A 57,671-nucleotide genomic window follows, 5' to 3' on the forward strand; every position below is an offset into this window, starting at 1 on the left:
TCATAATTAGTTCTCTTGTTCTTATTTTTCTGTTTGCGGGTTGTGCAACACAGGCTCGACCTTTGCGCTCTTCCTCTATGTTTGCTGAAGACACAACAGAAAATAGGCCTGAAGCGGATCGTATGATTATCTGGACGGCCTCACTTACACTTGAAGTTAACAATATTAGTGATTCTATAAATGAAATCACCTCAATTATTAAGGGTAGTGGGGGATATATTGAAAACAAAAGCATTAGTGGAGAAGAAAGTGGTCATTTAAAATTACGTGTTCCGTCAAAAAACATTACTTCTATTGTTGATAAGATAGCAAAACTGGGAAGTGAAAAACGCCGTAATATTTCTTCAGAAGATGTCACGGAGCAATACATCGATACCGAGGCACGTCTTAAAAATGCAATTGCTTTAAGAAACCGTTTAAAAGATCTTCTTGATAAAGCTAAAGATGTAAAAGATATCCTTGCGATAGAAAGAGAATTAACCCGCATTCAAAGTGACATAGATTCCATGGAAGGCCGTCTTAAAAAATTAAAGGGTAAAATTGATTTTGCTTCTATTGACCTTTATTTGGAACAAAAAACTATTTTAGGACCACTTGGTTATCTGGCAAAAGGTATTGGCTGGTTTATCAAGAAACTATTTATTCTAAAATAATTTTATGAATATAAGCGCAAAGAAAATCTTAAGAGTACTTGGGATTCTTTTTGTCATATTTTTGGCTTATGTAATATATTCAGCCGACAAAGGTTTGCTGCCTCTTTTCATTCGCAAAATATATATGTTTCCCGGTGGTGATAAGGCAGGACATATCGTTTTGTTGGGGTTGCTGGCATTTTTTGTTAATTATTTTCTATATCCGCGCTGTCTTCGTGTTTTTGGCAAAACAATACTTATCGGAAGCCTGATTGTCTTTTGCCTGATTACAATTGAAGAAGTCAGCCAGATATTTATATCAAACCGGACTTTTGACTTGCTTGACCTGTTCTGCAGTTATATTGGCATTATTGCTGGCGATCTTACAGTTAAATATATAAAAAGAGAAAGGGGGTTGTTGTGAAGGTAATGGCATTTAACGGAAGTCCGCGTAAAAAGACATGGAATACCATAACCCTGTTGAATAACGCTCTTCAAGGCGCTAAATCTGCAGGTGCTAAGACTGAACTGGTTCAACTTTACGACCTGAATTATTCCGGCTGTATAAGCTGTTTTTCCTGTAAGAAACTTGATCGTAAGGAGGACGGAGTTTGCGCAGTTCAGGATGATCTGACCGCCGTGCTGGATCGTGTCAAAGACGCCGATGCTCTGATTATAGGCACTCCTGTTTATTATGGCACCGAATCTTCCGCCACTCGGGCTTTTTTAGAACGACTTTGCTTTCCTTACCTGAAATACACAAAAGATATGCGATCTCTTTTTCCAAGACGCATAAATACTGCTATAATTTATACAATGGGTGTAACGGAAGAAATGCTCGAACAAACGGGATTTAGCCAGGTTTTTGCTACGACTAAAATTATGCTTGGGATACATTTCGGAGCGTGTGAGTTGCTATTATCCCTAGATACTCTCCAATACAGCGACTATGACAAGTATGAAGCGGAAATGTTTGACAAAGAGGCAAAATACGAGCGTCATGCCAAAGTTTTCCCACAGGATTGTAAGCGTGCCTTTGAATTGGGTGTTCGTATGGCATCCGGCGAAGTCCCTGATCCGGAGCCGATTCCAAACTATGAATATTGATAATACGCTAAATTATACTGCTTCGATTTAAGTTATCTTGCAAATAAGGCAAAAGTATCCTTTGTATTCAAATGTTGCCGTTGATTCCCGGAGAGAAATCATGGAAATAATCGTTAAACTAATTATCTTACCTGTCTTAATCCTTGCCACTTTGCTTTCATGCGGAGGCAAAAACACGCATTTCGCGCATCCTGATCCTGATATCAGTATTGATAATTTAAAACAGACCGTTCAATATCTTTCTTCCATGAGCCCGGCGCGTAGTTTCAGTTATCCCGAATCGCTTGAAAATTCGGCGCAGTACATCTCGCAAAAATTTATTGAATATGGTCTTGAGCCGAAAAGTCAAAAATTTGAAGTCTCAGGCTATGTATATGAAAATATTATCGCCAGTGCCGGCCCAAAGGAAGGTGAACGCATTATAGTTGGTGCCCATTTCGATGTATGCGGCGATCAGCCGGGAGCCGATGATAATGCGAGCGCTGTAGCAGGTTTGCTTGAAATAGCCCGTTTTGCAAAAAAACATGAAACAAAATTACCTTACAGGGTAGATTTTGTAGCTTACAATTTAGAAGAACCTCCTTTCTTCGGTACCGAAAATATGGGAAGTTATTTTCATGCGAAATCGTTGTATGATAATAATATAAAGATACGAGGCATGATTTGTCTTGAGATGATAGGATTCTTTTCAGAAAAGAAGAAATCACAGACATACCCTCTTGGTTTAATACGCCTGTTCTACCCGGACACAGGAGATTTTATTTGTGTGGTAAGCAACTATGGCAGCTCATCTTTGGCAAAACAATTATCTTTGCATCTTAAAGCCACATCGGTAAATGTTGAAACTTTAAAGGCTCCGTCAATTATTACAGGAGTTGATTTCTCCGATCACAGAAATTACTGGCATTTTGGATATGATGCCGTTATGATAACAGATACGGCTTTCTACAGAAATCCCAACTATCATCAGGTTTCCGATACGATTGACACTCTGGATTTTACCAGAATGAAGGAGGTAGTAAAAGGTGTCTGCTGGTCGCTATTGAATATTAAGTGACTGATTCACAATATAATGAGGTGAACCATGAGTAATGGCAAAGATTCAGGTTCTATCATACCGATTTCGGGAATAATTGCCCTGTTGGCAGTTATTGGTTTTACATTATTTCCACAGATCCCGTTAAAAGGAACGCGTCCTTATTCCGCTGAAATTCAACATGAACCTTATGACAAGGTTATAGCCCGGCTCTGGCAGGACCCGTTTGATGCGGTTCTAAAACACCTGGAGTTGTTAAAAAAATGCGACAGTGAATCAACATATCTGATGGATCAGACAGGGACAGATCAATGCGGAAAGGAGAAAAATGGGGAAAAAGATCCCCAGGATTCACAAAGCAAGCTGAAAAACGAAATCGAAAAAAAAATAAATAACAACGGGGAAGTAACTGTTTTAGGCGTTATGGTTCCGGGAACGGAATATGCCGAAGATAAAGAAAACCGTATGCGTCAGAGATATGCCGTATTATCCGGTCTTCGAAGCCGGCAATTTCTACCTGAAGATTCCGAACATATTAATTTCGTTTTCTTAACATCCGCTAATAAACAGAAGAATAAGCAGCACCTTTTAACGGAAATTATGCCTTATGAATGGTTTACTCATAAATCCGGCAATAAGAAATATGTTCTGCTGGTATGGCTTAACGAAAAAACATTCCGGAATAATCCTTTGTCCCAGCTATCCTGCCTCATAACACGGTTAAGCATTGAGGCAAAAAATTTTAAAATCATCGGGCCCTGGGAATCACAAACTTTAAAGAATATGCTTTCAGAGCTAAAAAATGATAAAATAAACAAAGAAGATAATCCCATAAAAAAACTAAAAGGACTCAGGATATACTCTGCATTTGCAACTGCTGATGCGTCAGGCTTGATAGAAGAATACACTGCAACAGGCAACGGTGACGCTGAGATTAGAAAAATATTTAATTACAAAGATATTATTTTTTCCCGCATAATAGGTTCCGATAAAGCTCTTGCCGAAAAAATAGTTAAAGAATTAGGCAACCGCAGAGTTGCTTTTAATGACAAAGAGAACACTATAATATTGGTTTCGGAATCCGATTCACTCTATGCCGGCTCTTTGCATGATGTTTTCCATCACGAATTATCCAAACAAATTAACAAAACTGCAAAGACCGAAAAGAATAAAGGAGCGAATCTGGTATGTATATCCTATTTACGGGGCATAGACGGTTTTTTGCCGGGGGAAAAGGAAAGCAAAGCAGATAAAAATGAAGATGGAAACAAGCAAAACAATAAGTCAGGTTTTGATCTGGATAAGCTTGCAAAGCCGGCCGGAACAAGTCAGTATGATTATCTGAGGCGTCAGGCAGACGATATATACCATAATCTTCAGCGCAGGCATCGAAAGGTTTCGGCTATCGGCATGCTGGGTTCCGACTTTCATGATAAATATCTTGTGCTTCAGGCATTCCACCAGCGCTTTCCCCAGGCCATTTACTTTACTACCGATCTGGATGCCATGTGGATACACCCGGCCAATCTGCAATGGACGAGGAATCTTCTGGTAGCTTCCTATTTTGATCTTACCGCACATAATGACCTTGAAGATGCCAACCAGGAAAGTATCCCGTCTTTTCGCGACAGCTATCAGACATCTGCTTTTACAGCAATAAGACAGGCATTTCCCGACAAACAGCAAAACGACCGGCAGTGTATACCCAAGCTCTTTGAAATTGGCAACAAAAGAGCTGTCAATTTACTTGAAGCGAAAAACACAACAAATTATGGGTGCACTCTTCGTGCTATAGCTGTTATGGCCTTTCTTGTTTTACTTATATTGTTTTATGCTAATAGTAATGTGAACCAGGCGGTAATGTGGATATTTAAATGTCGAAAAAATTTTATCATTATAATATTTACTACCGCATTCGTTATATTGCTGATCTATTTATTTAATATATATATTAAGCCGTATTTTTCAAACAATCCATGGGAGGAACACTTCTCCCTTTTCGACGGCATCAGTGTCTGGCCGTCGAATATGTTACGGATATTGGCTTTTATTCTATCCGTTTGTTTCCTGTATTTTTCGGACAGGTCGCTGGAAAACAACAGGAAAGAAATTGAAAACAAATTTTGTTTTAATACGCAGGAAAAAGAGAAACATGATAAAAGAGAAAAGACTAAAGGAAAAATTATCAGATATTTGAAAAGGGCAGTCAGTTATAATTTTTTGAAGGAATACAAAGATACAAATATCGCAGAACTATGGTATGAATATAAAACAAGAAACAAATGGAAATATCGCATTGTATGGGTTGCTATATCTTTTATTATATATTTTATTTCGTGCCGTTTTATCTTGGAAGCTTTCGGTTTTCCTTCATCGCCTGTCCGCGGGGATTATAGCTATCGGATAACATATATAATATTAATGGCTGCTATCATATCTTTTTCATGGTTGTTTCTGTACGTTTTTGATTTAACACGGCTATGTCATCAATTCATTGTTAACGCAACTGAGAATAAACCGATTTGGCCTCCTGCATCGATAAAAGAGTGTTCGTATGGAATCTATGAAAATATATGCCACCTTCCTGATAATAAACAGGTACAGGAGAAAAGAGAGAAGATTTTAGAAGAACAAAAAATATTTCTTTCTGAATGGATGCTTGTCAATATAGTTGCAAAAAGAACCAAAGCTGTCGGAAAATTGATTTTTTATCCATTGATAAGCTGGGTTGTTATTTATATTGCCAGGCATAGCTATTTCGACGACTGGAATACAACCATTGGGCTTACAGTAATTATGACAGGCAGTGTTGCTATAACGTGGATGTGCGCATTGATGCAGCGCTACGATGCGGAAAATCTTCGAAAGGCATCCGTTTCCCGTCTTAAGGAACAGCAGATGCGCATTATTTTCTCCAAAGAACTTGAGGATTTAAAATCTCAAATTGAACTTGTGATCAAGGAAATACAGGCCATACGGGAAGGCGCATTTTCACCGTTTTTTCAACACCCCGTTTTCCGCTCCGTACTGCTGGCCTTAAGCAGTGTAGGCGGAACATATATTATGGAATACACAAATATATTTAATTTTTAGGGAAACCTGATGAATAAGATCCATATAATTGGTCATCCTTCTCTATGCGATTCCGGAGATAGATATTTCGGAACTTAAACACCGCAACTTCTTGATTTAGGAGGTGGGGATGACAGGTATCCGTCGATACAAACCGCTTTGACACTGCTTATAGAAGCCGGAAGATCCGAAGGCTCTCCCTGTACAGCAATAAAGCTGGCCGGCTTATCTTTTCCTATAATTCCGAAATCGTTTATACCAAGTAATTTTGCTCCGTTATAAGTAGCACATTTAATGGCTTCCGGCAGCAAATATCCTGCGGCTATAAGCAAACCAAGTTCATGTATTACTGCCGATCCATGATGAACGCCGATACTTCCCGCATCCGTGCCGAGCGCAATTGTAACTCCAAGTTCTCTTGCCTTTGAAATCTGTTTTAGCTGGTGCTCAAGATTCATGCATGTTACATCATATTCAATACTTCCTTTTCCCATATGTTCACAATATGCTTTCATGGTGCAGGCAGTCGGAACCCATGTTATATCTTTTTCCGCCATTAATTTCAGGTTGTCTTCTCCCATGAAAAAGCCATGCTCTATTGAGTGACAACCGGCTAAAACGGCTGCTGCAACCGGTCTTTTTCCGTTTGCATGAACCATAACCTTTAGCCCGAGTTTACCGGCAATTTCCACAGCATCCGAGAGTTCTTCTTTACCAAATTGCGGGTCGGTTTCTTTGCCGAATTCTTTAAGACTGTTTAAACCCGAATTTACTATCTTGATATGATCAATTTCATCCGGACAACTATTAATTGCTTGTGCAAGGCTAAAGCTTTTATCCGGTGATCTTCCTATCAATCCGCCATATCTGCCTGCCCTGTGCCATGCTTTTCCTGCAATTTTAATACTAACAGGAAAATTTTTTTCATCCGGACACTCGTTAAAATATTGCAAGGCATGAGCATGCTTATCGCCGCCGTCTCTGACTGCTAAAACGCCGTGAGACAAGTGCTGGGAAATATGCTTCAAAATAATATCGCTTGCTTTGTCAAAGTCCATATCAAGCTGCATTTCTCTATATTCCGGATCATCCGTTCCCGACATTAAGAGGTGAACATGACTGTCAACTAAAGGAGGAAGTATAGTGCAAGATGATAAATCGATTACTTTACTTGTAGAAGAATCTTTAAACCCGGAATCATCTATAGAAAAAATATTTCCGTCTTTAATGCCAAGCCGCATGTCTTTTAAAACAGGGCCGCCGCTTCCGTCTATAATCCATCCCGCATCTATAAATTTCATTTCAAATAAATACTCCTGTTAATTCTTCCCTGTTATGTGAAACAATGAGTTCTTTTCTTACAAGATCAAGTGCAGCTGCGGCAAATATTTTTTTATTTAAAATTCGGTCTCTGAAATTAAAATTAAAAGTAAAGCCTTTAACTACATCCGGTGTAGCAAGTCCCATGCACACGGTTCCAACCGGCTTATTTTCGGTACCTCCGGCAGGACCGGCAATTCCACTGGTTGAAATACCGTAAGTTGCTCCTGATATTTTCCTAGCACCTGCTGCCATTTCCTTTGCCGTTTCTTCATCCACGGCTCCAAACTTTTCTATAGTTGCCGGTTTGACTCCCAGTACTTTTATTTTTGAGTCATTTGAATATGTAATACCGGAAAAAAGAAAATAATCCGAACTGCCGGAAACATTGGTAAGCATATCGGAAATCAGCCCGCCCGTACAACTTTCAGCAACAGCAATAGTGGCATTATTTTTCTTTAACAGTTTACCTACCACAACTTCCATAGATTTGCCTTCTGCTGAAACTATTTTATCGCCAAATATTTGCAAAACCTTTGCGGCAGCGGCATCAAGAAGCTGAACAACTTCTTTTTCTTCTTTTCCCCTTGCATACATTTTTATATGTATCTCAGGAAAAGTTGCTCTTAATCCAAAGTTGATATCGCCGAATTCATCGATAACGGGTAATATGTTCTCATTTACAGCCGCCTCTGTAACACCGAAAGTCGATATGTTTTTAATTATACTATATTCTCTGCCGCCTTCATAAAGTTCATAGATTTTGGGGAGCACCTTTGCTGAAAGCATCTTTTTCATTTCATAAGGAACACCCGGCAAAAAGAAAAAGCGGCATTTGCCTGTTTTCATTGTAAACCCCGGAGCAGACCCAACCGGGTTGTCAAGGCATTCGGAACCTTTTGGGAGCATGGCCTGTTTATCATTTAATGAATTCATGAGGTGCTTTCTTTTTTCAAAAAAGTTTTTCAAAGTTTTCAAGGCTTCCTCATCAAGGCACATTTCAACACCGGCTGCATGTGCAGCAGCTTCGGCAGTAATATCATCTGTTGTTGGCCCCAGTCCGCCTGTAACAACGGCAATATCAGCACGCGTTCCTATCTCCTTTAATATTGAAGAAATGGCATTAAGATCGTCTCCTACCGTACTATGTCTTACCACCTTAAGGCCCGCTTCTTCCAAAGCTTGTGCTATATATGCCGAATTACTGTCAATCAATGCCCCGGAACGAACCTCATCTCCTGTTGAAAGAATTTCCGCTATCATATATAAAATTTTCCTTTATTATTTATTTTCAGACCAGTTCCAAAGAGCCGCCCGTTGGCGAAGAGAATTATTTCTTACAAAAGTCCATAGTGCATCAAGGTCGGCCTGTGATACTTCAGGATCTTTTTCAAGAATAGCATTGATTTTATCGCAATGCCTTGCCGAAACGCTAAGCCAGTGCCGGATTGTATTGAAAGTTATTCCCAATGAGTCCGCCGCTTTTTGCAAAGGCATTCCTTTAAGCAATAATTTAAGTGCCCTCATGATTTTTTCTTCCGAAGATCTTAATCCATGAAAAACAGTTCCTGTTCTGTTACAAAATGATTTACCGCATGTTTTGCAGAGAAACCTTCGACCGGAAAGACCGTCTTTTGTACGGTATGTCCCGTTTGAAACAACATTGCCTTGTTTGGTTTTACCATAAAGTTTGCATGCAGAATTTGTGCAGGTTTGTGTTATTTGTTTAACAGTATTGATGTTTTTATTATAAGATAAGTTTCTATCAACGCCTAATGATGATTCATCAACGCCAATTAAAGATTTCTGTTCCGGCATTTTTCCCGATTGTCCGGAAATGTGTTCAATCATCCATACATAAGGCTTTCTAAGTTTTATATGAACATCCAGATTCTGCTCATATATGACAGGGTTTGTTTCATTGAGTCTGTGAGCATAATCTCTAACAAATCTCATCCCTATATTACTCTGGATTGTTTTCGCTTCTTTGGTAGCGGTATGAGTAGCGAGAAGAAAATTTTCTTTTTGCTTAATTTCAGAAAGGGACTGAGCACTGTCTATAACAAGCCGCCGCCCAACGCTGACACAGGCTGAATGTACGGAATAATAGAACAAAACCCCCTCATCCATGCTTATTATATCATTAATGCTTCGTAAACTCAGATAATTTTCTATGCACTTTGATTTTATAATATCCTTATATATATCCGTTTTTATCGGAAGACATATTTGATGTCCAACATAATGCCCCCAACAGTCAATAATTGTATTGTTAAGATTTGGAAGGAACCTGGCAGCTTTTTTGATTACATCTTTCGGCAATGGTCTCTCCGTACCGTAAATATCCCGATGGCATGAGAGAATCATATTAATTTGCCTATCTGTTGTAATTGGTATGTATTTTACAAGAAAGTCATCCGCGGATTTATTTTGGTATCTTAATAATTCTCGTGACAAAAACTGATCTTCCTCAATCAATGAATACTTAAAAAACCTTTTGCCTAAAGAATACCAGACAGGCTGGTCCGCGTTGAGAGCTATTAATGCCTGCATAGGAAGACCGGTCATTTCCGAAAGATCATGCAGATTCTCAATTCTGGGACTGCGGCGATCGGATTCCCAATTTTGCAGTTCCCGAACGCTTATTTGAATTGATTCGGAAAATTTATCCTGGCTCATCTTCCGCCATTTTCGATATTCTTTTATAAGAGAGCCAAGAGATCTGTATAACTTAGTATTATCTGACGAAATATTTGTTCCTTGTATAGAAGCCATGAATTTAATATTCCATTTACGATATAAGATTTAATGTTAGTTTGAATAAATGAATTATTAAATACAATAAGTCAACTATGAAAAAAGTCATGTTTTTTTAAGGCAGGTTTCACACCGGCATTAAACAGCCCTTTTTTGGTGCCGTGTCTTGCCTGACAAAGCTTTTAAATTAGCACGAACCTTAAAAGGACTGCTTAATGCCGGAAAGAGCATTAGTTTACTATAAATATCAGGAAGGAGGTGAAAAGTTAAGGACTGTGGGGGAATACTGTTATATCTTTTTATATTAATATCAATTTAAGGAGTAAAGATATGAGTAAGAGAAGATGGGGTGAAGCAGGCTTGTGTGTGTTTTTGGTACTGGTGATGTTGGTAATTTTCTCTCCAACTGCCACAGCACAAATGACTACCAGTTTCCATGGTTATCTGGAATCTAATATTGTTTTGCGGGATGTAAATGGTGCGCAGTATGGTTTTTTTGACCAAACAGAAGCAGTACAGCAGAGAAATACATTAAAGTTTGATGTTGATATTGATCCCGATATAGATATGGGTCCCTTTAGAGTCGAAAAAGTCCATTTGACCTTCAGGGGAGCCTATGATTCTATTTTTGACCTTCGCGCAAATGAGTATGATATCACTAGGGATCTGGGTGCTTCAAGATTCGATTATGGTGAAGAAGACATCAGGTTTGAGCAAGACTTAAGAGAAGCATTTATTGATTTTGCCTATAAAGGCTCTATGGGCAACAGGGCTTTTTTTAGAGCAGGAAGACAGCTTGTATCCTGGGGTGAAAGTGGTCTTGAAACCATGAATGATATAATTAATCCGGCCGACCAGTCCTACCAGATGTTTTTCCAGAACCCTGATGATGTAAAGATTCCGTTATGGATGGGCCGTTTAAATTTCGACATGCCGCGTTTTGCCAGAACCAGCATCAATTTTGATCTGTTGTGGATTCCGGATATCAGGCCCTCTCAGTTTGGACCAATGGACAGCGTTACCGATCAGCCGGGTGTTGGTATGCAAGCCCCATATGTGCGTTGTTTGCCTTATGCTGCAATGGGGCAGACTGTATATCAAAACGGTCTTCCGTTTATTAATGGCGCAACTGTCAGGCAGGATGTGCCTACCAACAATAATGAATATGGTGGAAAAGTATCGGCACAGATCGGAGACAGATTTAATCTTTCTTTGCTTTATTTCAGGGATGTGGTCAATGACGCCGGTCTGGTGCTGAATTGGGATAATGCAGAGCTTGCAAAACTACCGGCTATGATGGCAGGGATGGGACCGCCGCCAGACCATCTAATCGATTCGGTTACACTTACTCACAATAAACAGCATGTTTACGGTGGTTATTTCAGTTATCAGTTACTTCTTGGCCGCTTTGAAGCGGTTATAAGAGGTGAGGTTTCACATTACACTAAATATCCTGTTGCTGCTTTTAATGCTGTTAATGCAACAGCCCCTTTTGATGCTGCATTTAGTCCGAATCCTCTTTATACAGGCTCATCTAATGCGTTTATATATAAACCAGTTACAAAGTGTATGCTGGCCTTTGACAAAGATCTGCGTTTAAGATGGTTTTCTCCTCATGATCTTACCAAAGTCACTGTAGAGTGGCTGCATACTACTATAAATGAATGGCATGGCGACAACCTGGATCAGCCTGAACAGATGTTGTTAGGCGTGGATCGGGAAAATATCAGAGAACAGGATAGTTTCTATTTTCAGGTAATGACAAACTGGTGGGCAAGCAAACTTTCTCCTATGATCGTTTGTGCCTTCACTCCCGGAAAGCATGGAGAAGGTACTACATACATGCTGCGTCCTTCAATTAAATGGACTATAACACCAAATTTATACACCGAAGCGGTGCTTCAGGCCTTTTTTGGTGATGAAGCAGCAAGCTATGGATTCGGCAAATTTGTAAATGGACCAAGTGAGGCAACCATTAAACTGGGATATGAATGGTAACGGTTATTTTCCGGAGGATCGTATCAACAGTTATTAAAAGTACTATTAGGCAAGATAATAAATGACAAAGGCTTTTTTTGGATTTTGGAAAAACCAAAGGAGGAAAAAGTGAAGATAAGAAAAATAAGGCTTTTTAAAATTTTAGGGTTGTCGCTGCTTGTTCTGCTCTTGGGCGGTTCATTGCCGGCTATGGATTTACCCAAGGTAATTGACAAGACCAACTGTGCTCAATATAAAGACATTCTATTTCCAGCTATGTATCGCGCGGTAGAAAAAGGCGACATGGTTGTCACGCCGGGAACTGTTAACTTTAAATGGAAGTTACCGGAAAGCTTTCTTGCTGCAAGCCAGAAGAATGCCGGAAAGTTTGACATAAGTTCTGAAGGAGAGGTAATCGAAAAAAGTACAGGAAAAATTCCATACCATAATGTTTACGGTATGCCTTTCCCCCAAATTGATCCTAAAGATCCCAAGGTAGGAAACAAGATTGTAGCAAATTATAAATGGTCGGTATATCGTTTCATGGCTTCAAGACTGCGTAGACCTCTATTATGGATAGACAAATCAGGAAAGGAACGCTATGCAGACGGTTTGTTTTCATGTCTTTATTTGACAGGCAGGCCGCCAGGTCAGGAAATAGCAAAAAATCCTGATCATGTTCTTAGCTACGAATTACCAAGAATTTTGGAGCCGATGAGTGTTAAAGGAACTAATCAAATGATGCTCGTTTATATGGACCCATCAAAGGAAGACACCAGTTATGCTTATGTTCCTGCCATTCGCAGGATTCGGCAAACCGGAACAGCGTCACGATCTGATCCATTCATGGGATCTGATTCATGGTCTGATATGAATTATGGATTCAGCGGTAAAATCAGTTCAATGAAATGGAAGTTAATTGGAGAAAAAACGATTCTTGTTTCTTTTACCAGCCCGAACTTGATACCTGTTGAGGAATTACCGGATGGAAGGGTTCCTTCGAAATTTCCATACACGGGTGAGTGCTTCAAATTAAATTATGAAGTGCCGGGATTTACGGGCGCTGCCTGGGCACCTGCTCCGGGTGTTATAACATATGCTCCCAGAAAAGTATGGGTTGTGGAACAAATGCCTAAAGATCCTTATTACAACTGGGGTTTGCACGTAAATTATATTGACCAGGAAACTTATAACATATGGTACAAGGAAGTATATGAAAGATCCGGCGATTTCCGGACCTGGTTTACTAATTTCTTCCATTATAGTGAGAGTCCAAGTGGTAAAAATAATATAGGAGATAGTGATGCTCAGGTCTATATAGATGAAAAAGCGCGTCATTGTACTGTTAGCTCTACGGCTCCTCATCCCGAAGACTTTTTATATATACCTGCTTCAAAACTGGACGCCAGCTTTTTTAGCGTTAGTAATTTCTTGCTGTTGTCGAAATAAAAGTTGCTGGTATTTTATGGCTTTATATCACAACTCATAACTTTATTTCTATAAACGTATTTTGCTTTCACCTTATTTGTCTATCAAGCAATATGCATGGTTCTGTAGTTTTGCACGTTTATACAAGTTTATACAATTTGATATAAACAACCGGTCGGTCTTAGGCAAAGGAACCGGCCGGTTGTTTTTGCAATCGAGACTATTCATTTTAATATCAATTAGATGTCAATTATTACCTGGTAACATATTTGCTTAATAAACCGTTGTTTAAAGATAAGCATAAGGAAGAGATTAAGGAAATTGTATGTTGCGGATATACACCCCGATGTCCTGCATTCGTAAGAGTAATAGAGACTTCTTTTAATAAACACCTATCAATAAAGGGAGAATAACGGATGACAAGTTCCAAGTCAGAAAATCAGGAGCACGAAGAACGATTACTGATTGATGGTCGCCTTACGACTGCTCAATCCGGCGCAACATTTAAGAACATCAATCCTGCCACGGAAGAAGTCATGGGTGTTGTTGCTGATGCTTCCGCAAAGGATATGGACCGTGCAATTGCTGCAGCCAGAAATGCATTTGATAAAACCGATTGGGCAACCAATCATGCTTTTCGCAAGAAGTGTCTGGAGCAGTTGCACACAGCTATTGAAGAAGAAAAAGAGCTGTTCAGAACGGAAATCGTGGCTGAAGTTGGGGCTCCGATTACCCTGACATATGCAGGACAACTTGATTGGCCACTATCGGATGGATTGTTATGGCCTGCGCAACAGATAGAAACCTATCCCTGGTGCCGCAAGATATCCGATCAGACATTGGGTGGCGGAAAACCGGCCAGCCGCTGGGTCTGGAAAGAACCTGTTGGAGTTATAGCAGGGATAATTCCCTGGAATTTCCCTTTCGAAATTACAATCAACAAAATCGGGCCCGCGCTCGCCACCGGTAATACTATGGTTATCAAAGCAGCAACCCAGACGCCGTGGAATGCAACCCGGATAGGTCGCCTGATAGCAGAGAAGACGGAAATCCCGGCAGGTGTTGTTAACGTGGTATGTGCCCAGAACCATGATGTATCGCAAATGCTCATCTCAGATCCGAGAGTCGATATGGTTTCCTTTACAGGTTCAACTGCTACGGGTCAAATGATACTGGAAGCAACAGCACCTACCTTCAAGCGGACTTTAATGGAACTCGGGGGCAAGAGCGCAACTATCGTGCTCGACGACTGCCTCCTCGAAAAGGTGCTGCCGATGGCTGCTATCGTATCATGTATGCATGCCGGACAGGGCTGCGCTGTGCCGACCCGACTCCTTTTACCAAGATCACGCTATGAAATGGGAGTTGCTATCCTCAGCGATGTCTGGAAATACGTAACTTATGGCGATCCCAACGACATCAATACTGTTGCCGGGCCACTTGTCACTGCAAAACAACGCGACCACGTCCTTGACTATATTGAGAAAGGAAAGGCTGAAGGCGCACGTTTGCTAAAAGGTGGCGGCAGGCCCAAGCATCTTTCGCGCGGCTGGTATGTTGAACCAACCCTGTTTGTTGACGTCGATAATATGTCCACAATTGCTCAGGAGGAGATATTCGGACCGGTTCTTTCTGTGATCCCATATGACGATGATGAAGACGCTATTCGCTTAGCAAATCAGAGCAAATACGGCCTTTGCGGTATGATCTGTTCCGGATCTCAGGAACGTGCCTTAAACGTTGCTAAAAAAATTCGCTCAGGCTCACTTATCATAAACGGTGGCAACTTCTATGGCGCTGAAGCGCCCTACGGTGGTTACAAATGGAGCGGTAACGGCCGACAGTGTGGGATCGAAGGACTTGAGCAGCATCTTGAAACCAAAGTAGTAGGATGCGAATTTCCTCTAACTGAAGAATAAATTAATATGCAATTAAGGAGAATAATAATGGATGATCTTTGGGGTTATCGTGGTAAAACGGTCGTGATTGATGGGGCGTCTTCCGGAATGGGATTGGCAGCAACAAAGCTTCTGCTGGAGTTAGGTGCAGATATCTATGCCCTTGATGTAAATGAGCCACCTGTGACAGTCAAGAAATATATACATACCGATTTAGGTGACAAGTCATCGATAGATGCCGCTGTTGAGCAATTACCTAACGAAGTGCGGGCGCTTTTTTGTTGCGCCGGTCTGCCCGGCGCTCCTTTCCCGGATATCGATGTTGTAATGGTCAACTTTGTTGGTCACCGTCACCTCATCGAAAAAGTTATTCCACGGATGAACCCGCAGGAAGGAGCAATTGCCATCATTTCGTCGCTGGCTGGGGCGATGTGGCGATTCCATGGACTTTTCTTCCAGGGGCTTCTGGATACAGCCGATTTCGATGAAGCAAAGGCATGGGTGCAGGCAAACACTGCAAAAATCAAAACAGCACAGAATGGTGTAGAAGGTGGCTATGCTTTTTCAAAAGAGTGCATATGCGCTTATGCGCGGCATAAAGCCATAGAATTAGCTCAGAAAGGGCTCCGTCTTAACGTGCTGAGCCCGGCAGCGACCGAAACCCCCATGTTTAAACACTTCCGCAATCAGTTTGGTGATGCACTTGACCAATGGAAGGTTGGCCGGTTTGCCACACCTGAAGATATGGCCAGGCCACTGGTATTTTTAAACAGCTCCATGGCGGGTTATATAAGTGGCCAGGATCTTATGGTTGATAACGGGCTTTCAGCTATTATGGAGTTTGCGCCAATAGCACAGGGATAGGTATATAGTACAACCTGGTATTCCCGGAAATAACTTATTTTTTACCGAGTTGATCAATTATATTTTTTTGAAAGGCAATACGTTCTATCCATTCGGTGTTTTCCGTAAAGTGGATAGTTGCCAAGGTGTTGTATTCCGCTGCCTGGGATGGATTGCCTTTCAGAAGCCAGGCTTCGGCAAGATAGTAATAGTTTTCTCCTCTGCCTGGATAAAGGTTTATGGCCCGTTCCAGATAGCGGATGGCTTCATCCGGCCTGTTTGCTTTAATTAACAACTGTCCCCGTTTTGAAAGTTCTATACTGGCAATAGCTCTGGGACTCGGAGTATCACTGGGGGTTTTTATTGGTTGATCAGCTTGAGGTAATTTTGGAAGTGTTACTTGCCGGGGAGTTCTTCGGGATGGTGTCAATGGCGGCTTTTCAAACACACAGCCGGCAAAAAGGAGGAGAAAACATCCTATCAGGATTGATTTAAAAAATAGGCGCAATTTTTTTTACTCCTTCCATAATTTTTTTAAACGGAGAAAAGCAGCTATGCTGCTTGCAGGTTTCAGGGAGTGTTGTTTTGCTTAAAAATATTTCATCGATAGTGTGGGGACAGCAATTGTTATTAGCAAGTAAACCGCTGTCCGTGCATACGCTGCGGGTTAAAACACCCGAAGGAACATCAAACCATTCCCCGGATACATATTGGGGGAGCATCTTCATCAGATCGGCCCATATGGGCAAGGCCGCTTTGGCCCCGGTAGATTGTATGCTGTCACCATTGTCGAATCCAACCCACACCAGTGCAAGTATATCCGGGGTGTAGGCTACAAACCAGGCGTCTCTGGAATTATTGGTGGTTCCGGTTTTTCCGGCTACAGGCCAATTAATTCCATAGTATTTTAATGAACGTGCGGTTCCTGTATTTACAACACTTTTCATCAGATCACTCATCATATAGGCTTTTGCGGGACTTATCAATCGTTTGATGCTTGCGTGCCTGTTTTCAATAGCTTTTCCGGTATTATCTACAACATCCCTTATGGTAAGAGGAAACGGCAGAAGACCATCTGCGGCAAAAACACAATAAGCCCGGGCCAGCATGAGAGGGCTTATTTCCATGGCGCCAAGCGCCATGGCAGGGTAGGGCGGTTTATTTATGGGAAGATTGAATGCTTCGGCAGTATTGGCGATACGCTCTAAACCCACTTCATAGGCAAGATTGATGGTGGCAATGTTTTGTGACTCGGCAAAAGCCTCTCTGAGAGTTAATTCGGAGGCGGCATCATCTTCGAAATTTTTCGGTTCCCACGGTTTGCCATCAACCATATATGTTTGCGGGATATTGGAAAGCTTTGATACGGGTGTATGGTTGTCTAAGGAAGTCAGATAGACAAAGGGCTTAAAAGCGCTTCCTGGCTGACGCATGGCCATGGTTGCCCGGTTAAACTGGCTGACACTATAATTACGGCCGCCTGCCATAGCAATAATATAGCCGGTTTTGGGTTGCATAACAATAATAGCGCCTTGAAGTTGTTTTTGCGGGTTGCTTTGTTTAAGGCCTGGATTGGCGTTTTCCAGACGCCGCAGGCCCGTTTCAAGCGCTTTTTCAGCAGCTGTTTGTGCCTGAGTATCTATGGTGGTATAGATGGAAAGCCCTTCGCTTGAAAGGGCATATGGTGAATAAATTTCTGTAAGCTGGTTTGTTACATAATCCATAAAATATGGTGCCCGGCGGCTATATGTAGTATAGCCGGCCGGTTTCATGGGCGTTAGTTTGGCTGTATTATAATCCTTTTTTGTCAGCCAGCCCTCCTGATGCATGGCCGAAAGAACTGCGTTGCGTCTTTTGATGCAGTTCTCCGGGTTTTTATAGGGTGAATAAAGGTTTGGTCCCCGTATAATACCAGCCAGAGCGGCTGCTTGTGCAACAGTTAGCTCCGAGGCATCTTTTTCGAAATAAAACCGGGCTGCTTCACCCATGCCGCTGATGGCAATGGATCCCTGCTGGCCAAAGTAAATATCGTTCATATAAATTTCAAGGATTTCATTTTTGCTGAATTTTTTTTCCAGAATAATTGAAATCAAAAGTTCCTTAATCTTTCGGCTATATGTTCGCTCCGGTGTCAGAAAATAATTTTTTGCAAGTTGCTGGGTGATGGTGGAACCTCCCTGACGAATGCTACCGGCCTGAAGGTTAATTATAAACGCTCGCAATACACCACTTAGTGAGAACCCGGGGTGTTTATAAAAATGGCGGTCTTCCGCAGCCAGAACAGCATATGCTATATAAGGCGGAAGCTTACTTAGGGAAAGAAGACGGCGTCGCTCCCGGTCCGGCCCATAGTATAGCATCAGTTCTTCCGGTTCCAGTTCGAGAAGGGGCATCGGGGTGCCTGTATCAAGGTTTGTAATGGCGGCCACTTGATTTTCCTGCATCCGTATTTGTACAGGCAGGCCTATCTGATTATACATGGGTGAGTGAAATTCATGCAGATAGATAGTTATCCTGCCGGCCGAGAGCTGCATTTCCCCCGGATTTTTGGGTGAGCGGGATGTTTTACGGTATCCGAGCCTAGTAAGTTTTTCAATGAACAGGGCGGGATTAATCTTTTGGCCCATATACATAAGAGTAGTGTCGGAATAGACCTTAGAGGGAATATCCCAGAGGCGGCCTGCAAATCGCCTGTCGATGCGATGTGAAAGAAACAACATATAAACAGCCACAACCGCAACAGCCAGGATTGTTAAGCCTGCGATAGCTTTTATAAAAAACCGTTTTGTTGCCCGTTTCGGCTTGCTTCGTTTTTTTCGCTTCTTTGTCATAACTTTCCAGAATTATTGTTTGATTTATTCAAAACTGACTTTCTTTCCTTACACAAGATTTTATCTTTGGCTTCATATGCTTATTTGCTTTTTATAATGGATTGCAAAGCGGTGCAATAGTGGAATAGAAAGTTTTGGTTATTCTATGAGCATGCCAAATACAAGATCACTATAGTTTTCATATATTAAATCAATAAGATATCTCTGTTTTTGCAATCCATAATATAAAAAATATTACAAGATATGAAATGATTAAATATTTTTTAAGTTATTGCCGATATTCTTATACAAGAAAACGACTATAGTAAGCTGCAATTTGAAATTGACTCATTATTGAACACTATAAGCGTTTGCAACAGTAATAGCCGGATTATATTGTTATTTTATTAATAACTTAATCATTTCATGCTTATCAGGCTATTAAATATGAAGAGGCTTTAAAATGGATAACCCTGTAAAAAAAGTTACGGTTTTTCAATATGCAGTCATTGTTTTTTTAGTTGTGGGCGGATTTTTTTTCGCTTTAAAGGATTTTGAAACCCATAACAGCAGAGATAACAATAATTTATCTGAGAACAAGCCGGTTATAAATTTCAGCGGCTCTATTGTGCCAATTCCCCTCAATATAGAACTTGATGCCAGAAAAGTCGCCCTTGGCGACAAGCTTTACCATGATAAACGCCTTTCCAAAGATGATTCAATATCTTGTGCATCATGTCATGATCTTGCAAAAGGCGGAACCGACCAGGTAAAATATTCAACAGGTATCAAAAATGCTGTTGGTGGGATCAATTCCCCAACGACTTTTAACAGCGGCTTTAATTTCGTTCAATTCTGGGATGGCAGAGCGCAAGACTTAGCAGAACAGGCTCCCGGACCTGTTCATAATCCAATTGAAATGGGGAGCAATTGGGCAGAAGTAATCACAAAATTGAAAAAAGACTCGCAGTATATAAAGGCTTTTGCCGAAATCTACCCTGATAATATTAAACCCGAAAATATAGCCGATGCTATAGCTGTTTTTGAAATGTCTCTTATTACCCCAAATTCACGCTTTGACAATTTCTTGCGTGGTGATTCCGGTGCTTTGAACGAGCAGGAAAAAGAAGGTTACAGAATATTTAAGGAGTATGGTTGTATAAGCTGTCATCAGGGTATAAATATTGGCGGAAATATGTATCAGACAATAGGAATCATGGAAGACTATTTTCAGCATCGTCCTCTTACAGATGCAGATCTCGGCCGTTTCAATATCACCAAACTTGAATATAACAAATACCAGTTTAAAGTACCAAGCCTGCGCAATATCGCTGTAACCTTTCCCTATCTTCATGACGGCTCTGCCGAAACCATGGAAGAGGTGCTTAGCATAATGTGGAACAGCCAACTGGGACGTTCGCTGACCCAGGAGGAAAACGAGCATATTCTTCTATTTCTAAATACGTTAACAGGAGAATATAAGGGAAATTTTCTTGATGCTAGCATGCTTGCCCCTGTTTCGATTGCATGGGAGGATAAGAATAAAGTGTTGAAAGCAATTCAAACAAATAAACAGAGGTCATCATGAGTGTTTCAATAATCCGCAATTTTATTATAGGAATCATCATTGTTATCTGTCTGGGGTATCTTTTCCAGCAGTCTAAAATGGTGGATATCAATGAGCACGACAGATACATAAATATTCTTCGAAAACTTCAACAGCTTGATGTTGCATTAAACGAAAATATTCTCAAGGCACGTTATGTTTATATGATTAATTATGACCCTCTTGTGGAAAATATTAATCGCTTGAAAAAAACAAGCCAACTGCTTTCAGATATCCCTTCTTTTGTCAGTAAAGACAAACAGGACAAAATCAGAATCCTTAATGGCGGTTACATAAAGCTGTTAGCCGAAAAAGAAACGGCAAATGAACGATTCAAATCGGAAAATTCAATTTTACGCAATTCGCTTAGCTTTTTTCCAATTGCTGCAACTGAATTAGCCGCAAAAGTCAGCACCTATGATACTGATCTTGCCATGCATCTACAGGACCTTGTTCGTGATATTCTTATCTATAATATCTATTCACACGAAGAGATGCTCTCGCATGTTACTCTGAATATAAAAAAACTAAGAAATAATATTGATTCTTATAAAAACTTTGTTGAGCCCAAAGATCTGGAGAGAATTATACGTCATGGCGATACAATACTGAAATATAAATCAGGCATGGACCAGGAGGGTAAGAATATCCTGGAATTGCCGACAAAACAGCAGCTTGAAATGATCTACATCACCTATTACGATGAGTATATCAGGTCATTAAGTGCAGCAAACAATTACAGATTAGTTCTGTATCTGGCAACAATCCTTCTGGTTGCTGCTATTGCACATACATTCATAAGGCTGTCAAATACCAAAACCGCCCTTTTGGTTGCCAATGCTACCCTGGAAAAACGTGTAGAAGAACGTACAGCTAAACTCAATGCAGCAAATGCCTCTCTTACGGAACAAAAAAAGCAGCTATCTGACTATATTGACGAAATACGCGCTGCTCATAAAGAAATGCAGAGGATTGCCATTACTGATGAATTGACCAATCTTTTCACACGGAGATTCCTTTTTGAGTGGATGCAAAAGGAAGTGGAAAGCATGTCTCGCAATCCGGGCAAATGTTGCTGTCTTTTAATCGATATTGACCTTTTTAAAAGCATCAACGATACATACGGTCATCAGGAAGGTGATAAGGCTCTTGTGGCAGTTGCCGAAGCCATCAAAAGAGTTGTCAGGCAGGCCGATATTGTTGGACGCTATGGTGGAGAGGAATTTCTTGTTCTGCTTCCCAATACAGGATTGAAAGATGCTCATGCTATTGCGGAAAAAATAAGAAAGCAGATTGAACATGAGGTGAAAGCACCCCGGCAGATAACCGCCAGCATAGGTGTTGGGGGTTGCTACAGCACAGATGAGACCAGAGGATACCATAACACATCCGAGGCAATCACACTCGTTTTGGGAATAGCAGACCATAGCCTGTACAAAGCAAAAGGAGAAGGTAGAAATTGTGTTGTTGTGGAGAAGAAACCTATCTATTTATCCCCTAAGAAACTCTTAAAGTGTGCTTAGGTGTTTTGGCTTCAAGAACCCGGATAATAGCTTGCTTGCACATATAGCTAAAGTTGCAAACAGCGTTAAAAAGTTTGCAATTAAGGCTTAAAATAAAATATTTCTGCCAGCTTATAGATATAGCTATCTATTTTTATTGTAATATATTTCTTATCTAATCTTTGGAATCCCATGAAATCAATAATTTTTATCCGACCAACTTAAAAATGTATTGAATTTTTGAAAATAGCGTATAAAATTCAACTTATTTAAAAGGCCAAAATACCATATATTGTATTCATATATATCATAATACACTTTCTGTTGCGTTTTTTCTTTACATTGGGGTTAATTTTTGTTAGAGTCCATTTCGATGAAATATCAATCTGTGAGTTGTTTCTACATAAGCATTCGTATTAAGAAAAGGTTTTATTACAGCATTATTAACCATTCAGTACGGAGGCATGCCTTTATATGAAACTTAAATCGCTTGAGATAAGCGGATTTAAATCCTTTATAGACAAAGCCAATATTGAGTTTCCTGCCGGTGTATGTGCAATTGTCGGCCCCAATGGATGCGGCAAAAGTAATATTGTTGATGCACTCAAATGGGTTATGGGCGAGCAGAGCGTTAAACAGCTGCGTGGAAAATCCATGGAAGACGTAATATTTGCGGGTGCAAACGGAAAGCCGCAGTTAAACATGGCTGAAGTAAGTCTGACGCTTGCAAATGATAATGGCTCAGCCCCTGAAGAACTCAAAGATTTTGCTGAAATTATGCTGACAAGACGTCTTTACCGTTCGGGTGAGAGCGAATATTATCTAAATAAGAGACCCTGCCGCCTTAAAGACATCCATAATATTTTCTTAGGCAGCGGGCTTGGCCCAAGATCATATGCTGTAATACAGCAGGGAAATATTGGCGCAATTATTGACGCGGGCCCTCAGGAAAGAAGAGTTTTTATAGAAGAAGCCGCTGGAGTTACCCGCTATAACAGCAGAAAAAATGAAGCTTTGCGAAAAGTGGAAGCTACAAACCAGAACCTTTTGCGCGTAACGGATATTATTTCCGAAATTAACCGGCAGATGTCGGTATTAAAACGTCAGGCAAGAAAGGCCGAAATCTACAAGAATCTGCAGGATCGGATTAAAAAACTCGATACTCATATTACGATTTATTATTTTGATGAATATACGAGATTGATTGATGAAACAGATAAAATTCTGGAAAACTTGAGGGATGCCGATTCAGGCCATATATCCAAACTGCAACAACTGGATGCGATTGTAGAAGACATAAAATTTAAATTAAGCCAAAAAAATCAGGAAATCTCAGAGCAAAAATCAAGTGTATTTGAAATTCAGCGCAATACGGACAGGCTTGAAAACGATCTGCTGCACCTTCGCGATAATGAGAAAAGACTTATTACGGAAGTTTCAGAACTCGAATCCGCCCGCACGGTACTTGTTGAAAGAAACGAAAAAATACTTTCCGAAATATCTAATGTTGAATCTCAAACAGTTTCTGTTAAAGATGAAATAACCAATACCTATGACAAGCTGGAAGCAGAACGTGATGCTTCTTTAAACAGCAGAAACCGTTTGGCAGAGCTTACCCGTGAACTTGATGCCTGCAAAACGAATTTGATGAATCTTATCGCTCACGAAGCAAGATATAAGAACATTTATCAAAATGCTTCAACCAATAAAGAAAATTTAAAAAGGCGGCTTAAAAGAGCAGATGAAGAATATGCCCTTGCAACAAAAAATGTATCCGAGATATCGGCCACTGAATCAAAAGCTAAAGAAGATCTTGAATTATACAGGCAAAAAATTGATGAAATTGTAGAAGAAGAATCCGGAATTAAACAACAGCTGGAAGAAAAAAGCAAATTGCTTGGCGCAAAGATAAAAACCGTTCAGAATCTTGACATGGAAAGAAACAAGTTAAGATCCGCTTATACAACTTTAAAGAAGATGGAAGATAATTTCGAGTGGTATAAAGACGGTGTTAAGGCAATAATGACACATTGTCGTGGTGGTGAAGGACTTGAAAGCACTGTGCCGGGTGTTGTAACTGAACTTATGGCCGACATCATAGAGCCGGAGCCATCTTATGAAACCGCAGTGGAAGCAGCACTGGGAGAATATCTTCAATATGTAGTAGTAGAAGACCAGAACACGTGCCGGTCTCATATCGAATACCTTCAGGAAAACAGAGCCGGACGGAGCGGGTTTGTTCCTGTTTCATCCATAAAACAACTGCAATGTGAGCATTACAAAAAACCTGATTCTTCAAAACTTTTGTTAAACCATGTTTTTGTTAAACCGGGTTTTGAAAAAACGGTTGAAACTCTTCTCGGTCATGTTGTTGTTGCGCAAGATATCAATGAAGCTCTCCATATTTTTAACAGTAACGGTGCTTTTCAGGCAGTAGTTACAAAAAATGGTGAGATGATTTCACACAATGGAACGGTAGCAGGCGGAAGCAGCGACAGTTTTTCAGGAATACTTGCCAAGAAAAATGAGATCAAAGAACTGGAAAAACAGATATCCGGTATTGAGCACAATATTGAAGAAGCCCGCGTTGTACAAAAAGCCCTTGAATCAGAATTGAAATCTGCGGAAATTGCCATGCAGAAATTAAAAGAGCGCGAGCACAGGGCCAGGCAGGACGAGAACGAAGCCGAAAAATTTCTTTATAAGACCTCCGAAGAATTAAAACACGCAAAACGCCATTATGAAATTGTTCAGCTTGAACAAGAACAGTTAATGGGTGAAGAAAGCGATATTGATGAAGAAATTAAAAAGTACAATGAGGCGCTGTTAAAAGTTGAAAATGAAGTGTCCCATGCCCGTGAAGAAGTAAACATGATTTCAGGAAAGATAGAAACTGCATCAGCCGAACTTGCTGACTATGATAAAAAAATTGTAGATCTGAAGCTAAATCTTACCTCTTTAAATGCCAAATTTGAAAATGGTAATAACTCATTAAACCGCCTTAAAGAGTTTCATCATGACGGAATCAGGCAGATGGAGACAGCAGAGCGCGATATAGTAGAAAAAGCCAATAAGATAGAAACATCAAAACAAAAGATAGCAGAAAACGAAAACACTCTTTCCGGAATGTACGAAAAGGCTCAGATTTTAGGCAAGGCACTTAAAAACAACGAAGATGATTATAATACCATTGATGTCCGGCAGAAAGAACACGATGAACTTATTACAAGTGTTAAAAATGAGCGGGAACAGACTTTGGAAAAACTGCGGCTGCTTGAAAACGAACAGTCTCAAAGGCGGATACAGACTGAGAATATCGCAAAAAGATTTGAAGATCGCTATCAGATTATTCTTTATGAAGCAAGAACGGATTGTGAATCTTTAGAAGATATTTCTTCTTCCACAGTCAAAGAAATGGAAGAAGAACTTGAGCAAAACAAGAGAAAATCCGGGGATTTTACCGATGTTAATCTCGGTGCAATAAAAGAGTACGAAGAACTTGAAGAGCGGTTTAATTTTCTAAACAAACAGCGTGAAGACCTTGTAAAAGCTATTGAGGACCTTCATAAGGTTATTAAAAAAATAAACAAAATATCGCAGGAGCGGTTTTTGGAAACGTTTAATGAAGTTAATAAAAAAATAGGAGAGGTTTTCCCCAGTCTTTTTGAAGGAGGCAGTGCAAGCCTTATTCTCACAGAACCTGATAAACCATTGGAAACCGGAGTTGAATACATGATACATCCGCCCGGCAAAAAGCTTACCAGAATGAGCCTGATGTCAGGCGGGGAAAAAGCTCTTTCCGCCATAGCTTTTATATTTGCTATATTTCTTCTTAAACCGGCTTCATTTTGTATTATGGACGAAATTGACGCTCCTCTTGATGAATCAAATGTTTATCGATTTAATAACCTTCTTAAGATTATCGGCGAAAAATCACAGATAGTAATGATAACTCACAATAAAAGAAGTATGGAGTTTGCTGACATGCTCTTTGGCATAACTATGGAGCATATGGGCGTTTCCAAGATTGTTTCGGTTAATCTTGAAAGACGGGATGCAATTATAAATCAGAATTAATGGTTTTTTAAAGGGCGGTTGGCAATATGAAATTGGGCTGGTTTGGCAGGAAAAAAGAAAAAAATATACCTGAAAAAGAAATTATAAAAGAAACAGCAGATGAACCAAAGAAGGAGAGTGCAGGTTCACAAGAGCCTCAAAAGGGCGGTATTTTTAAACGTCTTAAGGAGCGGCTTTCAAAAACCCGTCATAAAATAACCGACGGGATTACAAATATATTTTCAGGCAAAAAAAGTATAGACGATGATATGTTAGAAGAGCTTGAAGAACTTCTGATAACATCCGATATAGGTGTCCAGACGGCAACCGACCTTATTAACAGCATATCAAAAAAGGCCTCTTCAATATCTTCACCTGAGCAATTAAATGAGATCCTCAAGCAGGAAATACTTGCTTTAATAAATAACGGGATTAAAGATCCGCAAACAATAACAGCCAAACCGCTTGTGATTATGGTGGTAGGAGTAAATGGAGTAGGAAAAACCACAACCATTGGAAAACTCGCTTCAAAATATGCGGCTATTGGCAAAAAGGTGCTTATTGTAGCGGCAGACACCTTTCGTGCGGCAGCTGTTGAGCAGCTCACAATCTGGGCCGAAAGGGCGGGATCTGAAATAGTAAAGCAAATGCATAATGCCGATCCTGCTGCAGTAGCATATGACGGTGTTGAAGCGGCTTTGGCAAGAAACATGGATGTTGTTATTATAGACACCGCCGGAAGGCTTCATACAAAGATAAATCTTATGGAAGAGCTGAAAAAAATCAAACGGTCGGTTTCAAAAAAAATGCCGGGTGCTCCGCATGAAATACTACTTGTGCTTGATGCTACAACCGGTCAGAATGCTTTATCCCAGGCAAAGCTTTTTAATGAAGCAATTGGAGTAACGGGTATTGCGCTTACAAAACTTGATGGAACGGCCAAAGGAGGAATTGTGATTAGCATATGTAATTCCTTTCAATTACCGATCCAATATATAGGAATAGGCGAAAGCATCGATGACTTGCAGGCTTTTGATCCCCAAAATTTTGTTAATGCTCTGTTTTGATTCTATAGGTTATCCCAGCGCCCCTTTCCGCAACTTGATGTCGGGGTTTAGCAAGTAATGTAAATGCCGGTCAAACACACTTTAATGGCGTTTTATATAAAAAAAGTGCGCAGCATGCTGTTTTTACTTGACATCAAATTTATGCTGCTGTATTTGCTAGATGGGTAAGGATTTTCCATATTAACCAATCACAAAAAGGGGGGGTAACGTACTATGACAAAAGCAGAATTAGTGGACAAGGCAGCAGAAGATGCCGGAATTACCAAAACAGCGGCAGCAGCTACGCTCAACTCAATCATGGACAGTATTGCAAAAACTCTTAAGAAAAAAGACGGCAAAGTTACTCTAGTTGGTTTTGGTACTTTTACAAAAGTCCGCAGGAAAGCCCGCAAAGGCCGTAATCCTCAAACAGGTGAACCTATTAAAATCAAAGCTTGTACAGTTGTTAAGTTTCGGCCCGGCAAGAAGCTCAGAGAATAAACTCCGCTTTTAAGCGGCTTGTTTTTGTTAATTGCAAATTATTGAAACAGGCCGCTTTTTTTTATCTGTAAATTATATCAAACCCTCTGAATTCACCATTATAATCTTCTTCTCTCATATCAACACGGCTAACCTTTGAAAGGGAGGGGCCTTTTTCGCACCATCTTACTACAGATTCTACAGCTTTCTTTTCTCCTTCAAAAACAGCCTCAACAGTACCATCTTTGTTGTTTTTTACCCATCCTGAAACATTAAAACTGTCTGCAACCCTTTTGGTTTCCATCCTGAAACAAACACCCTGAACTCTTCCTGAGATCATGACCCTGATACAGATTTTATCTGTCATATTTATCATCCTCCGTAAGACGCCGGTTATTAACCAGAGCCAGTTTAATGTTTATTTAAAAAGGTCTTTCATCCGGTCTGCTTCTTCCGGTGCGGCAAAAACAGGATGGCCTGAGAGTATTCCGGTAACATTGCTGAACGCCTTGCCGATGTGCATACCTTCGCCGTCAATGTTAAACTCCCTGATATCCTTGTTGTGCATGGAGCCCCGCATCTTGAGCACCGTGATCCCCCGGCGCATTTCTCCGAACATCTCCACGTACCGCAGGAGGATGATGGTGTCGGTAATGGTGGAAATGTGCGCCTCCGTAACCGATGTTCCTCCCATGAGTTCGCCGGTGGTGGATGTGAAGAGTCCCGCAACCTCCTGATGCTTGATGAAGGATGTGAGGGCGATAACAAATTCCCGGAACCCCTTTACGGTAGAAACGCGCTCCAGTGCAGAGAGCGAGTCCACGATTACCCGGTGGGGTTTGAAGTCACGGATGATGCTCTTGATGAGAATCAGATGATCCTCCAGTCCTTCCGCTTCCGGATACCGGCATACCACCTTGAGAGTTTCGTCTTTTTCCATTTGTTCAAAGTCTATTCCCCAGCCGGTGGCGTTGCGGAAAAGCTGCTGACGGCTTTCCTCAAAGGCCAATATAAGTGCCTTCTGGTTGTTATTCGCGGCTTCCGCCGCAAACCCGGCGGAGAGCATGGTCTTGCCGCAGCCAGTGGCGCCGGATACCAGGATGACGGAGTCGCGGAAAAACCCGCCGCCGCACATCTTGTCTATATCGATATTTCCGGAGCTGATGCGGACGGTGGAAGAGCGCTGTTTCAGTTCAATTCCCGACAGCGGTATGGCAACAATGCCGACGTTCTTGATCACTGTAAAGGGATACTCCCCCTTCTGGTGGCTGGTGCCGCGGAATTTGAGAATCTCCATGGTACGGCGGCGTTTTTCCGACTCAAGAACATTGCGCAGGATAATCACGTTGTCGGCGACAAACTCTTCGATGCCGAACCGCGCGATATCTCCGTATTCCTGGGTGCGCTCGGCTGTGATGATGGCGGTTACACCCATCTGTTTCACTGCAGCGGCAATTTTGAAGAGTTCATTTCTCACAAGTCCAGGTTCCGTGAACCTTCCGAAGATCGACCCGAGGGAATCCATGCTGATCCGCCGGGCACCGATCTTTTGCACCGCATATTCGATGCGGGCCAGCAGTGCCCCGAGGTCGTATTCTCCGGCAATGATATGGTCTTCTCCCACTACAGGAGAGGCATCCACAAAGGCCCATTTTCCTTCCTGCTCCCACCTGTCAACATCCCAGCCCAACGAGATCACGTTCTTGCGGATATCCACGGGCGGCTCCTCGAAGGTGACAAAAACGCCCGGCTCATCTTTTTTGATGATCCCTTCGGAAAGAAACTGGACTGCAAATACTGTCTTGGCGCTTCCTGAGGTGCCGGCAATCAGTGTGGTCCGACCTTTCGGAAGCCCGCCCTCACTGATCATGTCGAATCCTTCAATGCCCGTCTCGATTTTTTCTATGCCAATTCCGGCTTCGATCTCATTCATCGTTTATCTCCTTTTTTTGTGTTGTCCCTGGCAGGCAAAAGGTCGAGTCCGAGGAGGACCTTCTCCGAATCGGATAGGTCGCCGATGATCCGCTTGAGGGGTGGCGGCAGGTCTTTGATCAAGGTCGGTGTGGCGAGAATCTTTTCATCCTCTGCAAGTTGGGGACTCTCCAGAACATCTATGATCGAGAGTTCATAGAGACCGTCCAGCTCCTTTTCGCAAATTTCTTTCAGGTTCGCGATGGCGCGCTCCGATTTTGGCGTTTTTCCGGTTATGTACAACCGTAACTTGAACTTATTCATTTTCTTCCTCCTTCGTTAGTAAATAGTGAAGCGTATCTCGTGAAGCGTTGTTCGTGAAGCGTATCTCGTATCTCGTGAAGCGTATCTCGTATCTCGTGAAGCGTATCTCGTAGTTTGTCTTTCCCCGCTTCACGCTTCACGAATGACGCTTCACGTTTCTTCCCGCTTCCCGCTTCACGCTTCACGAATAACGCTTCACGTTTCTTCCCGCTTCCCGCTTCCCGCTTCACGAATAACGCTTCACGTTTTTCCCCGCTTCACGCTTCACGAATGACGCTTCACGTTTTCACCCGCTTCACGTTTTTTCCGTTTTTTGCCCTGCGCCCTGCGCACGGTTGCGATAGAACGACGCCAGATATCCCATCAGCTCCAGAACCATGATCCATCCTTCTCCGCTGTATGCCTTCTTTTTTTCTATGGTTGGGGCTGCCCGGCTTTTCTTCTTCAGCGCGGTCGTGTGGATATCAACAACATCACGTGGCCCGGCCCTGTGAAAACCGAGCGTTTCGGCCATAGTGCTAAGGCGCCCTGATATATCGTGCTTAACCCTGTAGGCCTGCTGCTCTAACGCAAGCTCCATCAGCTCTGCATAATTTTCCGTAAGCTTACGGAAAGTATCGGGGAACCCGTCCTGCAAGCTCACCACGCCGTACATCCGGGCTGTTACGCCGGTTGGGGGAGGGGAGGAAAGGCCGGCCAGGGAACGCAATTCCGTCTCCAGCCGCTCTACGCGCGCCGCGTTCTCCCGTGCCTGTTGGGTCAGTTCTTCCGCCAATTTACGTTCCGTCAGATCTTCCACTATTTCGACAAAACCCACGTTTCGGCCGTTTTTGTCGGTTGTCAGGGTAAAGAGTACCCGGGCCGGAAACATAGATCCATCTTTGCGGATCTTTTCCGCCTCACAGGCAACCCGTCCCTTTTCGAGAAGTTCGGAAACAACCATTTGAAAGCGGCCTTTTGCGATAAATTCTGCCGGGAAAAAGCTTTCTATATTTTTTTTGCCGATGACCTCGTCGGGTGCATAACCGTATATCTGATGCGCCCCTTCATTGTAGGCAATGATGTTGCCGTCGAAATCCGAGGCAATGATCGCATACCCGATGAGGCTGTCAAAGACGGCGGATACAAAATCGGTATTTTCCCGAAGATACTTTATCCTGTCATGAATAAGATCATTTTTGAAAGTATTTTTTTTATTCATTAATCCCTTTGTTGTCATTTTCCTGATATACCACAATTCTGTTCCTGCCTTGCTCCTTTGCCTGATAAAGAGCTGTGTCAGCCCTTTTTATCAGTTCAGCTTGAGATTGCTCCCAAAAGCTGTTGTCTAAAGCAGCAATACCAATACTGCCGGTTATCTTGAATTTATAGTCATCATATTCAAATTCATGCACGGATAGTTTCTTTATAAACCGTTTTGAAAGTTGTACTGCATTGTCCATATTGGTATTGGTTAAAATAATGGCAAACTCCTCTCCGCCATATCGGCAGGCTACATCACTTCCCCGGATGCAATCTTTCAATATTTTTCCTATCTCGGACAAAACCTTGTCTCCGGCAGAATGTCCATATGTATCGTTTATGTTTTTGAAATGATCGAGATCGACTATGCATAACGCAAGGGCCTCATGATACCTTTTTGATCTTTCTGTTTCACGCTCCAGTACCTCACCAAAATAGCGCCGGTTATAAAGGCCTGTAAGTTCATCGTGAGTTGACATTTCAGCTATCTTTTTCATAGCTTCCCTAACATCTCTTTGCAGACGGTGCTTCTCCATGGTATTTGTTATGCTTCTGAAGAAGGATTTTTCGCTGAGCAGGTGTTTCGGAATATAATCGTAAGCGCCTTCCTGGATCATTTGTGAGGCAATAACCTCACTTCCCTGTCCCGTCAGAACAATCACGGGAATTTTTATACCTTCCCGCTTAACCATCCTCAGAAAGTCAAGACCGGTGCCGTCTGCAAACATATAATCTAAAAAAATAACATCAAAGTGAGTTTTTTTAACTGCCTGTAATGCATCACCGACATTGTCTATCCATGTCACGACAATGTCACCCCGATTCTTTACTATGGATGAGATTTTTTCAAAATCATTTTGCGTGTCCTCTACGGAGAGGATATTGAGCTTCTGGTCAAGGTTTATAATGGGATCTCCGGAAACATTCGGGCGTTTTTCATTACTCCGAAAGGACTGTATGTTTTTTACGATATTCGCAATTTCGTGCCCGGCATTTTCAATTCTGTTGATATCGACATCAAGTTCTTTCGGATATGCTTTTTTCAGCTTCAAAATCTCTATGCCTGTCAGAATGGCCATCAGTGGCTGGTTCAACTCATGCGCCGTAGCACCCGATAATTGGAGTAATAATTTGAGCCGTTCCTCTTCAATAACCGATTTCTGTTGATTACGGATCATCTGGTTTGCTTTCTTTAGCTCCGCCACACTCGATTCAAGCTCGTTTTTTGTCTTATTAAGGTTTACCTCCATGCTTTTTCTTTCCGTTATATCTATCATAACACCCACAAGGCCATCTACATTTCCACGATTTTTTGTAAAGGTTGCCATATTGAGCAAGACATCGTGTAAGGTTCCGTCCGCATATTGCACCTGTGTTTCATAAAACTGGACACCAGGATTCTCAAACAGCTTTTGATCCATCTTATTAATTCGCTCGGCCGACTCTCCCGGTGCCACGTCATAAATTGTTTTCCCGATGATAGCATCTTTGGATAAACCAAGACTGGATTCGAAGGCCTTGTTGCACCCGGTATATTCCCCTTTGGTATTCTTATAGAAAATAGGGTTGGGAATGGTATCTATTAGTGTTTCAAGAAAAGCAAAATAGTCCAGCAGGATATTTTCCGTATTCTTCGAGTCAATAATCTTATGGATTGAGTTAAGAAAAAGATATTCCGTTAATTCTCCCTTTACCATATAATCGGAAGCGCAGTTTTTCAATGCATCCACCGCAATTGCTTCGTTGCCCTGACCGGTAAGAAAGATACTTGGAATCCGTCGCAGCTGATCATGCTCTGATAGTGTTTTTAAAAACTCTATACCATCCATATCAGGCAACCTGTAATCAATAAGGATGCAATTAAACTGTTCTGAGTGTAATAGTTTCAGCGCCTCTTCGCCGTTATCGGACTCCTTTATAAGATATTCATAGGCGGTGTCTTTTATGAGAAATCTTTTATATAACTCCCGGTCCTCATGGCTGTCTTCTACGATTAACATACTAAGCTGTGTCTTTTGCATCTTTTCTATTCTCCCTTAGGAAGTATAACTATCTCAAACCAGTAATCTGTAAGCTGCTGGATTGATTTAATAAAGTTATCTAAATTTAGCGGCTTGCATATATAGCTATTCGCACCGTCTTCGTAGCAGCGATCAATATCTCTTTCATCATTTGAGGTGGTTAACACAACAACCGGTATTTTCTTGAGATAGTCGTGCGATTTGATATCTTTTAACACATCGCGCCCGTCGCTGCCGGGCAAGTTGAGATCAAGCAGGATTAGGCCAGGTATGGGAAATTTACTTTGATCTGTGTATGGACCGCGTCTGTGCAGGTAATCAAGGGCATCGTCTCCGCTTTCACATCGGATTATCGGGTTGGAAAGGCCTGCTTTTCTAAACGCCCTGATGGTGGCTTCGTAGTCCTCATGACTGTCTTCTACAATCAGAATGGGTTGGTTCACTTTTAAATTCATTCATCATCTCCATGTAAGGTAAAATAGAACGTAGTCCCTTCACCGAAGGTCGATTCGGCCCATAACCTTCCATGGTGGAGTTCTATAATTTTCTTGACGATAGTCAATCCGATACCCGTACCCCCGCCGTATTTATCTTTTGCGTGAAGCCTCTTGAATATGGTGAAAATCTTATCCAAATGATTTTCTTTGATACCGATTCCGTTATCTTTCACATAGAAAATCCGATGGGAATTATCTTTCAATTTAACGGATTGTTTATGCCTTGCTTCTATTGGAGCCGACGATTGGGTTATATAACCTACTTCTATAATCTGTTTGGGTTTATCATTATATTTTAAGGCGTTTGTAATAAGATTTGAAAAAACTGCATAGATCCGGACGCGGTCACACAAAACTTCAGGCAGAGGCCGGGGGACAAGGATGTTGATGTCGCCATCCTGGAAGGCGGCCCTCACCGATTCGATTGTATGAGCAATAACAGTATTGAGATCAACATTTTCAACGGCCAATTCAACCCTTCCGACACGTGAATATTCAAGAAGCGACTGAATGAGTTTTTCCTGATGGTTGGAAAGTCGTATCAGAGTTTCCAGCTTTGACCGGCCATCGGCATCAAGTTTGTCTCCATAATCTTCCATAAGAAACGAGCAGTAATTTATGATGCCACGGAGCGGCTCCCGTAAGTCATGGGATGCAATATAGGCAAAGTCATCAAGCTCTTTGTTGCTTTTTGCCAGTTCTATATTTTTTAGCTCAAGCTCATCTTCCGCATTTTTTAAAGCAGTAATATCGATAGAACAACCAATAATACCTGTAATACCATCCTTAGCATTCCTGTAAGGTATCTTGTCGGTTTTGACCCAGATGGTTCCGTAAGGTGTTTGCATGGGCTCTATTATGTCTCTTTTCGCAACTCCGGCAGCCATAACTTCCTTGTCGTCGCTCCAGTACTTTTCTGCCAGGTCAGGAAAAAGCTCGAAGCAAGTTTTACCTTCCATCTGTTCTACCGTCATTGCTGAAGCTTTTGCTAATGCCCGGTTTATCCGGACAAACCTGTTTTCGGTGTTTTTGTAAAAGATCATTGCAGGAATAGCATCAAGAAGAATTTGCTGTTCTTCCTGCTTTTGCCTCAACAACATTTCTGCGTTTTTGAGGGCGGTTATATCATGAAACATGGCAAGATATGCTTTTTCCCCATCCCACTCTATATCCGCAATACGCATTTCAGCTAAAACATTCTCATATGAGGCCGGCCTGACGATGTCGGTTTCTTTCCACTCTCCTAAAATGGTGGGGAATCCAAAACAAGATCCCAACAGTTCTTCTTTTGGGCGTGCAAACAAGGTCTCTGCGGCCGGATTAACAAAATGGATTACCCCATCCCCGTCCACGATCATTATACTGTCGGTATTGGTTTCGATAATCCGGCGCAATTTATCTTCTCCGGCTTTTATACTGTTTTCTGCATGTTTTTGGGCAGTCAGATCCTGTACAATTTCAACAAAACCTGCAATTTGATCACTCTTGTCTTTTGCCAGGGTAAAGAGGCTATGAGAAGGAAACCTGCTGCCGTCCTTCTTAACTTTCTCGCCTTCATAAGAAAAACTACCATTTCCGATAAGCTCGGAAATAATATGTTCCAGTTCTCCTTCTTTGATAAATTCTTCCGGTAAGAATATCTCAATGTTTTCCTTACCTACTACTTCTTCAGGGGCGTAACCGTAAATTTGGTGAGCTCCTTCGTTATATGTAATAATATTGCCGTCAAAATCCGCAACAATAATCGCATAACCTATGAGGTTGTCAAAGATGGAGGATACAAAATCGGTGTTTTCCCGGAGATACTGGATTCTCTCCTGCATAAGACCATTTTTATGAGTAGTTTTTTCATCCATTATCGATGATCTCCCTAACCACCCCTTCGATTGTCCTGACCACTACCCGGCCTGAATCTATATGAAAATCAACACTTCTTCCCTGGCTGCCGCCCGTATCCTCACCAATGACGGATATCTTTTCTCTTTTCAAAAGATTCTTGATACTCATAATGTTTCTCGCACCCATGCCGTTTACGGTTGGTTCTCCGTCTGAAAACATTCTGGCCCCGCCGGTAATCATTGCGTAAATATTAGACGATAAAGCCCCCATACACGTCATTTCCTTAAAAAGAGCCTTAAGGGCGGTATCGGCGTAGAGGTAAGGAGGCTTATCCGGGTGGGCAATCATTTTCCCCCACTGTTTTTCTTCATTATCGCGGTAGCACTGCCCGTATTCACATGACGATTGAACAGGCGAGCTGGGCAGCAGGATGTGCGCCAGTCCTCCGATACGTGACCCCGGGTCATAGAGCATCAATACTACGCAGGAACCCAGCCCTACAGAAGTAATAACCGCCGGTGCCCTTCTGACCGTCCCTTCCCCCATATTGACAATAATACGTTTATCCACGGGCGATTATCTGTGCCTCCCTGATAGAATCAGTAAGGATTTTCAGCGAATTGGCATCGGGAATCATGATTAAATAAGTATCAATCGCCTCATCCTGTTCAGCCGCTAAAAATTTGTTGACTATAATAATCAGCAACTCGTTTTTAGCGCTCATTATTGCAATGGTTTCATCCAGAACGGCTTGTGCCATATCGGTTGCGGCAACCGGAATGGTATGGTAGATGTTCAGTCGGCAGAAATCATGGATTGATGTAAGATATACACCGGCAAGGATATTGCCGATCTCTTCAAAGACCGGTATACCTGACCTGTCGCCGCTCTTTACAGTCAACCCCACTGATAATCCGGCTAAAGTTTCGAGTCTCTTCTGCTGTTTCAAAGGAACAACGAAAAACATCTTTCCCGTGCAGTCGCCAATCATATTCATTTTAACACAGGTTACAGTCTGGGCCGGATCACCAATGACCGAAAAGGCTTTATGGGGTGCAATGGCGTGAATAGCAGGCATGCACATCTCAAACCTGCTTTTGAGGAGCTGCTCCAGGGCAGTGGCGGCGTTGCCGGCTCCGATATTCATCATCTCCTCTATATAATCTATCTGCTCCGGAGAAAGTATATTCTTTGTCATGTTTCAACTCCTCATTTATGTATTAATGTCTCTAAGTCAAATAACCTTGCCATATCGAGGAGGAGGGCAACACTACCGTCCGGCAAAATCGTGCCTCCCGAAAAGCCCCTGAAGGTCTGGGCTATCGTATCAAAGGGTTTAATGATATTCTCCATCTGGTCAATTACGGCATCGACGCCTACAGCAACAAAATCATCTCCCCGGTAGATAATAACAACCACACTGGTATTATCCTGTTCACCGGTGTCTATGTTCAAAAGTTTTTTCAGCCTGATGAATGGAAGGGCTTCATTTCGCAGGATGAATACCTCCCGGTTCCCGACCCTTTTGATATTTTCCTTATTGACTTCCATTGTTTCCAGCACTGCATTGGAGGGCAAGAGAAAAACGTGTTTGCCTACGCCGATCATCAATGTCTGCATGATTGCCTGAGCAATCGGCAGTTTCATGGAAAAGCGCGTACCGGCACCCTTCCTGGTAAATATCTCAACCGTTCCGCCAAGTTTTTCTGCGGCTGTCTTTACGATGTCCAGCCCTACCCCTCTTCCGGAAAGACCCGTTATCTCCGATGCACTGCTGAAGCCAGGCTTAAAAAGCATGGAAAGAATATCTTTTTCCTGCATGTTTCCGGCTTCTTCCAAAGTAATATGGTTTTTTCTTATCGCTATTTCTTTTATTGCTTCCGCATCAATTCCGGACCCATCATCTTCTACTTCGATTACGATGTGATTTTCCGTCTGTTTTGCCGAAAGTTTGATTAGCCCCCGCCTTACTTTATTATGCTGCTCACGCACTTCAGGTGATTCTATTCCATGACCTACGGCATTTCGAAGTAAATGCATCAATGGCTGGCCGATTTCATTGAGAACGCTCTTATCCAGTTCCGTATCGCTGCCCTCGACAAGCATTTCCACCTCTTTTAGTTTCTCCAGGGCAATATCCCTGACCATTTTCGGAAACTTTAAAAAGATTTCCTCAACTGGTACCATGCGTGCGGAAGAGACCTTCTCCTGAAGTTCTGTGATGATGTGGTTTAAGGAGATCATGACGCTCTTCATATCTTTCGTGAGAATATTCGCAACAAGGTTGTTAAGACGGTTGCGGGAAATAATCAGCTCACCGACTAAATTAAAAAGGGCGTCAATAAGGTCTACATGTATTTTAACGGTTTGTATCTTTTCAATTTCAGAGATGGTTTTTTTCTTTATTTCATAAACGGATGCATCCTTTATGACCCCTATCAAGACATTCTTCTCACCTAAATTCACGTCGCTTACAGCCAATTCCATTGGAAAGGTGGTGCCGTCTCTGCGAAGACCTTGTACATGACGTCCTGCGCTTAACCCCAAAGCCTTATCGGTCTTGAGATAATGCTCAATGTAGGCATCGTAATTCTGTTGATAAGTGTCAGGCACCAGCATTCTGACATTCTGCCCAACGACCTCAGAGGAGGGATAAAGAAATATTAGTTCTGCGGCAGTATTAAAAGCTTCAATGATGCCATTTTGATCAATAACAATAATCCCCAGACGTGAAAGCATTTCTTTGGATTCAAGATAGGCCATTTTTTCCCGGATCGTTTCAACCATCTTCTGATTTGTGTCGGATAATTGTATCTTTGCCCCTTTTGCTGCCCGCTCTTTGACAATGACTTCCATCGCATCATTGGCTTCGAAGAGAAAATCCACCGTATCCTTATCAACAGGGATTTCCTGCTTTATGAGACGGGACATGAAATCTTCGCATCGGTGTGCGAAATCGCTGATATCAATGAAATTCAGCATACTGGAAGAACTTTTTAATGTATGGAAATTCCTTAATATATTATCCAGATGATCCTTTCCGGTATAATCTTTTTCAAGGGCAAGAATGGACCTGTTCACCTCCTGAAAAACCTCCTTGGCGTCAAAGAGGTAATCTTCCATAAACATTGCTAAATCAATTTTATCTATGTCTGTCATAACAGGTTCTTTCCTAAACGACTTTCATAATTGTTTTTGCTATATCCTGCAGGGGTGCCACCGTATCGACACATCCAAGTGCAATGGCTGCTTTGGGCATACCAAACACAACACATGTGGACTCGTCCTGAACAATCGTGCTTCCTCCGGCCTTCCTGATGGCCTGTAAACCCTTGGCGCCGTCACTGCCCATACCGGTAAGGAGGACACCGACAACATCTTCGCCATAGGCCTTGACTACAGATTCCATGGTGTAATCTATAGATTGCAGTTTGCCCGGCTTGCCGCTAAGTTTAATCCTTTTATGTATACCATCTTCTATAATGCCGGTTTGTACTTCCCCGGGAGCGACAAAGACCCTGCCCGGACTTATGATGTCATTATCTTCGGCCAATGAAACATTTAAGGAACATTCTCCATTTAAATGTGCCGCAAAAAACGGTGTGAAATTTTTATCCATATGCTGAACGACCAGAATGCCGGCGGCAATGGAGGAGTGGATACCGGAAAGTACAATGGCGTTTGCATTTGGCCCTCCTGTGGAGGCGCCGATGACAACCATCTTTTTTCCCGTTGCTTTTTTGCCCTCTCTTATCTCATAAGATTCTTCGGGCAGACTGTATTTAATTCTGCTGACATGGGCTTTTGCCGCCATATGGACTTTGTTGATAATTTCGTCCTTTATAATATCTATATCATATGAGACTTCCCCTTTTGTCTTCTGTATGTAATCCACAGCCCCCAACCGCAGGGATTTAAGCACAACGGTCATATCCCTTTTGTCAACCCCGCTTAAGATCAGCACCGGTGTCGGGCACTTATCCATAATGTGCGTCAGGGCGACCAGCCCATCCATCATGGGCATAGCAATGTCGAGAAGTACTACATCAGGTCGGTGCTCCTTCACCTTAAGCACAGCCGCCTCACCGTTATCAGCTGTGTCCACAACATCTATCAAAGGATCAGTCTTCAGGAGATAGGATATGGACTTTCTCATGAAGCTCGAATCATCGACTATGAGGACCCTAATCATATATACTGATCCTTGCCGTCATTCATTCTCCCAATATCCTTGCAATCTCTGCCACGATATCTTCCGGTTTGAACGGTTTTCTTATATAGCCTAATGCACCGATTTTTCTTGCCTCTTCCTGTTTTGTCTCCTGCCCCATAGCGGTTACCATGATGACCTTTGCCTGAGGGTCATACTTGAGCAGCAGCTTCAATGTGGAGATGCCATCCAGATCCTTCATCAGGATATCAAGAGTTACAATATCAGGTTGAAGCTTTTTATAGAGATCTACTGCCTCTTTACCATCAGACGCCATACCGACAATAGTATGTCCATACTTTTCAGCGATAAATTTCAAGGAACTCCTCATAAATGATGCATCATCCACAATCATAATCTTTGCCATACCTCAACTCCTCCTTTTTCTATCATATATCTCGTTATCGACATCTACGGATGCTGCTTCAATCTTCGCTGTAATATTTCCATCCTCAAACTCCGGGCTGCCAAGAGCCTGTTTAATTTTTTCAAGATTAGGCATTTCTGTTCCGTCAAGAATCTTTTTAATATCAAGCATGATAACCATTCTTTTGTTTACCATGCCTATACCGGTTATCGGCTCGTCTTCCATCACATTGTTTGTTGATGCGGGCAGTTTGTGCACCAGATCATCGGGAATTTTTATGACCTCTTCTACGGAATCAACCGTCATACCTATGGGAAAGCCCTTGTGCTCGATAACGATAATGCGGGTTTCCTCATCATACGGTTTTTGTTCGAACCCGATTTTTTTACGAAAATTAATAACAGTGGATAATCTGCCCCGCAGATTGGCAACGCCGTCAATATAAGATAAAGAATTGGGAACCTGAGTCAATTCCAGCGGTCTTGAGATTTCCTGAACCCACATGGCCTGAATACAGAACTCCTGGACGTTGATCTTAAAAACAAGATACTGGTCCTGTTCAATTTCTTCTATCTCAGTATCGTCATTTATAATCTGCTCCTTCATGTTTTGCTCCTCTCCATTTTCCTTGTCACTTTTGACACTACTACCTCCTCAACTGTAAATCGTTCCACGGTCTTTTGGAAGTTTTCAGACATATCGGCCAGGTTTGTTGCGATGGCCGTCAGCTCCTGCATCTTGCCAAGTAGCCTTTTGGAGCCTTCCGCCGACTGGGTGGCAGCGGTAGATGTGTCGGCAGCGATACCGCTGATCTTGTCAAGACTCTGGGAAACAGCATCGATGCTGTTCTTCTGATCGGCGGCGGCCTTCGAAATTTCCATTGATGTAGTGGATGTTACGTCAATAGAACGGTCAATATCCTTAAATGAGCTGGAGGTTAATTCGATGGAATCTTTCACCAGCCTGACATTACCGGCCATGGTCTTGATCGTTAGTGCCGTATCTTGCGTTTCGCCCATAACCGACTGGACAAGAGTCGATATCTTTTTTGCCTGCAATTTGCTGTCGGCAGACAAGGTCTTGACCTCTTCGGCAACAACAGCAAAACCCTTACCCTGCTTGCCGGCACGAACGGCCTCAATTGCGGCATTGATGGCAAGTATATTTGTCTGGGTTGCAATATCCCGGATCACATCTACAATTTCCTGGATCTGTTCACTGCTTTTGCTAAGTGATTCAATCCTTCCTACGGATTCATTTGAACCTTCAAGCATCAGGTCCGTGTTCTTGATCGTTTCTTCCATAGCTTTGCGGCCTTCGCCCGTTGCCTTAGTGGCTACTTCCGTATGCTGGTTCATGCTTTCCGCCTGGGTCAGCGTATTGGATGCCGTTTTTCCAACTCCCTCGCTTTCGCTTGACGCCTCGACAATCTGTTGAGCCTGAGCCTTGGCACCCTCTGCTATCTGTTCAATAGTGCCGGAAAGCTGGGACAGGAGAGCATTCATTTCCTGGCCTGCACCGAGCGTCTTCTGAGATACTGTACCGATATTTATACCTGCATTCCGGAGTTCCGAAACAATGCCTTTGAGACTTTCTATGGTGCTGTTTATACCGTCAACCATAGAAGCAAAATCTCCTACTGCATTAACGTCTACCATCTGCGAGAGGTTGCCTTCGCCTACCATGGACATCACGGCATTAATGTTACCGATAATGCTGTTAAGGGTGTCCACCATGCCATTGATCGTATTTTTTAATTCGAGCATTTCGCCACGGGCTTCAACCGTAATCTTTCGGGAAAGATCTCCTTCGAAAATTGCCATTGTGACCTTTGAAATACCCCGCACCTGCGAAGTAAGGCTTCCTGCCATGGCATTCACGTTATCGGTCAATTCCTTCCACGTGCCGGCTACACCTGGAACTATCGCCTGGCCGCCTAATTTTCCGTCGGTACCAACCTCCCGGGCCACACGGGTTACCTCGCCGGCAAAGATGTTGAGGTTGTCAACCATTTTGTTGATCGTGTTTTTTAACTCCTGAATCTCCCCCTGGGCCTCAACAGTGATCTTTTGGGAAAGTTCACCGTTTGCAACAGCGGTCGTGACAACGGCAATATTTCTGACCTGGCTGGTCAGATTGTCCGCCAGCATGTTTACATTGTCAGTCAGTTCCTTCCATGTGCCGGCCACTCCCGGCACCTCAGCCTGTGCGCCCAGCTTGCCTTCCACTCCTACTTCTCTTGCCACCCTCGTAACCTCGCTTCCAAACAGATTGAGATTGTCAACCATGGAATTGAGAGTTCCTTTTAAGCCTGCAATCTCTCCCGATGCCTCAACAGTTATTTTCTGAGTTAAATCTCCTGCGCTTATGGCTGTGGCTACCATGGCTATGTTTCTTACCTGGTTGCTCAGATTGGCCGCCAGCATATTTACATTTTCTGTCAGTTCCTTCCATGTGCCGGCCACTCCCGGCACCGCAGCCTGTGCGCCCAGCTTGCCTTCAACTCCTACTTCTCTTGCCACACGCGTAACTTCGCTTCCAAACAGATTGAGGTTGTCAACCATGGAATTGAGAGTTCCCTTTAAGCCTGCAATCTCTCCCGATGCCTCAACGGTTATCTTCTGGGTTAAATCTCCTGCGCTTATAGCTGTAGCTACCATGGCTATGTTTCTTACCTGGTTGCTCAGATTGGCCGCCAGCATATTTACATTTTCAGTCAGTTCCTTCCATGTGCCGGTTGCACCCGGAACCTCAGCCTGACCGCCCAGCTTGCCTTCGCCGCCGACCTCTTTGGAAACCCTGGTTACTTCGCCCGCGAAAGTGCTTAATTGACCAACCATTGTGTTGATCGTGTCTTTTAACTGCTGAATCTCACCGCTGGCCTCAACTGTTATCTTCTGAGTTAAATCTCCTGCGCTTATGGCTGTGGCTACCATGGCTATGTTTCTTACCTGGTTGCTCAGATTGGCCGCCAGCATATTGACATTTTCCGTCAGTTCTTTCCATGTACCGGTTGCACCCGGAACCTCAGCCTGACCACCCAGCTTACCTTCGCCGCCGACCTCTTTGGAAACCCTGGTTACTTCGCCCGCGAAAGTGCTTAATTGATCAACCATTGTGTTGATCGTGTCTTTTAACTGCTGAATCTCACCGCTGGCCTCAACGGTTATCTTCCTGGTTAAATCACCCTGGGCTACACCTGTGGTCACTTCAGCTATGTTTCTAACCTGGCTGGTCAGATTGTCCGCCAGCATGTTTACATTATCTGTCAGATCCTTCCATGTGCCGGCCACCCCGAGCACTTCAGCCTGTGCGCCCAGCTTGCCTTCCACGCCTACTTCTCTTGCCACCCTCGTAACCTCTGAAGCGAAACCGCTTAACTGATCAACCATTCGGTTGATAGTATCTTTCAACTGCAGGATCTCCCCCTGAGCCTCAACAGTGATCTTTTGGGAAAGCTCCCCGTTTGCAACAGCAGTCGTGACAACGGCAATATTGCGGACCTGATTGGTGAGATTGGCTGCCATCATGTTTACATTGTCCGTTAATTCCTTCCATGTTCCGCCGACCCCCTTTACCTCTGCCTGGCCACCCAGCTTACCTTCGATACCAACCTCTTTCGAAACACGGGTTACTTCTGAGGCGAAGCTGCTCAACTGATCAACCATTCGGTTGATGGTATCTTTCAACTGCAGGATTTCCCCCTGAGCCTCAACTGTAATCTTCTGGGAGAGTTCGCCATTGGCAACAGCAGTAGTGACAACGGCAATATTTCTAACCTGGCTGGTGAGGTTGGCCGCCATCATGTTTACATTGTCCGTTAATTCCTTCCATGTTCCGGCTACACTGGGAACCTCAGCCTGGCCACCCAGCTGCCCTTCGATGCCGACCTCTCTGGCCACACGGGTTACCTCGCCGGTGAAGGTGCTGAGGTTGTCAACCATCTTGTTTACCGTATTCTTCAATTCAAGGATCTCACCTTTTACATCAACGGTAACCTTCTGGGAGAGATCCCCGTTGGCAACAGCTGTTGTTACGACGGCAACATTTCTGACCTGGCTGGTGAGGTTGGCCGCCATCATGTTTACATTGTCCGTTAATTCCTTCCATGTGCCGGCTACAGCGGGAACCTCTGCCTGGCCGCCCAGCTGCCCCTCGATACCAACCTCTCTGGCCACTCGAGCAACCTCGCTGGCGAAAGTATTGAGGTTGTCAACCATCTTATTTACCGTATTCTTCAATTCAAGGATTTCGCCTTTTGCCTCAACAGTGATCTTCTGGGAAAGCTCCCCGTTGGCAACAGCAGTAGTTACAACGGCAATATTGCGGACCTGATTGGTGAGGTTAGCCGCCATCATATTGACGTTTTCCGTTAATTCCTTCCATGTACCGCCAACCCCCTGCACTTCTGCCTGACCGCCAAGCTTTCCATCGGTGCCGACTTCTCTGGCCACACGGGTTACCTCTGAGGCAAAGCTGCTTAACTGGTCGACCATCATGTTGACTCTGTTGCCGATTTTTAAGAATTCACCTTTCAATTGCCTTCCATCGATTTCCAAAGCCATTTTATTTGAAAGGTTTCCCTCGGCAACACTGCTGATAACACGGCCGAATTCTTCTGTAGGTTGGACGAGATAATTTATGAAAGAATTTACTGATTCAACACTGGTCCTCCATGAACCGGTTACCGGTCCGATCGCGATACGCTCTGATACCTTCCCTTCATGACCGATAATCTCACTTATACGTACAAAATCATCGGATAACCTCCTGTTTAATTCAATAACATCGTTAAACACATCGGCAATATCGGCCATGATGCCACCGTGTCGGTCAAAATCCAGCCTTACGTTAAAATCACCTGCTCTTACAGCCTTGAGAGCGTTTAATAACATCTTCAAACTATTATCAGCAGTATTGAGCTGGTTTGGTGTGTCTTTGCCTGAGTTATTGATAAAGTCAACCTCGCCCGCAGCAACATCGTTATTTTCTTCTTTATCCGGAAAGAAAACAGATCTTCCGGGCTTGCGTTCCTTTTTTATAGCTTTCATAATATTTCCCTTCTTTTCTAATTAGAGCGTTAAGTTTGACTTTTTTATTGAATCCGCAATTTTCTTATAGGCCTTACCGGCCTTACTTTTTGGTGCATAATGAGAGATCGGAGTCCCTTTTTGTTGTGATTTAAAAATCTCCGGCGATTCCGGAACAACAAATACAGACTTGAACATTCTTACCAGCATTTTCTTGATCTGGCGGGATGGGTTATCGCCGTGTAATATTCTTTCTAGTGGGTCTTGCCCAACATATCGGGTCAGAATAATCGTAATCTTATTAAAATGATGACCGGTATTGCGCTTGACATCAAGAAATACGGTTTTGAGATTGTCAATGGCTTCGACGGAAAAAATACCGGGATCAAAAGGTATGATCATGTGATCTGCAGCAACAAAACAGTTCATCAGCAGTAGTCCTGAGCTGGGAGGCGTATCAATCAGAATGTAATCATACAAAGATTGGACATCCCGGATTAACGTACGGAGTAAAGTAATTTTTTCCTTAGTGCTTTGAATACTTACTTCGGCAGCAGAGAGATCCCATTCGGATGGCGCGAGGTGGAGATTTTTTACATCCGTTTCCAGTATTATATTTTTTAACGGGACATCTTCGTGTCCATCGCACAGACCAAGAATTGAATCATATATCGTGTGCTTTAACGTCAGTTTATCTATACCAATTCCAGAAGTTGCGCTTGCCTGCGGGTCAAAATCGATTAAGAGGACCTTGCTACCGCCTTTGGCCAAAAACCCGGCAATACTCAAACAGGAAGTTGTTTTACCCGTACCGCCCTTGTAGTTGGCAAAAGCAATGCATTCTCCGATTTCAGACATATGTATACCTTTCGTGTTTTCTTTTTTCGGTAGCGTAAATATTAATAAAAACTATTGATTGATCGGGCTTATATATATTTAGTCTATGCCAGCGGAACCAGGATATGCAAAGGATATGCCTTGATATATTATAGCTTATAGCTTATTGGTATATGTATAGATTCGATTAATTATGGAAAACACGCGGTTTGTGCGGAGTTATAAAAAAAGGGGGAAACGCCAATTGGTTGACACTATCTGAAATTAGGTGGGAACGCCAATTGCTTGACACTATCTGAAATTTGGCTAAATATCAGCTTTCAAGTAAAACTTTAAGATTGTTCTCATTAATTATTTTAACACCGGCTGCTTTTGCTTTTTCAAGCTTAGATCCGGGAGAACTGCCGGCAACAAGATAATTGGTTTTTTTGCTAACGGACCCGCTGATTTTTCCGCCCAATGATTTGATTTTCATTATGGCTTCGTTTCTTGTCAGACTTTCAAGAGTTCCGGTTATAACAAAAACTTTACCATCAAGGATTGAATTTTTTCTGTTTTCTTCATATTGGAGTCTAACGCCGCTGTTTAGTATTCGTTCTATCCTGTCAAGATTGTCCCTGTGTACGAGAAAGTCAACAATGCTTTGTGATACAACAGGACCGAGTCCATTTATAGTATTTAAATCATCATATGTTGCATTACAGAGCTTTTTATATTCTCCATACTTTGATGCAAGTATCTCAGCGATATGTTCGCCCACATGACGAATGCCAAGCGCGTAAATAAATCTGGCAAAAGATATATTTTTGCTTTTTTCAATAGCTTCAATAAGATTTTCGGCAGATTTTAAGCCCATGCGCTCCATGCCTTCCAATCTTGCTTTTTCAAGATAAAAAATATCAGCATAGGAAGATAAGTGTTTTTTTTCAACAAGCTGATCAATCAACTTTTCACCAAGGCCTTCTATATCAAAAGCCCTTTTGGAAACGAAATGCTCTATCTGCGCTTTTATTTTTGCTGGACAGGTATCATTTATACATCTAACGGAAACCTCTTTTTCATCACGAATAAGTTGCGAATTACATGAAGGGCAATTTTGAGGCATACAAAAGATTTTTTCACTTCCGGTTCTTACACTGTCAATAACTTTTACGATTTCCGGGATAACATCACCTGCGCGCTGAACAATAACGGTATCTCCTATCCTGATATCTTTCTTTTTAATTTCATCCTCGTTATGCAGTGTCGCACGGCTTACATTCACTCCCCCTACATTGACACTTTCAAGGCAGGCTACAGGAGTGACAGCGCCGGTGCGCCCCACCTGCACAAGTATATCCATTATTTTGGTTGTTTCCTGTATAGCTTTAAATTTATATGCAATAGCCCACCTGGGGCTTCTTGCTTTAGTTCCAAGCTGCTCCTGAAACTTCACGGAATCTACTTTTATCACCATACCATCTATGTCATATGGCAGGGAGTTTCGCATAGCTTCAAGTTCTTTGTAATAGCTACAAACAGCAGCTATATTTATTTTTGGCTTTATATGGGGATTGATTCTTAGCCCAAGCTCTTTTAAAGCCCAAAGCCAGTCCCAGTGAGATTGAAAATTTATACCTTCTGACTCACCGATACCGTAAAAATAAATTTCAAGCGGCCGTTTTGCGGTTATTTTAGAATCAAGCTGCCTCAAAGATCCCGCCGCAGCATTTCTTGGGTTCGCAAATAATGGCAGACCCTGGGACAGCATATCTTCGTTAAGCCGTTTAAAACCATCTTTGCTTATAAAAACCTCACCTCTAACCTCAAGAAGGGAAGGGCTGGTATGCTCTTTTTGGTGCGGTTGAAGCAAGACAGGAACAGAACGTATAGTTTTAACATTAGAAGTTATGTCTTCACCGGTTTCGCCATCCCCCCTTGTAGAAGCAGATACAAGCCTTCCATCTTTATAAACAAGCTCTACGGCAACTCCATCCATCTTGGGTTCTGCCGTATAAAGAATTTGCTCATCCGTCATAAGCTCTTTTATTACGCGCTTGTCAAAATTTAAAATATCAGCATCAGAAAACGCATTATCAAGGCTTAGCATTTTAACAGAGTGTTTTACTGTCTCAAATTTTTTGACAGGTGCAGCACCAACTTTCATAGACGGAGAATCAGGACTTGACAGTTCCGGAAATCTTTCTTCAAGTTCAAGCAATTCCTGCATCATTTTATCATATTGGGCATCGGAAAATTGAGGGTCATCCATTACATAATAGTAATAATTATGTCTGTTGAGTTCTTCTCTCAAAGTTTCAATTTTTTTGATAATATCAGGGTTTATAATGTCTGACATATTTTTATCAAAGCCTGATTATTTAGGGACGGCAAGTGCTGAGAGCTCATCTTTAACTTCATCAATGATTTCATAAAACCACATAAGATCTTCAATTGTAAGACGGCCTGCCTTACGCTGGCTTTCATTTCCGTCTTTTTTAATAAATATTCTCGGGCCTATCTGAAGTTTTGCTTCACCTTCTCCATAACGATTTATGGAAACAACAAGGCCTGTTTCCTCACATCTCCACTGTTTTAATATTTTGTCCATATCAGGATCAAAAGGCATTTTATCCTCCATTTGTTTATTGTTTGAAAATAGCTCGTTTGATAATACTTAATAAAACATAAATTATCAGTAACTACTCAGGTTGTTAGGTTCACGGTTCACAGTTGATTGTTTTGAGCTCTTCATATTTCTTGAGATAGTTGATGAACCCACGAACGGAAATACGGGTTCGTCTGATTTGCTCGTAAACATCTTTAAATTCGCAGCTCTCTAACCTTGAACCGTGAACCCTTGAACTGTGAACCTTAGTAGTTACAATTTTCACACTTTTGAAAAATCTGCAAATAATGCAAAAAGATCGGAAATAGATCTTAGCAATGCTATTCGGTTGTTACGGATATTTTCATCTTCGGCCATTACTAAAACGCCATCAAAAAAATCATCAACAGGGTTTTTAAGAGACGCAATATCAAGCAGGGCCTGGTCATAAAATCCTTTCTCAAGATTATCCGATACTTTCATTTTTATATCTTTATATGCAGCAAATAAAGCCGATTCACAATCTTTTTCAAACAGTCTTTCGTTAACATCACTTTTGCAGTCGGCACTTTTGGGGGCTGATTTTCTGATGATATTGACAACTCTTTTAAATGCTATTGCAAGCTGCTCAAAGCCTGGGTCAGCTTTAAGTTTTTCAAGCGCTTTTGTGCGTTGCCATACATCAGGCACATGGTTTGCGGAAATATCAACTATTGCCGATATCACATTTTTTGAATAGCCTTCTTCTGCAAGCAGGTGTGATATACGGCCTTGCAAAAAACTATAGACATTATCAGCTGTACTACTATTATCTGTGGTATCTTTAATTTCAAACAGTGAGAGGCTTTTTTCAATCAGGCTTCTTAATGAGAATAAAAACCCTTTATCAAGCATTATCTGAATTATTCCGATTCCCTGTCTTCTTAATGCATAAGGATCTGAAGCTCCGGTAGGTATAAGTCCTGCTGAAAAACAGCCGCAAATCGAATCCATCTTATCTGCTATTGCTACTATTGCACCAATTGTAGTTTCCGGAAGCTTTCCGCCTGAATATGCTGGCCTGTAATGTTCTTCAATAGCAATAGCCACATTATTTTCTTCCCCTGCCTTTGCAGCATATATTCTTCCCATGATACCCTGAAGTTTTGGAAATTCGCCTACTATATGGCTGACCAGATCGGCCTTGCATAGCCTGGCAGCTCTTACTGTTTGCTTTATTAATAGCGGGTCATCAGATATCTCATCAGCAAGATATTTGCCCAATTTTTCAATTCTTTGGGTTTTTTCGTACATGGTGCCGAGTTTTGCCTGAAAAAGAACGCCTTTTAGTTTTTCAACCCAGTCATCGGGAGAAATTTTAATATCGCTTTTGTAAAAAAACCGGGCGTCTTCCAGGCGGGCTCTTAAAACTCTTTCATGGCCTTTAGCGACTACCTGCATATTTTTGGCCTGTGTATTATTGACGGCAATAAAATTCGGCAAAAGCCTGTTATTGGTATCAATAATTGCGAAATACTTCTGATGTTCGCGCATTGAATTTATCAGCACCTCATCCGGCACTTCAAGATAAGATCTGTCAAAGCTTCCGGCAACCGCTACGGGATACTCAACAAGATTGGTGACAATATTCACAAGTTCATCATCGCATAAAACATTACCATCAAGATTTTTTGCAATTTCTGCGATCTGGTTTTTAATATCAGCTTTTCTTTCATTGATGTCTGCAAGTACGAAGGCGTCTTTTAATTTATTGATATATTCATCCGGATCAGATAATCTTATTTTGTCGGGAGATAAAAAACGATGGCCGAAAGTATTTCTTGAACTTTTGATATTGCCAATATCAAAAGAGATAACCTGCCCGCCTAAAAGAGCGACTATAGACTGAATGGGTCTTGCAAATTTGATATCAAGATCCGCCCATTTCATAACTTTTGGAAAAGGAATATGTAAAATAACCTGTGGAAGTATTTTATTTAAAACTGCTTTGGTTTTGATTCCGGATTCTGTTTTGACTGCACAAAGATAAGACCCTTTATCAGTTTGCTTTACGCTGATTGCTTTTGGGCTGATATCCATTTTTTCTGCAAATTTTTTGCCGGCCATTGTAAGCTGTCCGTTTTCATCGAATCCTATTTTTTCCGGAGGCCCGTTAATTTCTGTAGTAAGAGAATCCTGTTTTGCAGAAACATCATAAACAAATATTGAAAGTCTTCTCGGAGTTCCAAATGTTTTTAATTTACCATGTTTGATTCTTTCTTCGGTCAGTCTTTGTGCAAGAATAGCAGAAAGTGCGCTAAGCGCCGGTTCGATATAGCCTGCAGGAATTTCTTCCATTCCAATTTCAAGTAACAGTGTTTCCATTTTTACCTCGGTTTACCAAAAACTATAAATATTAAAGACTCATTATAAGCCTGTAAAAAATTTGCAATTATTATTTTTTAAGCAAAGGAAAACCCATAGCTTCTCTTTGCTTTAAGTATTCTTCCGCACATGCACGAGCAAGGTTTCTGATCCTTGCTATGTAACCGGTTCTTTCCGTAACACTGATTGCTCCGCGGGCGTCAAGAAGGTTAAAGGTATGCGAACACTTAAGGCAGTACTCATAAGCAGGAATAACAAGTGATTCTTTAATTATTTTTAAAGATTCCGCTTCATACTGGGCAAAAAGATTGTGCAGAAAATTAATATCGGCTTTTTCGAAATTATAAGTCGATTGTTCCACTTCCTGATGATGATAAATATCTCCATAACTGATAGAATCATTCCATTTAAGGTTATAGACATTATCAACTTCCTGCAAATACATTGCTATTCTTTCCAGCCCATATGTAATTTCAACAGAGATCGGATGAAGATCTATGCTTCCTGCTATCTGGAAATATGTAAATTGTGTTATTTCCATTCCATCCAGCCATACTTCCCATCCAAGGCCTGAAGCGCCGAGGGTAGGGGATTCCCAGTCATCTTCAACAAATCTTATGTCATGATCAAGTGGGTTTATGCCAAGGGCTTTTAAACTCATAAGATACTGCTGTTGAACATCAGAAGGAGAAGGCTTGAGTATTACCTGATACTGATAGTAATGTTGAAGTCTGTTTGGGTTTTCCCCGTACCGGCCGTCAGTTGGGCGCCTGGAAGGTTGAACATAGGCAGCATTCCATGGCTCCGGTCCCAAAGATTTTAATAAAGTGGCAGGATGAAAAGTACCCGCACCCACTTCCAAATCATATGATTGTATAAGTGCACAGCCTTTGCGTGACCAGAACTTTTGCAAAGACAGAATTATATCTTGAAAATTCATATTTTTTTACCTCTTATTAGTTTATCAGCAAACCTTCTGGGTCCGGTTCAATATCGAGTAAGCATGCTTCTTTTCTTTGCGAAAGTACGGACTCCCATTTAGGCTTTAATTTTTCAATATCGGAAATTTCCCCTATAGCCCATATACAGCCTCCGCCTCCGGCACCTGTAAATCTTGCTCCACAGTTATTGCTTACAGCTGCTTTAACAAGCTTTCGGCCGATATCATCTAAAACATCCGGCGTCATTTTTTTTCTTATAGCAGTCTCTTGATTCATAAGTAAAGCAGCATCATGAAATTTATAATTTGATAATGCATCAACAAAACTATTTGTGCATGCCACTATGTCATCCCATAGATTTCGGTATTTGCCGGAAACAAACTGATTAACCCATATGCCGTTTATGTTTTTTGATTCATGCGGAATACCGCAATAGGCTAAAAGCAGATTCTTTTTGAAATCTTTGAAAAATTTATTGTTAAATATGCTCCTTTTTTTATAAGGAGCCCCATCTGACCCATCTTTCCAGTACCATGCATTAATACCTCCGAAAGCTGCTGCAAGTTGATCCTGCAAACCACACGGCACACCGGCAACACTTTGTTCGATTGAATGCGCAAGCAAAACAATTTGCTGCTTTGACAATGCTTTTTTGCCTGTTTTTTCATGTAATTTTGAAAGCACTGCTATAAGTGCCACGGCAGCAGATGATGATCCGCCTAAAGCACTTCTTGGGGGAGATGAAGAGTTAATTGAAATATGGACTCCGTCAGCTCTGAAAAATGATGCAATCGCAAACATAAGCCCAAGCGGGTGGTTGAAAGGTGCTTTTTCTATAGGAAATACTGCGCTTTTAAAACCGCGTGAAGAAACTTTTATCTTTCCTTTGTCAAATGGATGAAGATGCACTCTGGTTCTTAAATTAACAGCAATATTAAATGTGCATGGGTTAAGATGCATCAGAGGATAATGAAATGTACTTATATCTAAAGTTCCGCCCATATCAATACGGCAGGGCACCGAAGCTTCGGCATGTTCCGAATTTAATAGTTTGCTAAAATTATTCATCTTTTTTCCTGATCTGTTTCAAAAACTTAAAGCTTTGCAGCTCTTTTCCAAGATGATAGGCTGTATATGACTCCAGAAGATCCAATCCCTCTTTTATAGCAGGAGAAGTAAAACGTATTTTTGAGGCCTTGGATAAATCGCCGCTTTCAATCCATAGGAGCCGTTTGATTGTCCCTTTGGAAAGAAAGAGCCGGTTAACAGATGCTCCGGCACATTTTTGACATACAATTCCACCCTTTGAAATGTCAAAGGCAACACGATCTTCTTTTATGTTGTCTATTTCAAGGCGGCACTTCATACACAAGGACAAATCAGGGCAAATACCAGCTATAACAATAAATCTCATCTGAAAAATGATGCTTAGTATTTCTTCCGGTATCAGGCAGTTATCAAGTTGCTCAAGAACAAAATGTAACAGGAGGTAAAGATTGTCCTGTTTTGCTCCTGCTTCTGTCCACACATTTATCATTTCAGCAAAATAACTCGCATATGCGGTTTTTTTTAAGTTTCCCCTTATACCGGAAAAGGAATCAATAAGATTTGCCTCCTGCAAAACCATAAGATCCCTGTCTTTTGAAGAACTGCATACAATTTCTAAAAGCGAAAACAATTCAAGAATTCCACCGAAACGTTTTGCACTCTTTTTTGCAGATTTTGCAATTGCAGATATTTTGCCTTTTTTTAATGAGAAGAAGGTCAATATTAAATCATAGTCTCCAAAATCTACACGCCGAAGAACTATTGCAGGCAATGTGAAATTTGGCATCTATTTATAATCCCGGCATGGCTTTAAAAAATGAAGTGTACTCACTCGGCTAAATATTTATATACCAGCAAAATATTATGATTTGGACGGCGAAGAAACAAAGCTTCACGATACCTATTTAATAATCTTGATATAAGAATTTTGCCTTAGTTCTTCTACCCATAGTTTGAATTTTTCATTGGTGGCATCATTATAAAGTATCCCCTGAATTTCGGAGGTAGCTTCATCAAGTGACTTGCCGGGCTTTGTTTTAATCTCCTCTATGTAGATAATTTGGTACCCCAGATCAGTTTCAAGTACTTTGCTGAATTCTTTTTGTTTAAGGTCTTTTATCGCATCCTGTATTTGTTGTGATAATTCATTAAATTCAAATGTTCCCAAATCCGAAGTTTCAATACCGTATGATTCTGCATAATCTTTGTCAATTTCTTCAACTAACTGTCCTTCAGTTAGTTTTGTATAAATAGTTTCCATTATTGACAAGGCTTTGATTTTATTATCATTATCTGCATTGGAATCCAATCTGTTTATTATATTAAAAAGATGATATACTGCTTGCGGCATATATTCGCTCTTATGACTTTCATAATATGCTTTAACATCGTCTCTTGTAATTACTATCCTTGATTTAACTTCAATATCAAGAATTTTTGCTCTGAGAATATTCTGCTTTATTTTATCGCTGAATTCATTAAACGTAAGTCCATCTTTAGCTACCATGTTCCTTAACTCTTCGTCAGTTAAGCGCTTGGACTCTTTAATACGCTCTAAGGTATTGTCAAGCTCTTTATCAGTTACCGAAAGATCGTATTTTTTAGCTTGCTGATCGGTAAGCTTCTGGTCAATAAGCTGATTTAAAACATCTTCCCGCATTTTAAAAAGCATTTCGCGCTCTTGGTCTTCAGGATAACCAAATGACAGTATTTTTTCAGTATAGGCTTTGGTGGTTTCTGTAAAATCACTAAGTGTAATCAACTCATTATTAACCACGGCAACAATCCTGTCCAACACTTCGGCGCTGCATTGGCCTTTGTAAATTAAAATACCCGGCATTACTATCATAATAAAAAGTATAACTATAGTGTTTGTGCATGTCTTAAATTTGCTTTTCATAAGTATCCGATCGCAATATAGTTTGATGTTATATAATTAAGATGGACTTTGTATTAGTCCGTCATTATTTATTGATAGAGAATTCAGCCGTTAACACGTTGGGCAATTTCTTTCAAGATGTTTTTAATCTCACCTATTTGCCTTATAAAACTTTGTTTTGACAATTTTACTTTAAGCACATGGTCCGGTGTAAATTCGAAACGGTCTTTATTTGCAATAACCATATCGATAAGTTCCGAAGGGTTTTTTATATATGGTTGCATTGCAAAATACAGTAAAAGCTGACGGTCTTTTAAGTTAAGTCGTTTAACACCTGATTTTTGTGCTAATATTCTGAGCATGATTTTAATTAAAAGATTGGAAGCTTCCTTAGGCAAAGGCCCGAATCTGTCTGTCAGTTCCGCTTTAAAGCCTGATATCTCATTAACTTCCGTCATTTTTGAAAGACGGCGGTAGGCTGTAAGCCTTTGGTCAATATCGGGTACATAAGTTTCAGAAAGATATGCTGACATTAAAATATTTATTTCCGGCTCCAAAATTTCTTTTACAGGCTCACCTTTAAGTTCACAAACCGCTTCTTCCATAAGCTTGAGAAACATCTCATATCCAACAGCTGCAATATGTCCTGACTGAGAAGCACCCAGGATTGTACCACCCCCTCTTATTCTTAAATCGCTCATAGCGATCTGGAAACCTGAACCAAGATCGCTGTGTTCCATTAATACTTTCAAGCGTTTTTGGGCATCTTTTCCGAGAATGCTGTCTTTCGGGATAAAAAGGTAAGCATAAGCCTGCTCATCAGACCGCCCAACCCTTCCCCGCAACTGATATATCTGTGCCAGCCCCAGTTTATCTGCTCTGTTAATAATTATAGTATTAGCCGAAGGGATATCAAGTCCTGATTCAATTATTGTGGTGCAAACCAGCATATCAATATCTTTATTTACAAATTTGAGCATAACCCTTTCGAGTTCGTCTTCATTAAGCCTGCCGTGTCCGATTCCGATTTTTACTTCAGGAACAAGTCCCTGCAATTTTGTCGCAATTTTTTCAATACTAAAAATATTATTATGTACAAAATATATCTGACCTTTTCTTTCAAGCTCTTTTCTCACAGCTTGGGCAATCAGAGCTTCATCAAATTCGGAGACATAGGTTATTATAGACTGGCGGTGTTCGGGCGGAGTGGAAATAACACTGATATCACGTATTCCGGTAAGCGACATATGCAATGTTCTTGGAATCGGTGTGGCTGTCAATGCAAGAACATCAACGTTAGCCCTTAATTTTTTCAGCATTTCCTTGTGTTTGACGCCGAACCGATGCTCTTCGTCAAGCACAATAAGCCCTAAATCCTTAAAGGCAACATCTTTTTGCAAAAGCCTGTGGGTTCCGATAACAATATCAGCTTTTCCGGATGAAATATCGGATATTATCCTCTTTTGTTCCTTAAGAGCTCTGAACCTGCTAAGGCATTCAATATTTATCGGATATTTCTCAAACCGTGCAGTAAAAGTTGAATAATGCTGTTCCGCAAGAACTGTGGTAGGAACAAGTACTGCAACCTGTTTGGCGCAATTGATTGCAAGAAATGAGGCTCTTAATGCCACTTCGGTTTTACCGTATCCCACATCACCGCATACCAGCCTGTCCATGGGAGTACTGTTTCCCATATCGTTTAAGGCATCTTCAATTGCCTGCAATTGGTCGGGGGTTTCTTCATATGTGAATCCGGCTTCAAAATCCTTAAAATAGCTATCCGGATTTTTATATTCAAAACCTTTACTTACTTTTCTTACTGCGTACAATTTAAGAAGTTCTCCGGCAATTTTTTCAGCAGACTTTTTTGCGCGCTCTTTTACCCTATCCCATGATTTGCCACCCATTTTATCAAGAACAGGTGAGATTTCGTCAACACCCATGTATTTATAAACCAGGTTCATCTTATCAACCGGAAGATAGAGCCTGTCATCATCTTTATATAAAATAAGCAGAAAATCATTTGTAGAACCGTTTAGATTCAGTTTAGCAATGCCTTCGAATTTTCCTATTCCATGCTCGTTATGAACTACAAGATCTCCTTTTTTCAAATCTTCAAAAGCAAGAATCACAGAAGCCGGTCTTTTTGCTACACGCTTTTTTAAATGGTGTTTTGCACCGAAAATTTCATCTTCGGTTATAATTGCCAATGATTCATCAAGATACATAAATCCGGAAGAAACGTGTCCAAGACAAATATATGCTTCCCCTTTTGTGATTAACCTATGGGGAAATTCCTCTTTTATTTGCATTGTAATCCCATATGGCGATAAAAGGGATTTCATTCTTTCGGCCTGAGATGTGGTGCTGCAAACAATTAAAGTAACACATTTTAAGTTTTTTTTATCATCAATCCATTGTGCAAGGGGCGAAAGGTAGTTTTCTTTTTTGATACGGTTTTTCAGATCCAAAATTACAGAATCATTACTTTTTATAAAATTATCGCATTTTATTGATAAACGATCGTGCCCATTATTACTTAATAACCCTATAGATCTGAAAGTATAATACTTTCTTTCATTGATTAATCCGTATATTTTATCCCATGACAGATAGATGTTGTCAGGATCGATACACAGGCTTTGTTCGTCGCAGGCAGCAGTATAATTATTAAATTCCTTTTCAAACAGTTTGCCTGCTTCCTGTTGAAGTTGTTCAGGTTCATCCATAATGATTATGGAATTTTTGGGAATATAATCAAAAAGAGAATCAGGCTTTGGATAAATCAGACTGCTTATGCCTTCAATATTTGGAAGAATCCCTTCGGTTTTTATTTTATCGACTATTGCTCTGACTTTTGTAACAGGAATATTAAGCCCGGAGGCGATTTCTCTGATCCGGCTGATAAAATTGTTTAAATCTTTGTTTTTTACTATTGCTTCTTTAGCGGGAAGAATAACTGCTTCACTGACAGCCTTTAAGCTTCTCTGGCTTGATGCTGAAAA

At 41.6% G+C, this 57,671-nt stretch carries 42 protein-coding genes (2 of these 42 cut by a window edge); 14 read left to right on the top strand and 28 right to left on the bottom strand.

Going from position 1 to position 57,671, the window contains the following annotated elements; genetic code table 11:
• From KKC46_07180 to KKC46_07200, 5 genes are all read left to right on the top strand, one after another.
• Positions 1–653, top strand: the 3' portion of a protein-coding gene (locus KKC46_07180) for a DUF4349 domain-containing protein (GenBank protein ID MBU1053596.1). 28 nt of this gene lie to the left of the window's left edge; only the last 653 of its 681 coding nucleotides appear in the window; its start codon lies off the left edge, out of view; it ends in the stop codon at positions 651–653.
• A 4-nt stretch (positions 654–657) separates the two neighbouring features.
• Positions 658–1,056 carry a VanZ family protein gene (locus KKC46_07185; GenBank protein ID MBU1053597.1) on the top strand — a complete coding sequence of 133 codons (399 nt, stop codon included), beginning with the start codon at positions 658–660 and terminating at the stop codon, positions 1,054–1,056.
• Complete coding sequence (locus KKC46_07190; GenBank protein ID MBU1053598.1) at positions 1,053–1,739, top strand: flavodoxin family protein; 687 nt, start codon at positions 1,053–1,055, stop codon at positions 1,737–1,739. Before KKC46_07185 ends, KKC46_07190 begins: the two co-directional genes overlap by 4 nt.
• Positions 1,740–1,986: 247 nt before the next feature.
• The gene (locus KKC46_07195) at positions 1,987–2,796 is read left to right on the top strand and encodes a M28 family peptidase (GenBank protein ID MBU1053599.1); all 810 of its coding nucleotides are present in this window, start codon (positions 1,987–1,989) and stop codon (positions 2,794–2,796) included.
• Between the two features lie 27 nt (positions 2,797–2,823).
• Positions 2,824–5,868, top strand: a complete 3,045-nt coding sequence (locus tag KKC46_07200; GenBank protein ID MBU1053600.1) for a hypothetical protein — start codon at positions 2,824–2,826, stop codon at positions 5,866–5,868.
• A 74-nt stretch (positions 5,869–5,942) separates the two neighbouring features.
• Here KKC46_07200 and KKC46_07205 read toward each other — a convergent pair whose 3' ends face one another.
• The 3 genes from KKC46_07205 to KKC46_07215 are packed head-to-tail and all read right to left on the bottom strand — an operon-like array spanning position 5,943 to position 9,942.
• On the bottom strand, positions 5,943–7,148 hold the full coding sequence (locus tag KKC46_07205) for an amidohydrolase family protein (GenBank protein MBU1053601.1): 1,206 nt from the start codon (positions 7,146–7,148) through the stop codon (positions 5,943–5,945).
• A gap of 1 nt (position 7,149) precedes the next feature.
• Positions 7,150–8,430, bottom strand: a complete 1,281-nt coding sequence (locus KKC46_07210; GenBank protein MBU1053602.1) for a competence/damage-inducible protein A — start codon at positions 8,428–8,430, stop codon at positions 7,150–7,152.
• Between the two features lie 18 nt (positions 8,431–8,448).
• On the bottom strand, positions 8,449–9,942 hold the full coding sequence (locus KKC46_07215; GenBank protein MBU1053603.1) for a helix-turn-helix domain-containing protein: 1,494 nt from the start codon (positions 9,940–9,942) through the stop codon (positions 8,449–8,451).
• Positions 9,943–10,254: 312 nt separating this feature from the next.
• On the opposite strand from KKC46_07215, the gene KKC46_07220 reads away from it, so the two are divergent.
• The 4 genes from KKC46_07220 (at position 10,255) to KKC46_07235 (ending at position 16,091) form a co-directional block, all read left to right on the top strand.
• The gene (locus tag KKC46_07220) at positions 10,255–11,922 is read left to right on the top strand and encodes a hypothetical protein (protein MBU1053604.1); all 1,668 of its coding nucleotides are present in this window, start codon (positions 10,255–10,257) and stop codon (positions 11,920–11,922) included.
• A gap of 108 nt (positions 11,923–12,030) precedes the next feature.
• Positions 12,031–13,350, top strand: a complete 1,320-nt coding sequence (locus KKC46_07225; protein ID MBU1053605.1) for a DUF1329 domain-containing protein — start codon at positions 12,031–12,033, stop codon at positions 13,348–13,350.
• Between the two features lie 395 nt (positions 13,351–13,745).
• Positions 13,746–15,248: an aldehyde dehydrogenase family protein gene (locus KKC46_07230; GenBank protein MBU1053606.1), complete on the top strand. Its 1,503-nt coding sequence runs from the start codon at positions 13,746–13,748 to the stop codon at positions 15,246–15,248.
• 27 nt (positions 15,249–15,275) lie between these two features.
• A complete protein-coding gene (locus KKC46_07235) occupies positions 15,276–16,091 on the top strand; it encodes an SDR family oxidoreductase (protein MBU1053607.1) in 816 nt (271 codons plus the stop codon).
• Between the two features lie 34 nt (positions 16,092–16,125).
• On the opposite strand, the gene KKC46_07240 is transcribed toward KKC46_07235, so the two are convergent.
• Both KKC46_07240 and KKC46_07245 read right to left on the bottom strand, forming a co-directional pair.
• The gene (locus KKC46_07240) at positions 16,126–16,578 is read right to left on the bottom strand and encodes a tetratricopeptide repeat protein (GenBank protein ID MBU1053608.1); all 453 of its coding nucleotides are present in this window, start codon (positions 16,576–16,578) and stop codon (positions 16,126–16,128) included.
• The gene (locus KKC46_07245; GenBank protein MBU1053609.1) at positions 16,562–18,901 is read right to left on the bottom strand and encodes a PBP1A family penicillin-binding protein; all 2,340 of its coding nucleotides are present in this window, start codon (positions 18,899–18,901) and stop codon (positions 16,562–16,564) included. The genes KKC46_07240 and KKC46_07245 overlap by 17 nt, the downstream gene beginning before the upstream one ends.
• A gap of 442 nt (positions 18,902–19,343) precedes the next feature.
• Between KKC46_07245 and KKC46_07250 the strand changes: the two genes are divergently transcribed.
• From KKC46_07250 to KKC46_07270, 5 genes are all read left to right on the top strand, one after another.
• A complete protein-coding gene (locus KKC46_07250) occupies positions 19,344–20,468 on the top strand; it encodes a cytochrome-c peroxidase (protein MBU1053610.1) in 1,125 nt (374 codons plus the stop codon).
• A complete protein-coding gene (locus KKC46_07255; protein MBU1053611.1) occupies positions 20,465–22,009 on the top strand; it encodes a diguanylate cyclase in 1,545 nt (514 codons plus the stop codon). Before KKC46_07250 ends, KKC46_07255 begins: the two co-directional genes overlap by 4 nt.
• 453 nt (positions 22,010–22,462) lie before the next feature.
• Positions 22,463–26,065, top strand: a complete 3,603-nt coding sequence (gene smc, locus KKC46_07260; GenBank protein ID MBU1053612.1) for a chromosome segregation protein SMC — start codon at positions 22,463–22,465, stop codon at positions 26,063–26,065.
• 26 nt (positions 26,066–26,091) lie between these two features.
• Positions 26,092–27,111, top strand: coding sequence for a signal recognition particle-docking protein FtsY (gene ftsY / locus KKC46_07265; protein MBU1053613.1), 1,020 nt, complete (start codon positions 26,092–26,094; stop codon positions 27,109–27,111).
• 213 nt (positions 27,112–27,324) lie between these two features.
• The gene (locus KKC46_07270) at positions 27,325–27,591 is read left to right on the top strand and encodes an HU family DNA-binding protein (GenBank protein ID MBU1053614.1); all 267 of its coding nucleotides are present in this window, start codon (positions 27,325–27,327) and stop codon (positions 27,589–27,591) included.
• 61 nt (positions 27,592–27,652) lie between these two features.
• Here KKC46_07270 and KKC46_07275 read toward each other — a convergent pair whose 3' ends face one another.
• The 23 genes from KKC46_07275 to mfd form a co-directional block, all read right to left on the bottom strand.
• Positions 27,653–27,937 carry an acylphosphatase gene (locus KKC46_07275; GenBank protein ID MBU1053615.1) on the bottom strand — a complete coding sequence of 95 codons (285 nt, stop codon included), beginning with the start codon at positions 27,935–27,937 and terminating at the stop codon, positions 27,653–27,655.
• Positions 27,938–27,988: 51 nt separating this feature from the next.
• Positions 27,989–29,503, bottom strand: coding sequence for a circadian clock protein KaiC (kaiC, locus tag KKC46_07280; protein ID MBU1053616.1), 1,515 nt, complete (start codon positions 29,501–29,503; stop codon positions 27,989–27,991).
• Positions 29,500–29,805, bottom strand: a complete 306-nt coding sequence (kaiB, locus tag KKC46_07285) for a circadian clock protein KaiB (protein MBU1053617.1) — start codon at positions 29,803–29,805, stop codon at positions 29,500–29,502. Before kaiB ends, kaiC begins: the two co-directional genes overlap by 4 nt.
• 295 nt (positions 29,806–30,100) lie before the next feature.
• On the bottom strand, positions 30,101–31,024 hold the full coding sequence (locus tag KKC46_07290; GenBank protein MBU1053618.1) for a PAS domain S-box protein: 924 nt from the start codon (positions 31,022–31,024) through the stop codon (positions 30,101–30,103).
• Entirely contained in the window at positions 30,999–33,068 is a 2,070-nt protein-coding gene (locus tag KKC46_07295) for a diguanylate cyclase (GenBank protein MBU1053619.1), read from the bottom strand. The genes KKC46_07290 and KKC46_07295 overlap by 26 nt, the downstream gene beginning before the upstream one ends.
• A 5-nt stretch (positions 33,069–33,073) precedes the next feature.
• Positions 33,074–33,523, bottom strand: coding sequence for a response regulator (locus KKC46_07300; GenBank protein ID MBU1053620.1), 450 nt, complete (start codon positions 33,521–33,523; stop codon positions 33,074–33,076).
• Complete coding sequence (locus KKC46_07305; protein MBU1053621.1) at positions 33,520–35,421, bottom strand: PAS domain S-box protein; 1,902 nt, start codon at positions 35,419–35,421, stop codon at positions 33,520–33,522. Before KKC46_07305 ends, KKC46_07300 begins: the two co-directional genes overlap by 4 nt.
• The gene (locus tag KKC46_07310) at positions 35,414–35,974 is read right to left on the bottom strand and encodes a chemotaxis protein CheD (GenBank protein MBU1053622.1); all 561 of its coding nucleotides are present in this window, start codon (positions 35,972–35,974) and stop codon (positions 35,414–35,416) included. Before KKC46_07310 ends, KKC46_07305 begins: the two co-directional genes overlap by 8 nt.
• Positions 35,967–36,602, bottom strand: a complete 636-nt coding sequence (locus KKC46_07315; protein ID MBU1053623.1) for a chemotaxis protein CheC — start codon at positions 36,600–36,602, stop codon at positions 35,967–35,969. Before KKC46_07315 ends, KKC46_07310 begins: the two co-directional genes overlap by 8 nt.
• Before the next feature lie 11 nt (positions 36,603–36,613).
• On the bottom strand, positions 36,614–38,563 hold the full coding sequence (locus KKC46_07320; GenBank protein ID MBU1053624.1) for a chemotaxis protein CheA: 1,950 nt from the start codon (positions 38,561–38,563) through the stop codon (positions 36,614–36,616).
• A gap of 13 nt (positions 38,564–38,576) precedes the next feature.
• Entirely contained in the window at positions 38,577–39,596 is a 1,020-nt protein-coding gene (cheB, locus tag KKC46_07325) for a chemotaxis-specific protein-glutamate methyltransferase CheB (protein ID MBU1053625.1), read from the bottom strand.
• A 22-nt stretch (positions 39,597–39,618) separates the two neighbouring features.
• Positions 39,619–39,981: a response regulator gene (locus tag KKC46_07330; protein MBU1053626.1), complete on the bottom strand. Its 363-nt coding sequence runs from the start codon at positions 39,979–39,981 to the stop codon at positions 39,619–39,621.
• 3 nt (positions 39,982–39,984) lie between these two features.
• A complete protein-coding gene (locus tag KKC46_07335) occupies positions 39,985–40,587 on the bottom strand; it encodes a chemotaxis protein CheW (protein ID MBU1053627.1) in 603 nt (200 codons plus the stop codon).
• Positions 40,584–45,032 carry a HAMP domain-containing protein gene (locus KKC46_07340; GenBank protein MBU1053628.1) on the bottom strand — a complete coding sequence of 1,483 codons (4,449 nt, stop codon included), beginning with the start codon at positions 45,030–45,032 and terminating at the stop codon, positions 40,584–40,586. The genes KKC46_07335 and KKC46_07340 overlap by 4 nt, the downstream gene beginning before the upstream one ends.
• A gap of 21 nt (positions 45,033–45,053) precedes the next feature.
• The gene (locus KKC46_07345; GenBank protein ID MBU1053629.1) at positions 45,054–45,869 is read right to left on the bottom strand and encodes an AAA family ATPase; all 816 of its coding nucleotides are present in this window, start codon (positions 45,867–45,869) and stop codon (positions 45,054–45,056) included.
• 292 nt (positions 45,870–46,161) lie between these two features.
• Positions 46,162–48,186, bottom strand: coding sequence for an NAD-dependent DNA ligase LigA (gene ligA, locus KKC46_07350; GenBank protein ID MBU1053630.1), 2,025 nt, complete (start codon positions 48,184–48,186; stop codon positions 46,162–46,164).
• Positions 48,187–48,204: 18 nt separating this feature from the next.
• Complete coding sequence (locus KKC46_07355; protein ID MBU1053631.1) at positions 48,205–48,456, bottom strand: hypothetical protein; 252 nt, start codon at positions 48,454–48,456, stop codon at positions 48,205–48,207.
• A 261-nt stretch (positions 48,457–48,717) separates the two neighbouring features.
• Positions 48,718–50,799 (bottom strand): glycine--tRNA ligase subunit beta, encoded by a 2,082-nt coding sequence (glyS, locus tag KKC46_07360; protein MBU1053632.1) that lies wholly within the window; start codon positions 50,797–50,799, stop codon positions 48,718–48,720.
• A gap of 70 nt (positions 50,800–50,869) precedes the next feature.
• A complete protein-coding gene (glyQ, locus tag KKC46_07365; GenBank protein MBU1053633.1) occupies positions 50,870–51,739 on the bottom strand; it encodes a glycine--tRNA ligase subunit alpha in 870 nt (289 codons plus the stop codon).
• 16 nt (positions 51,740–51,755) lie between these two features.
• Entirely contained in the window at positions 51,756–52,808 is a 1,053-nt protein-coding gene (locus KKC46_07370; protein ID MBU1053634.1) for a galactokinase, read from the bottom strand.
• Complete coding sequence (gene recO, locus KKC46_07375; GenBank protein MBU1053635.1) at positions 52,801–53,574, bottom strand: DNA repair protein RecO; 774 nt, start codon at positions 53,572–53,574, stop codon at positions 52,801–52,803. Before recO ends, KKC46_07370 begins: the two co-directional genes overlap by 8 nt.
• A gap of 114 nt (positions 53,575–53,688) precedes the next feature.
• On the bottom strand, positions 53,689–54,687 hold the full coding sequence (locus KKC46_07380) for a SurA N-terminal domain-containing protein (protein ID MBU1053636.1): 999 nt from the start codon (positions 54,685–54,687) through the stop codon (positions 53,689–53,691).
• 83 nt (positions 54,688–54,770) lie between these two features.
• Positions 54,771–57,671, bottom strand: the 3' portion of a protein-coding gene (mfd, locus tag KKC46_07385) for a transcription-repair coupling factor (protein ID MBU1053637.1). It continues 639 nt past the right edge of the window; only the last 2,901 of its 3,540 coding nucleotides appear in the window; its start codon lies off the right edge, out of view; its stop codon occupies positions 54,771–54,773.

The sequence above is a fragment of the Pseudomonadota bacterium genome, assembly GCA_018817425.1.
In the GTDB taxonomy this organism is placed as follows: Bacteria; Desulfobacterota; Desulfobacteria; order Desulfobacterales; family RPRI01; genus RPRI01.

Bases quoted from the DNA above. Each gene is read 5' to 3' on its own strand.
- KKC46_07220 (MBU1053604.1), top strand. From the start codon at position 10,255: ATGAGTAAGAGAAGATGGGGTGAAGCAGGCTTGTGTGTGTTTTTGGTA.
- KKC46_07320 (MBU1053624.1), bottom strand. From the start codon at position 38,563: ATGACAGACATAGATAAAATTGATTTAGCAATGTTTATGGAAGATTAC.
- KKC46_07380 (MBU1053636.1), bottom strand. From the start codon at position 54,687: ATGAAAAGCAAATTTAAGACATGCACAAACACTATAGTTATACTTTTT.
- KKC46_07335 (MBU1053627.1), bottom strand. From the start codon at position 40,587: ATGAAGGAGCAGATTATAAATGACGATACTGAGATAGAAGAAATTGAA.
- KKC46_07250 (MBU1053610.1), top strand. From the start codon at position 19,344: ATGGATAACCCTGTAAAAAAAGTTACGGTTTTTCAATATGCAGTCATT.
- ftsY (MBU1053613.1), top strand. From the start codon at position 26,092: ATGAAATTGGGCTGGTTTGGCAGGAAAAAAGAAAAAAATATACCTGAA.
- KKC46_07215 (MBU1053603.1), bottom strand. From the start codon at position 9,942: ATGGCTTCTATACAAGGAACAAATATTTCGTCAGATAATACTAAGTTA.
- smc (MBU1053612.1), top strand. From the start codon at position 22,463: ATGAAACTTAAATCGCTTGAGATAAGCGGATTTAAATCCTTTATAGAC.
- KKC46_07235 (MBU1053607.1), top strand. From the start codon at position 15,276: ATGGATGATCTTTGGGGTTATCGTGGTAAAACGGTCGTGATTGATGGG.
- KKC46_07305 (MBU1053621.1), bottom strand. From the start codon at position 35,421: ATGGATGAAAAAACTACTCATAAAAATGGTCTTATGCAGGAGAGAATC.
- KKC46_07315 (MBU1053623.1), bottom strand. From the start codon at position 36,602: ATGACAAAGAATATACTTTCTCCGGAGCAGATAGATTATATAGAGGAG.
- KKC46_07345 (MBU1053629.1), bottom strand. From the start codon at position 45,869: ATGTCTGAAATCGGAGAATGCATTGCTTTTGCCAACTACAAGGGCGGT.
- KKC46_07330 (MBU1053626.1), bottom strand. From the start codon at position 39,981: ATGGCAAAGATTATGATTGTGGATGATGCATCATTTATGAGGAGTTCC.
- ligA (MBU1053630.1), bottom strand. From the start codon at position 48,186: ATGTCAGACATTATAAACCCTGATATTATCAAAAAAATTGAAACTTTG.
- KKC46_07210 (MBU1053602.1), bottom strand. From the start codon at position 8,430: ATGATAGCGGAAATTCTTTCAACAGGAGATGAGGTTCGTTCCGGGGCA.
- glyQ (MBU1053633.1), bottom strand. From the start codon at position 51,739: ATGAATTTTCAAGATATAATTCTGTCTTTGCAAAAGTTCTGGTCACGC.
- kaiC (MBU1053616.1), bottom strand. From the start codon at position 29,503: ATGAATGAGATCGAAGCCGGAATTGGCATAGAAAAAATCGAGACGGGC.
- KKC46_07200 (MBU1053600.1), top strand. From the start codon at position 2,824: ATGAGTAATGGCAAAGATTCAGGTTCTATCATACCGATTTCGGGAATA.
- KKC46_07230 (MBU1053606.1), top strand. From the start codon at position 13,746: ATGACAAGTTCCAAGTCAGAAAATCAGGAGCACGAAGAACGATTACTG.
- KKC46_07290 (MBU1053618.1), bottom strand. From the start codon at position 31,024: ATGACAACAAAGGGATTAATGAATAAAAAAAATACTTTCAAAAATGAT.
- KKC46_07270 (MBU1053614.1), top strand. From the start codon at position 27,325: ATGACAAAAGCAGAATTAGTGGACAAGGCAGCAGAAGATGCCGGAATT.
- KKC46_07195 (MBU1053599.1), top strand. From the start codon at position 1,987: ATGAGCCCGGCGCGTAGTTTCAGTTATCCCGAATCGCTTGAAAATTCG.
- KKC46_07340 (MBU1053628.1), bottom strand. From the start codon at position 45,032: ATGAAAGCTATAAAAAAGGAACGCAAGCCCGGAAGATCTGTTTTCTTT.
- KKC46_07295 (MBU1053619.1), bottom strand. From the start codon at position 33,068: ATGCAAAAGACACAGCTTAGTATGTTAATCGTAGAAGACAGCCATGAG.
- KKC46_07185 (MBU1053597.1), top strand. From the start codon at position 658: ATGAATATAAGCGCAAAGAAAATCTTAAGAGTACTTGGGATTCTTTTT.
- KKC46_07370 (MBU1053634.1), bottom strand. From the start codon at position 52,808: ATGAATAATTTTAGCAAACTATTAAATTCGGAACATGCCGAAGCTTCG.
- recO (MBU1053635.1), bottom strand. From the start codon at position 53,574: ATGCCAAATTTCACATTGCCTGCAATAGTTCTTCGGCGTGTAGATTTT.
- KKC46_07245 (MBU1053609.1), bottom strand. From the start codon at position 18,901: ATGACAAAGAAGCGAAAAAAACGAAGCAAGCCGAAACGGGCAACAAAA.
- KKC46_07255 (MBU1053611.1), top strand. From the start codon at position 20,465: ATGAGTGTTTCAATAATCCGCAATTTTATTATAGGAATCATCATTGTT.
- KKC46_07205 (MBU1053601.1), bottom strand. From the start codon at position 7,148: ATGAAATTTATAGATGCGGGATGGATTATAGACGGAAGCGGCGGCCCT.
- cheB (MBU1053625.1), bottom strand. From the start codon at position 39,596: ATGATTAGGGTCCTCATAGTCGATGATTCGAGCTTCATGAGAAAGTCC.
- KKC46_07275 (MBU1053615.1), bottom strand. From the start codon at position 27,937: ATGACAGATAAAATCTGTATCAGGGTCATGATCTCAGGAAGAGTTCAG.
- kaiB (MBU1053617.1), bottom strand. From the start codon at position 29,805: ATGAATAAGTTCAAGTTACGGTTGTACATAACCGGAAAAACGCCAAAA.
- KKC46_07355 (MBU1053631.1), bottom strand. From the start codon at position 48,456: ATGCCTTTTGATCCTGATATGGACAAAATATTAAAACAGTGGAGATGT.
- KKC46_07300 (MBU1053620.1), bottom strand. From the start codon at position 33,523: ATGAATTTAAAAGTGAACCAACCCATTCTGATTGTAGAAGACAGTCAT.
- glyS (MBU1053632.1), bottom strand. From the start codon at position 50,799: ATGGAAACACTGTTACTTGAAATTGGAATGGAAGAAATTCCTGCAGGC.